This is a genomic window from Pseudomonas sp. QC2 (assembly GCF_002859085.1).
Taxonomy (GTDB): Bacteria; Pseudomonadota; Gammaproteobacteria; order Pseudomonadales; family Pseudomonadaceae; genus Aquipseudomonas; species Aquipseudomonas petroselini.
Map to the genome: position 1 here is coordinate 284,090 of NZ_PKKS01000018.1, position 56,544 is coordinate 340,633.

Annotated in this window: 54 protein-coding genes (2 of these 54 only partly in view); 21 read left to right on the forward strand and 33 right to left on the reverse strand. The window is 59.2% G+C overall.

The features are described 5' to 3' along the window. From glmU to mnmG, 14 genes are all read right to left on the reverse strand, one after another. Positions 1-310: the 5' end (the start) of a bifunctional UDP-N-acetylglucosamine diphosphorylase/glucosamine-1-phosphate N-acetyltransferase GlmU gene (gene glmU / locus QCBJ_RS17220; protein WP_015886643.1), read on the reverse strand. 1,058 nt of this gene lie to the left of the window's left edge; the window shows 310 of its 1,368 coding nt (coding positions 1-310); the start codon lies at positions 308-310; its stop codon lies beyond the left edge, outside the window. Between the two features lie 123 nt (positions 311-433). Next, positions 434-850, reverse strand: a complete 417-nt coding sequence (locus QCBJ_RS17225) for a F0F1 ATP synthase subunit epsilon (protein WP_015886644.1) — start codon at positions 848-850, stop codon at positions 434-436. A 44-nt stretch (positions 851-894) separates the two neighbouring features. Beyond that, entirely contained in the window at positions 895-2,271 is a 1,377-nt protein-coding gene (gene atpD / locus QCBJ_RS17230) for a F0F1 ATP synthase subunit beta (RefSeq protein WP_015886645.1), read from the reverse strand. 27 nt (positions 2,272-2,298) lie between these two features. Next, entirely contained in the window at positions 2,299-3,159 is an 861-nt protein-coding gene (atpG, locus tag QCBJ_RS17235) for a F0F1 ATP synthase subunit gamma (protein WP_003195829.1), read from the reverse strand. A 50-nt stretch (positions 3,160-3,209) separates the two neighbouring features. Next, the gene (atpA, locus tag QCBJ_RS17240; protein WP_003177064.1) at positions 3,210-4,754 is read right to left on the reverse strand and encodes a F0F1 ATP synthase subunit alpha; all 1,545 of its coding nucleotides are present in this window, start codon (positions 4,752-4,754) and stop codon (positions 3,210-3,212) included. Between the two features lie 21 nt (positions 4,755-4,775). Next, positions 4,776-5,312, reverse strand: coding sequence for a F0F1 ATP synthase subunit delta (locus QCBJ_RS17245; protein ID WP_015886646.1), 537 nt, complete (start codon positions 5,310-5,312; stop codon positions 4,776-4,778). 12 nt (positions 5,313-5,324) lie between these two features. After that, positions 5,325-5,795 (reverse strand): F0F1 ATP synthase subunit B, encoded by a 471-nt coding sequence (locus tag QCBJ_RS17250; RefSeq protein ID WP_015886647.1) that lies wholly within the window; start codon positions 5,793-5,795, stop codon positions 5,325-5,327. 57 nt (positions 5,796-5,852) lie between these two features. Further along, positions 5,853-6,110: a F0F1 ATP synthase subunit C gene (gene atpE / locus QCBJ_RS17255; protein WP_002555987.1), complete on the reverse strand. Its 258-nt coding sequence runs from the start codon at positions 6,108-6,110 to the stop codon at positions 5,853-5,855. Between the two features lie 133 nt (positions 6,111-6,243). Further along, the gene (gene atpB, locus QCBJ_RS17260) at positions 6,244-7,113 is read right to left on the reverse strand and encodes a F0F1 ATP synthase subunit A (protein WP_015886648.1); all 870 of its coding nucleotides are present in this window, start codon (positions 7,111-7,113) and stop codon (positions 6,244-6,246) included. A gap of 16 nt (positions 7,114-7,129) precedes the next feature. Further along, positions 7,130-7,537 (reverse strand): F0F1 ATP synthase subunit I, encoded by a 408-nt coding sequence (locus QCBJ_RS17265; protein ID WP_015886649.1) that lies wholly within the window; start codon positions 7,535-7,537, stop codon positions 7,130-7,132. A gap of 148 nt (positions 7,538-7,685) precedes the next feature. Continuing rightward, complete coding sequence (locus QCBJ_RS17270; RefSeq protein ID WP_102061239.1) at positions 7,686-8,558, reverse strand: ParB/RepB/Spo0J family partition protein; 873 nt, start codon at positions 8,556-8,558, stop codon at positions 7,686-7,688. A 9-nt stretch (positions 8,559-8,567) separates the two neighbouring features. Further along, positions 8,568-9,365 (reverse strand): ParA family protein, encoded by a 798-nt coding sequence (locus QCBJ_RS17275; protein ID WP_015886651.1) that lies wholly within the window; start codon positions 9,363-9,365, stop codon positions 8,568-8,570. 18 nt (positions 9,366-9,383) lie between these two features. Further along, positions 9,384-10,028, reverse strand: a complete 645-nt coding sequence (rsmG, locus tag QCBJ_RS17280) for a 16S rRNA (guanine(527)-N(7))-methyltransferase RsmG (protein WP_015886652.1) — start codon at positions 10,026-10,028, stop codon at positions 9,384-9,386. After that, entirely contained in the window at positions 10,025-11,917 is a 1,893-nt protein-coding gene (gene mnmG / locus QCBJ_RS17285; protein WP_043206345.1) for a tRNA uridine-5-carboxymethylaminomethyl(34) synthesis enzyme MnmG, read from the reverse strand. The genes rsmG and mnmG overlap by 4 nt, the downstream gene beginning before the upstream one ends. 565 nt (positions 11,918-12,482) lie before the next feature. Between mnmG and QCBJ_RS17290 the strand changes: the two genes are divergently transcribed. The 3 genes from QCBJ_RS17290 (at position 12,483) to QCBJ_RS17300 (ending at position 16,464) form a co-directional block, all read left to right on the forward strand. Further along, positions 12,483-12,989 carry a sigma-70 family RNA polymerase sigma factor gene (locus QCBJ_RS17290; protein WP_093544803.1) on the forward strand — a complete coding sequence of 169 codons (507 nt, stop codon included), beginning with the start codon at positions 12,483-12,485 and terminating at the stop codon, positions 12,987-12,989. Then, positions 12,989-13,933 carry a FecR domain-containing protein gene (locus tag QCBJ_RS17295; protein WP_102061240.1) on the forward strand — a complete coding sequence of 315 codons (945 nt, stop codon included), beginning with the start codon at positions 12,989-12,991 and terminating at the stop codon, positions 13,931-13,933. The genes QCBJ_RS17290 and QCBJ_RS17295 overlap by 1 nt, the downstream gene beginning before the upstream one ends. Before the next feature lie 92 nt (positions 13,934-14,025). Further along, positions 14,026-16,464, forward strand: coding sequence for a TonB-dependent siderophore receptor (locus QCBJ_RS17300; RefSeq protein WP_102061241.1), 2,439 nt, complete (start codon positions 14,026-14,028; stop codon positions 16,462-16,464). 83 nt (positions 16,465-16,547) lie between these two features. Here QCBJ_RS17300 and mnmE read toward each other — a convergent pair whose 3' ends face one another. The 5 genes from mnmE to rpmH form a co-directional block, all read right to left on the reverse strand. Then, a complete protein-coding gene (mnmE, locus tag QCBJ_RS17305) occupies positions 16,548-17,918 on the reverse strand; it encodes a tRNA uridine-5-carboxymethylaminomethyl(34) synthesis GTPase MnmE (RefSeq protein ID WP_046035856.1) in 1,371 nt (456 codons plus the stop codon). Between the two features lie 79 nt (positions 17,919-17,997). Next, positions 17,998-19,680 carry a membrane protein insertase YidC gene (yidC, locus tag QCBJ_RS17310; protein WP_015886658.1) on the reverse strand — a complete coding sequence of 561 codons (1,683 nt, stop codon included), beginning with the start codon at positions 19,678-19,680 and terminating at the stop codon, positions 17,998-18,000. A 2-nt stretch (positions 19,681-19,682) separates the two neighbouring features. Further along, positions 19,683-19,928 (reverse strand): membrane protein insertion efficiency factor YidD, encoded by a 246-nt coding sequence (gene yidD, locus QCBJ_RS17315; RefSeq protein ID WP_003213574.1) that lies wholly within the window; start codon positions 19,926-19,928, stop codon positions 19,683-19,685. Then, positions 19,921-20,325 carry a ribonuclease P protein component gene (gene rnpA / locus QCBJ_RS17320; RefSeq protein ID WP_010565857.1) on the reverse strand — a complete coding sequence of 135 codons (405 nt, stop codon included), beginning with the start codon at positions 20,323-20,325 and terminating at the stop codon, positions 19,921-19,923. Before rnpA ends, yidD begins: the two co-directional genes overlap by 8 nt. A 16-nt stretch (positions 20,326-20,341) precedes the next feature. Then, a complete protein-coding gene (gene rpmH / locus QCBJ_RS17325) occupies positions 20,342-20,476 on the reverse strand; it encodes a 50S ribosomal protein L34 (protein ID WP_003213577.1) in 135 nt (44 codons plus the stop codon). A gap of 585 nt (positions 20,477-21,061) precedes the next feature. Between rpmH and dnaA the strand changes: the two genes are divergently transcribed. The 4 genes from dnaA to gyrB are packed head-to-tail and all read left to right on the forward strand — an operon-like array spanning position 21,062 to position 27,255. Continuing rightward, positions 21,062-22,567 carry a chromosomal replication initiator protein DnaA gene (gene dnaA / locus QCBJ_RS17330; RefSeq protein ID WP_012721451.1) on the forward strand — a complete coding sequence of 502 codons (1,506 nt, stop codon included), beginning with the start codon at positions 21,062-21,064 and terminating at the stop codon, positions 22,565-22,567. A 38-nt stretch (positions 22,568-22,605) separates the two neighbouring features. Beyond that, on the forward strand, positions 22,606-23,709 hold the full coding sequence (gene dnaN, locus QCBJ_RS17335; protein ID WP_010207719.1) for a DNA polymerase III subunit beta: 1,104 nt from the start codon (positions 22,606-22,608) through the stop codon (positions 23,707-23,709). 20 nt (positions 23,710-23,729) lie between these two features. Further along, positions 23,730-24,833, forward strand: coding sequence for a DNA replication/repair protein RecF (gene recF, locus QCBJ_RS17340; protein ID WP_012721452.1), 1,104 nt, complete (start codon positions 23,730-23,732; stop codon positions 24,831-24,833). 4 nt (positions 24,834-24,837) lie between these two features. After that, complete coding sequence (gyrB, locus tag QCBJ_RS17345) at positions 24,838-27,255, forward strand: DNA topoisomerase (ATP-hydrolyzing) subunit B (protein ID WP_012721453.1); 2,418 nt, start codon at positions 24,838-24,840, stop codon at positions 27,253-27,255. A 104-nt stretch (positions 27,256-27,359) separates the two neighbouring features. Here gyrB and QCBJ_RS17350 read toward each other — a convergent pair whose 3' ends face one another. Then, positions 27,360-28,082, reverse strand: coding sequence for a response regulator transcription factor (locus tag QCBJ_RS17350; protein ID WP_012721454.1), 723 nt, complete (start codon positions 28,080-28,082; stop codon positions 27,360-27,362). 295 nt (positions 28,083-28,377) lie between these two features. Between QCBJ_RS17350 and QCBJ_RS17355 the strand changes: the two genes are divergently transcribed. After that, positions 28,378-29,301 (forward strand): FecR domain-containing protein, encoded by a 924-nt coding sequence (locus QCBJ_RS17355; RefSeq protein ID WP_256581520.1) that lies wholly within the window; start codon positions 28,378-28,380, stop codon positions 29,299-29,301. Between the two features lie 3 nt (positions 29,302-29,304). Then, a complete protein-coding gene (locus QCBJ_RS17360) occupies positions 29,305-31,584 on the forward strand; it encodes a CHASE2 domain-containing protein (protein WP_102061242.1) in 2,280 nt (759 codons plus the stop codon). A gap of 181 nt (positions 31,585-31,765) precedes the next feature. On the opposite strand, the gene QCBJ_RS17365 is transcribed toward QCBJ_RS17360, so the two are convergent. The 4 genes from QCBJ_RS17365 to glyQ all read right to left on the reverse strand — a co-directional run bounded on the left by QCBJ_RS17365 (position 31,766) and on the right by glyQ (position 36,162). Further along, on the reverse strand, positions 31,766-32,536 hold the full coding sequence (locus QCBJ_RS17365; protein ID WP_093544813.1) for a 1-acyl-sn-glycerol-3-phosphate acyltransferase: 771 nt from the start codon (positions 32,534-32,536) through the stop codon (positions 31,766-31,768). An 82-nt stretch (positions 32,537-32,618) separates the two neighbouring features. Beyond that, positions 32,619-33,155, reverse strand: a complete 537-nt coding sequence (gene gmhB, locus QCBJ_RS17370) for a D-glycero-beta-D-manno-heptose 1,7-bisphosphate 7-phosphatase (RefSeq protein ID WP_012721458.1) — start codon at positions 33,153-33,155, stop codon at positions 32,619-32,621. 2 nt (positions 33,156-33,157) lie between these two features. After that, positions 33,158-35,212, reverse strand: coding sequence for a glycine--tRNA ligase subunit beta (gene glyS / locus QCBJ_RS17375; protein WP_046035860.1), 2,055 nt, complete (start codon positions 35,210-35,212; stop codon positions 33,158-33,160). Continuing rightward, positions 35,209-36,162, reverse strand: a complete 954-nt coding sequence (glyQ, locus tag QCBJ_RS17380; RefSeq protein WP_003187265.1) for a glycine--tRNA ligase subunit alpha — start codon at positions 36,160-36,162, stop codon at positions 35,209-35,211. Before glyQ ends, glyS begins: the two co-directional genes overlap by 4 nt. 81 nt (positions 36,163-36,243) lie before the next feature. Between glyQ and QCBJ_RS17385 the strand changes: the two genes are divergently transcribed. Next, complete coding sequence (locus tag QCBJ_RS17385; protein WP_012721460.1) at positions 36,244-36,801, forward strand: DNA-3-methyladenine glycosylase I; 558 nt, start codon at positions 36,244-36,246, stop codon at positions 36,799-36,801. A gap of 42 nt (positions 36,802-36,843) precedes the next feature. Further along, on the forward strand, positions 36,844-37,731 hold the full coding sequence (locus QCBJ_RS17390) for a lysophospholipid acyltransferase (RefSeq protein WP_012721461.1): 888 nt from the start codon (positions 36,844-36,846) through the stop codon (positions 37,729-37,731). A 123-nt stretch (positions 37,732-37,854) separates the two neighbouring features. Here QCBJ_RS17390 and QCBJ_RS17395 read toward each other — a convergent pair whose 3' ends face one another. The 5 genes from QCBJ_RS17395 to def all read right to left on the reverse strand — a co-directional run bounded on the left by QCBJ_RS17395 (position 37,855) and on the right by def (position 42,539). Further along, positions 37,855-38,166 (reverse strand): tetratricopeptide repeat protein, encoded by a 312-nt coding sequence (locus QCBJ_RS17395; RefSeq protein ID WP_102061243.1) that lies wholly within the window; start codon positions 38,164-38,166, stop codon positions 37,855-37,857. Between the two features lie 140 nt (positions 38,167-38,306). Next, positions 38,307-39,680, reverse strand: a complete 1,374-nt coding sequence (gene trkA, locus QCBJ_RS17400; RefSeq protein WP_012721463.1) for a Trk system potassium transporter TrkA — start codon at positions 39,678-39,680, stop codon at positions 38,307-38,309. 22 nt (positions 39,681-39,702) lie between these two features. Then, positions 39,703-41,013 (reverse strand): 16S rRNA (cytosine(967)-C(5))-methyltransferase RsmB, encoded by a 1,311-nt coding sequence (gene rsmB / locus QCBJ_RS17405; protein ID WP_102061244.1) that lies wholly within the window; start codon positions 41,011-41,013, stop codon positions 39,703-39,705. After that, complete coding sequence (gene fmt / locus QCBJ_RS17410; RefSeq protein WP_102061245.1) at positions 41,010-41,963, reverse strand: methionyl-tRNA formyltransferase; 954 nt, start codon at positions 41,961-41,963, stop codon at positions 41,010-41,012. The genes rsmB and fmt overlap by 4 nt, the downstream gene beginning before the upstream one ends. A 69-nt stretch (positions 41,964-42,032) precedes the next feature. Then, positions 42,033-42,539: a peptide deformylase gene (gene def / locus QCBJ_RS17415; protein ID WP_005783383.1), complete on the reverse strand. Its 507-nt coding sequence runs from the start codon at positions 42,537-42,539 to the stop codon at positions 42,033-42,035. 135 nt (positions 42,540-42,674) lie between these two features. Here def and QCBJ_RS17420 point away from each other — a divergent pair, with 135 nt between their 5' ends. From QCBJ_RS17420 to QCBJ_RS17430, 3 genes are all read left to right on the forward strand, one after another. Beyond that, positions 42,675-43,466, forward strand: a complete 792-nt coding sequence (locus QCBJ_RS17420; RefSeq protein ID WP_102061246.1) for a peptidoglycan-binding protein — start codon at positions 42,675-42,677, stop codon at positions 43,464-43,466. Positions 43,467-43,529: 63 nt separating this feature from the next. Next, a complete protein-coding gene (gene dprA / locus QCBJ_RS17425; protein WP_102061247.1) occupies positions 43,530-44,624 on the forward strand; it encodes a DNA-processing protein DprA in 1,095 nt (364 codons plus the stop codon). Between the two features lie 54 nt (positions 44,625-44,678). Beyond that, complete coding sequence (locus tag QCBJ_RS17430) at positions 44,679-45,236, forward strand: L-threonylcarbamoyladenylate synthase (RefSeq protein ID WP_012721468.1); 558 nt, start codon at positions 44,679-44,681, stop codon at positions 45,234-45,236. Between the two features lie 147 nt (positions 45,237-45,383). Here the strand turns inward: QCBJ_RS17430 and QCBJ_RS17435 are convergent, their stop codons facing one another. Continuing rightward, a complete protein-coding gene (locus QCBJ_RS17435) occupies positions 45,384-46,361 on the reverse strand; it encodes an NADPH:quinone reductase (RefSeq protein ID WP_046035865.1) in 978 nt (325 codons plus the stop codon). Between the two features lie 159 nt (positions 46,362-46,520). On the opposite strand from QCBJ_RS17435, the gene hemF reads away from it, so the two are divergent. Both hemF and aroE read left to right on the forward strand, forming a co-directional pair. Continuing rightward, on the forward strand, positions 46,521-47,453 hold the full coding sequence (hemF, locus tag QCBJ_RS17440; RefSeq protein WP_012721470.1) for an oxygen-dependent coproporphyrinogen oxidase: 933 nt from the start codon (positions 46,521-46,523) through the stop codon (positions 47,451-47,453). After that, on the forward strand, positions 47,453-48,271 hold the full coding sequence (aroE, locus tag QCBJ_RS17445; protein ID WP_102061248.1) for a shikimate dehydrogenase: 819 nt from the start codon (positions 47,453-47,455) through the stop codon (positions 48,269-48,271). The genes hemF and aroE overlap by 1 nt, the downstream gene beginning before the upstream one ends. Positions 48,272-48,322: 51 nt before the next feature. On the opposite strand, the gene QCBJ_RS17450 is transcribed toward aroE, so the two are convergent. From QCBJ_RS17450 to betC, 3 genes are all read right to left on the reverse strand, one after another. Then, on the reverse strand, positions 48,323-49,891 hold the full coding sequence (locus tag QCBJ_RS17450; RefSeq protein ID WP_046035866.1) for a SulP family inorganic anion transporter: 1,569 nt from the start codon (positions 49,889-49,891) through the stop codon (positions 48,323-48,325). A 97-nt stretch (positions 49,892-49,988) separates the two neighbouring features. Continuing rightward, complete coding sequence (gene choX / locus QCBJ_RS17455) at positions 49,989-50,903, reverse strand: choline ABC transporter substrate-binding protein (protein WP_102061249.1); 915 nt, start codon at positions 50,901-50,903, stop codon at positions 49,989-49,991. Positions 50,904-50,921: 18 nt separating this feature from the next. Further along, the gene (gene betC, locus QCBJ_RS17460; protein ID WP_046035867.1) at positions 50,922-52,436 is read right to left on the reverse strand and encodes a choline-sulfatase; all 1,515 of its coding nucleotides are present in this window, start codon (positions 52,434-52,436) and stop codon (positions 50,922-50,924) included. Between the two features lie 103 nt (positions 52,437-52,539). Between betC and QCBJ_RS17465 the strand changes: the two genes are divergently transcribed. From QCBJ_RS17465 to dgoD, 5 genes are all read left to right on the forward strand, one after another. Beyond that, positions 52,540-53,490: a LysR family transcriptional regulator gene (locus QCBJ_RS17465; RefSeq protein ID WP_064053161.1), complete on the forward strand. Its 951-nt coding sequence runs from the start codon at positions 52,540-52,542 to the stop codon at positions 53,488-53,490. Between the two features lie 31 nt (positions 53,491-53,521). After that, a complete protein-coding gene (locus QCBJ_RS17470) occupies positions 53,522-53,851 on the forward strand; it encodes a DOPA 4,5-dioxygenase family protein (RefSeq protein ID WP_043204594.1) in 330 nt (109 codons plus the stop codon). Between the two features lie 110 nt (positions 53,852-53,961). Further along, positions 53,962-54,921: a 2-dehydro-3-deoxygalactonokinase gene (locus QCBJ_RS17475; RefSeq protein ID WP_012721477.1), complete on the forward strand. Its 960-nt coding sequence runs from the start codon at positions 53,962-53,964 to the stop codon at positions 54,919-54,921. 1 nt (position 54,922) lies between these two features. Beyond that, positions 54,923-55,543, forward strand: a complete 621-nt coding sequence (locus QCBJ_RS17480; protein ID WP_102061250.1) for a 2-dehydro-3-deoxy-6-phosphogalactonate aldolase — start codon at positions 54,923-54,925, stop codon at positions 55,541-55,543. 48 nt (positions 55,544-55,591) lie between these two features. Then, a protein-coding gene (gene dgoD / locus QCBJ_RS17485) for a galactonate dehydratase (RefSeq protein ID WP_012721479.1) crosses the window boundary here: on the forward strand, positions 55,592-56,544 show its 5' portion. The gene runs 196 nt beyond the window's last position; the window shows 953 of its 1,149 coding nt (coding positions 1-953); it begins with the start codon at positions 55,592-55,594; its stop codon lies off the right edge, out of view.

Genomic DNA, 56,544 nt, shown 5'->3' on the forward strand with positions numbered 1-56,544 from the left:
ACGGTACGTCGCCGTAGAGGATCAACACCGTATCGGCGGTGATGAACGGCACCGCCTGCGCAGTGGCGTGGCCGGTACCCAATTGCTTATCTTGGAGAACGAAATTCAAGTCGTCTGCGGCGAGGCGTTCACGCACCACGTCCGCACCGTGACCGATCACCACGTGAATGCGCTGTGGGTCGAGTTGTCGAGCGCTGTGGATAACATGGCCAAGCATGGAGTTGCCGGCAACCGGGTGCAGCACCTTGGGCAGGGCCGAACGCATACGGGTGCCCTGGCCTGCGGCGAGAATGACGATTTCAAGAGACATGAATGGCTACCAATCCTGGGCGGTCCGGCGTCAGACCAACGAAGTGTTTTGCTGAAAAAGAAAAAGGGTAGCCGAGGCTACCCTTTTTAATCAATCGCGCATGAAGCATGACGGCGTGGCCGCTTACTTCTTACGGATCTGCTGGAGCGTGCGCAGCTGAGCTGCAGCCTCAGCCAGACGTACAGCAGCAGCGCTGTAGTCGAAGTCCGCACCCTTTTCGTTCAGGGCTTTCTCGGCAGCCTTGACGGCTTCCTGAGCGGAGGCTTCATCCAGGTCGCCAGCACGTTGCACAGTGTCGGCAAGTACCTTGACCATGTTCGGCTGAACCTCGAGGAAACCACCAGAGATGTAAAACACCTCTTTTTCCCCGCCTTGCTTGGTCAGCGTGATCGGACCTGGCTTCAAGCTGGTGATCAACGGCGCGTGGCCCATGGCAATACCCAGGTCACCCAGGTCGCCGTGTGCAATCACCATTTCTACCAGACCGGAGAAGATTTCCCCTTCCGCGCTGACGATATCGCAATGGACTGTCATAGCCATCTGATTGCCTCAACCTGATGAGCGCCCGTTGCCGGGCGCTTGGATTACAGTTTCTTGGCTTTCTCGATCGCTTCTTCGATGCCGCCGACCATGTAGAACGCTTGTTCTGGCAGGTGGTCGTAGTCACCGTTGAGGATGCCTTTGAAGCCAGCAATGGTGTCTTTCAGGGAAACGTATTTACCCGAGGCACCGGTGAAGACTTCAGCCACGAAGAACGGCTGCGACAAGAAGCGCTGGATCTTACGAGCGCGGGATACCAACTGCTTGTCGGTTTCCGACAGCTCGTCCATACCCAGGATCGCAATGATGTCCTTCAGTTCTTTGTAACGCTGCAGCACGTACTGAACGCCGCGAGCGGTGTCGTAGTGCTCCTGGCCGATCACGTTCGGGTCCAGCTGGCGCGAAGTCGAGTCGAGTGGATCGACCGCTGGGTAGATACCCAGGGAAGCGATGTCACGGGACAGTACGACGGTGGCGTCCAAGTGGGCGAAGGTGGTCGCAGGCGACGGGTCGGTCAAGTCATCCGCAGGTACGTATACCGCTTGGATCGAAGTGATCGAACCTTCCTTGGTCGAAGTGATACGTTCTTGCAGAACGCCCATCTCTTCAGCCAGGGTCGGCTGGTAACCTACTGCCGAAGGCATACGGCCCAGCAGTGCGGATACTTCAGTACCGGCCAGGGTGTAACGGTAGATGTTGTCGACGAACAGCAGAACGTCGTTACCTTCGTCACGGAACTTCTCGGCCATGGTCAGGCCAGTCAGTGCTACGCGCAGACGGTTTCCCGGCGGCTCGTTCATCTGACCGTAAACCAGTGCCACTTTGTCCAGAACGTTGGAGTCCTTCATCTCGTGGTAGAAGTCGTTACCCTCACGAGTACGCTCACCCACACCAGCGAACACGGAATAACCGCTGTGCTCGATGGCGATGTTACGGATCAGTTCCATCATGTTTACGGTCTTGCCTACACCGGCACCACCGAACAGACCGACTTTACCGCCCTTGGCGAACGGGCAAACCAGGTCGATAACCTTGATGCCGGTTTCCAGCAGGTCGTTGCCGCCAGCTTGTTCGGCGAACGAAGGTGCTGGACGGTGAATGCCCCAGCGCTCTTCGGTGTCGATCGGGCCAGCTTCGTCAATCGGGTTGCCCAGTACGTCCATGATCCGGCCCAGGGTCGCTTTACCGACTGGTACGGAGATGGCAGCGCCAGTGTCGACAACGTCCAGACCGCGCTTCAAGCCTTCGGTGGAACCCATCGCAATGGTACGAACTACGCCGTCGCCCAGCTGCTGCTGAACTTCCAGAGTAGTTTCCGCGCCTTGTACTTTCAGCGCGTTGTAGATGCTCGGTACGCTGTCGCGTGGAAATTCCACGTCGATAACGGCGCCGATGATTTGAACGATACGTCCGCTACTCATAGCTGGATCCTCTGAATATTTGAACCGTTAAACCGCGGCAGCGCCGCCGACGATTTCCGAGATCTCTTGGGTGATCGCAGCCTGACGCGCCTTGTTGTAGATCAACTGCAAATCGCTGATCAGATCACCGGCGTTATCGGTAGCGTTTTTCATCGCGATCATCCGCGCCGCTTGTTCAGCTGCGTTGTTCTCGACCACCGCCTGGTACACCTGCGACTCCACGTAGCGCACCATCAAGCCGTCAAGCAGCTCTTTGGCGTCTGGTTCGTAGAGGTAGTCCCAGTGGTGCTTGAGTTCCTGATCCGGAGTCGCCACCAGTGGAATCAATTGCTCCACGGTTGGCTGCTGGGTCATGGTGTTGATGAACTTGTTGGATACCACGGACAGGCGGTCAATCCGGCCTTCCAGGTACGCATCCAGCATCACCTTCACACTGCCGATCAAATCATTGATCGACGGCTCTTCACCCAGGTGGCTGATAGCTGCAACGACGTTACCGCCGAAGTTACGGAAAAAGGCCGCACCCTTGCTACCAACAACACACAGATCGATCTCGACGCCGTTTTCGCGGTTTACCGCCATGTCCTTGACCAGGGCCTTGAACAGGTTGGTATTCAAACCACCGCACAAACCACGGTCACTGCTCACTACCACATAACCCACACGCTTGACGGCGCGTTCGATCATGAACGGGTGGCGGTATTCCGGGTTGGCGTTGGCCAGATGCCCAATTACCTGGCGGATACGTTCCGCATAAGGACGGCTAGCAGCCATGCGCATTTGTGCCTTGCGCATTTTGCTGACCGCCACTTTTTCCATGGCGCTGGTAATTTTTTGCGTGCTTTTGATGCTCGCAATCTTACTGCGAATCTCTTTTGCGCCTGCCATGTAACACCTATCAGGTTAGCAAGCGGGAGCCTTGCGGCTCCCGCTGCGGCTTACCAGGTTTGGGTGGCCTTGAACTTCTCGATACCGGCTTTCATGCCAGCGTCGATATCGTCATTGAAGTCACCCTTCACGTTGATCTTCGCCATCAATTCGGCGTGATCGCGGTTGAAGTAAGCAATCAGCGCTTGTTCAAAGCTGCCGACCTTGGCGATTTCAACGTCGGTCAGGAACCCACGCTCAGCGGCATACAGCGACAACGCCATGTCAGCGATCGACATTGGGGCGTATTGCTTCTGCTTCATCAGCTCGGTAACGCGCTGACCATGCTCAAGTTGCTTACGGGTCGCTTCGTCCAGGTCAGAAGCGAACTGGGCGAATGCCGCCAGTTCACGGTACTGAGCCAGAGCGGTACGGATACCACCGGAGAGCTTCTTGATGATCTTGGTCTGAGCGGCACCACCCACACGGGATACCGAAACACCGGCGTTCACTGCAGGGCGGATGCCCGAGTTGAACATGGCCGATTCCAGGAAGATCTGACCGTCGGTGATGGAAATCACGTTGGTCGGAACGAACGCGGAAACGTCGCCAGCCTGGGTTTCGATGATCGGCAGTGCGGTCAGGGAACCGGTTTTGCCGGTCACTGCGCCGTTGGTGAACTTCTCTACGTATTCTTCCGAAACGCGGGATGCGCGCTCCAGCAGACGGGAGTGGAGATAGAACACGTCGCCTGGGTAGGCTTCACGGCCTGGTGGACGGCGCAGCAGCAGGGAAATCTGGCGGTAAGCCACTGCTTGCTTGGACAGATCGTCATAAACGATCAGCGCGTCTTCACCGCGGTCGCGGAAGAATTCACCCATGGTGCAACCGGAGTACGGTGCCAGGAATTGCAGCGCAGGAGATTCCGAAGCACTGGCAGCCACGATGATCGTGTTGGCCAGGGCGCCGTTTTCTTCCAGCTTGCGAACCACGTTGGCGATGGTCGATTGCTTCTGACCGATGGCTACGTAGACGCAGAAAATGCCGCTGTTCTTCTGGTTGATGATCGCGTCGATCGCCAGAGCGGTTTTACCGATCTGACGGTCACCGATGATCAGCTCACGCTGGCCACGGCCGACAGGGATCATGGCATCGACAGCCTTGTAGCCAGTCTGTACAGGCTGGTCTACCGACTTACGCCAGATCACGCCTGGAGCAACTTTCTCGACCGCGTCGGTCTCGGTGTTGCCCAGTGGACCTTTACCGTCAACAGGGTTACCCAGTGCGTCGACTACGCGACCCAGCAGTTCCTTACCAACCGGAACCTCCAGGATGCGGCCGGTGCACTTGGCGCTCATGCCTTCAGCCAGACTGGTGTACGCGCCCAATACAACGGCACCTACGGAGTCTTGCTCCAGGTTGAGGGCCATACCGTAGACGCCGCCCGGAAACTCGATCATCTCGCCGTACATAACGTCGGCCAGACCGTGAATCCGCACGATGCCGTCAGATACGCTGACGACAGTGCCTTCGTTACGGGCTTGGGAGGTCACATCGAGCTTGTCGATGCGGCCCTTGATAATTTCACTTATTTCGGAAGGATTGAGTTGCTGCATTGCTCTGCTGCCCCTTCAAACTCAAGATTTCAATGCTTCGGCAAGTTTCGCGATTTTGCCGCGAATCGAGCCATCGATAACCAGGTCGCCGGCACGGATAACAACACCACCAATCAGGGATGCGTCCTCCGAAGCTTGCAGGCGCACTTCCCGATTGAGTCGTGCACTGAGAACCTTGGCGAGTTTGTCTTGCTGTTCTTGGTTCAATGCAAAAGCACTGGTCACTTCAACGTCTACCGATTTCTCTGCTTCGGCCTTGTACAGGTCGAACAGAGCGGCAATCTCCGGCAAAAGCGGGAGACGGTCGTTTTCGGCAACGACGTGGATGAAGTTCTGCACTTTCACATCAAACTTGTCGCCGCACACTTCAATAAAAGTGGCGGCCTTGTCTGCGCTCGTCAGGCGCGGGGCCTTGAGCACGCGCTGCATGGTGTCGTCTTGCGACACTGCTGCAGCCAGGCCGAGCATGGCTGACCAAGAGGCCAGCTGCTGGTGGGCCTGGGCGTGCTCGAAGGCTGCCTTAGCGTAAGGTCGGGCCAACGTGGTCAGTTCTGCCATGATCGCCCTCGCTTAAATTTCAGCAGCCAGTTTGTTAACCAGCTCCGCGTGCGCGTTTTGATCGATTGTGGCACCGAGGATCTTCTCAGCACCGCCGACCGCCAGAGCACCCAGTTGGGCACGCAGCGCGTCTTTGACGCCGTTCAGTTCCTGTTCGATCTCGGCATGAGCCGAAGCCTTCACACGGTCAGCTTCGACGCGGGCTTTTTCAACAGCCTCTTCGACGATCTGGTTACCGCGCTTCTTGGCTTGCTCAATGATTTCAGCTGCCTGTGCTTTAGCATCGCGCAGTTGATGACCCACTTTCTCTTGGGCCAACTCCAGGTCGCGAGCTGCACGGCTGGCAGCGTCCAAGCCATCAGCGATCTTCTTCTGACGTTCGTGCAAAGCCGCGATGACCGGAGGCCACACGAACTTCATGCAAAACACTACAAAAATGAAGAACGCAACGGATTGGCCAATCAGGGTTGCATTAATGTTCACGCCAACACCTCGCTCATTCGTTGTCCATCACTCCAATCAACTCGAAAATTCGAGTGATTAGCCAGCGAGTTGACCAACGAAGGGGTTCGCGAAGGTGAAGAACAGAGCGATACCAACGCCGATCATGGTCACGGCGTCGAGCAGGCCGGCGACGATGAACATTTTAACTTGCAGCATTGGAACCATTTCTGGTTGACGCGCTGCGCCTTCCAGGAATTTGCCGCCCAGCAGGCCGAAACCAATGGCAGTACCCAGGGCGCCCAGGCCGATCAACAGTGCAACAGCGATAGCGGTTAGACCAACTACAGTTTCCATCTTTCCTCCCGACTTTTACGTCGTATGGTTTAGGTTTTTTAGATTTTAAAGCGGTAAAACAAATCGTTTCATAGCCCTGGTGGGCCACCTTCCCGTTTCACCGGGAAGGACATCAGACTAGTCGAGACTGGTCTTAATGGTTCTCTTCGTGTGCCATCGACAGGTAGACGATGGTCAGCATCATGAAGATGAAGGCCTGCAGGGTAATGATCAGGATGTGGAACACAGCCCACGCCCACTGCAGAACCACGCCCAGGCCGCTAAGCCAGAGCAGACCACTGCCGAACATCACAGCGATCAGAATGAACACCAGCTCGCCGGCATACATGTTGCCGAACAGTCGCAGCGCCAGGGAAATCGGCTTGGCGATCAGGGTCACGAATTCCAGCAGGAAGTTCACCGGAATCAGCAGGGCTTGAACGAAGATGTTCTTGCTGCCGAACGGGTGCAGAGTCAGTTCGCCGATAAAGCCGCCGATGCCTTTGACCTTGATGCTGTAGAAAATGATCAACGCAAACACCGACAGGGCCATGCCCAGGGTGGCGTTAGGGTCAGTCGTCGATACGGCACGGAATGGAATGTGCGCATCGCCCGTAATCAGGATGGCCAACTGAGGAATCCAGTCGACCGGGATCAGGTCGACGGCGTTCATCAGGAACACCCAGACGAAGATGGTCAGTGCCAACGGTGCAATCACCGGGCTACGGCCATGGAAGCTGTCTTTCACGCTGCCATCGACGAATTCGACCAGTACTTCAACGAAGTTCTGCAAAGCACCTGGCTGACCGGACGTTGCCTTCTTTGCCGCCATGCGGAAAATCAGGACGAAGATCAGACCCAATGCGACCGACCAGCCCAGAGTGTCCAGGTGGAAAGCCCAGAAGCCCATTTCTTTGGCCTCTGCTGCGGAGTGGGCAAAGCCCCAGCCGCCATTAGGAAGCTGACCGAAGGTCAGGTTCTGCAAGTGGTGCTGGATATAGCCCGAAGCGGTTGTTTCTGCCATGGTTGCCTCAAACGCCCTAAGGTTTCGAAAGTCTTGTTTTCATTAGCAGGGGAGCGAACCAGCTGACCAGTTGGGTCAACACGAAGACGCCGAATACAGCCAGCGGCGCCAATGGCTTCACACCTGCAAAGGTCAGTGCAAACAGCACTGCCGTCAAAATCAGTTTCCCCGCCTCGCCGGCATAAAAAGACCGGACGATAGCCTGGGCTGCTCGGGCGCCGGAAAACCGAAAGGCCCTGTGAGCAAAATACATATTGGGCAGCAAGGCTATCAGGCCTCCGCAGAGTCCTGAATATCCGGCTACGACTCCATGCCAATACCAAAGCGCCAATGCGGCGATCAGCAAAACGACAAATTGAGCCAATAAAACCGGAAAAACGGCCAAGCGATGGAACGGCAACGTGTTTGGCGTGCGGGTTTCCATCACTCTTGCTCCTCAATGGTCGGCTGCCGGAAATCAATAACTTGGCATAATTTGTGCCGACAAAATGCGCGCAGAGTATAGGGGCGGTTCTGCCCCTATTCAACTGCCGGGTAGTGATTTCCGATCACGCGCTACATAAGCAAATGTTTCAGCGGATGTGAGCAAGGACGCCCTGAAGCTCATCAAGGGAGTTATATCCGATGACCAATTGTCCTTTGCCTTTCTTACCGTGGCGAATTTGCACCGCAGAGCCTAGGCGCTCGGCCAGGCGCTGCTCGAGACGTGCGATATCCGGATCAGGTTTGGCCGTTTCGACCGGTGTAGGTTTGCCGCTGAGCCATTGGCGAACCAGGGCCTCGGTCTGACGAACGGTGAGACCTCGTGCGACAACGTGTCGCGCCCCTTCAACCTGTTGATTTTCCGGCAAACCGAGCAAAGCACGGGCGTGACCCATCTCCAGATCGCCGTGGGAAAGCATGGTCTTGATGACTTCCGGCAGTGCGATCAGGCGCAGCAAGTTCGAAACGGTAACGCGGGATTTCCCCACCGCCTCGGCCACTTGTTGTTGGGTCAGCTGGAATTCCTGCTGCAAACGTTGCAGCGCGATGGCTTCTTCAATCGGGTTGAGGTCTTCGCGCTGGATGTTCTCGATCAACGCCATGGCGATGGCGGTTTCATCCGGCACATCGCGCACCATCGCCGGGATGGTGTCCTTGCCGGCCTGCTGGCTCGCGCGCCAGCGGCGTTCACCGGCGATGATTTCAAAGCGGCCACCCCCAATCGGACGCACCACGATCGGCTGCATCACGCCCTGAGCCTTGATCGAATTGGCCAGCTCTTCCAGCGCCTGCGGGTCCATGTCCCGGCGAGGCTGGTATTTGCCGCGCTGGATAAGGTCCAGGGGCAGGTGTTGCAGCTCGCGTTCGTCGGCCTGCACCGCCTGTTCTTCAAGCGATGTGACGGTCGGACCACTCAACAGTGCATCCAGTCCACGTCCGAGACCTCGTTTCTTGACGGCCATGGGGATTCCTTAAGTTGGCTGGGCTGCAGCGGTGCGTGAGTTGCGGCGTTGGCGACGAACCATCTCGCCGGCCAGCGCCAAGTAGGCAATGGCACCACGCGAAGTCTTGTCATATGCCAGCGCAGGCATGCCATAGCTGGGTGCTTCGGCCAGGCGGATGTTGCGCGGAATCACGGTGTCGTACAACTGCTCGCCGAAGTGTTCCTTGAGCTGGGCCGACACATCATTCATCAGGCTCAGGCGCGGATCGAACATGGTACGCAGCAAGCCTTCGATCTGCAGGTTCGGGTTGAGCAGCTCGGCAATACGCTTGATGTTATCCACAAGGTCACTCAAGCCTTCCAGTGCGTAGTACTCGCACTGCATGGGGATAATCACGCCGTCGGCGGCCACCAGCGCGTTCAATGTCAGCATCGACAATGACGGTGGGCAGTCGATCAAAATGTAGTCGTAGTTCTCGCGGATCGGCGCCAATGCGCTGCGCAGACGGCTTTCTTTCATCTGCATTTCCAGCAGCACAACTTCCGCCGCGGTCAAATCGCGGTTGGCCGGCAGCAGTTGGTAACCGCCGTGTTCGGAGTAGTGCATGGCTTGGGCCAGGTCGCACTCACCAATCAGCAGGTCGTAGACCGAGTTTTCCAGGCCGTGTTTATCCACACCGCTACCCATGGTGGCGTTGCCCTGTGGATCGAGATCGATCAGCAGCACCCGACGCTTGGTGGCGACCAGGGATGCTGCGAGGTTGATGCAGGTGGTGGTTTTGCCCACGCCACCTTTCTGGTTCGCTATCGCGAATACCTTAGCCATTCTTGCTTGTGTTCCCAATCATGCCGTGCGGCGCAGTATCAGCAGATGGCGTTGGCCTTGGCAACCGGGTACGGCCAAGGCGTGTTCGCTATCGAGGTGGAAGTCTGCCGGCAATGCTAACAGCTCGTCGCTTGGATGAACGCCCTTCATTGCCAGCCAACGGGTGTCACGATCGCCCAGATGGCGGGTCCAGTTGCTGAAGTTCTCCATGCTGCTGAATGCCCGGGAAACGATTCCGTTGAAAGGCTGTTCAGGCGTGAAGCCTTCGACCCGGCTGTGGATAACTTGCAGGTTATCCAGTTTGAGTTCGAGTTTGACCTGGGTCAGGAAGCGGGTTTTCTTGCCATTGCTATCAAGGCAGGTCACTTGCGACTCGGGAAACAGGATCGCCAGCGGGATGCCGGGCATGCCGCCGCCACTGCCCACGTCGAGCCAACGACCGTTTTCGATAAACGGCATCACGCTCAAGCTGTCGAGCAGATGGCGGGAGACCATTTCGTCGGGATCACGCACTGCGGTCAGGTTGTAAGCCTTGTTCCATTTGATCAACAGGGCCAGGTAGCCCAACAGCAATTCATGCTGGGCCGGGGTCAGGTCGACGCCCAACTGGCGCGCACCTGTGGATAACTCTTCGGCGTGTTGCGAGGTGACCAACGAACTCAAGCGCTTTGCTCCAACTGACGGCCCGCGCCGCGTTTTTTCAAATGGATCATCAACAGCGAAATCGCTGCCGGGGTGACGCCGGGGATACGTGAAGCCTGGCCCAAAGTCTGCGGCCGAGTTATCCCCAGCTTGCTTTGGATTTCTTTCGACAGCCCGGAAATTCCGGTGTAGTCGATATCCGTAGGCAGCTTGGTGTCTTCACTGGCGCGCAGGCGAGCGATCTCATCCTGCTGGCGGTCAATGTAACCGGCGTATTTGGTCTTGATTTCGACCTGCTCGGCAACCTGTGGATCCTCTGCGCCCTGGCCAGTCACTTCGACCAGACCGGCGTAGTCGATTTCCGGACGCGACAGCAGGTTCAGCAAGTTGTACTCGTGGGTCAGCGGCGTGCCGAATTTTTCCGCAATCGCGTCGCCTTGTTCAGTGCCCGGGCGAACCCAGGTGCTTTTCAGGCGCTGCTCTTCGAGCGTGATGCTTTCGCGTTTTTTGCAGAAGGCTTCCCAGCGTGCGTCATCAACCAGGCCCAGCTCGCGACCTTTTTCGGTCAGGCGCAGGTCGGCGTTGTCTTCCCGCAGGATCAGGCGATATTCCGCCCGGGAAGTGAACATCCGGTACGGTTCCTGGGTACCCAGGGTAATCAGGTCGTCCACCAACACGCCGATGTACGCTTCATCGCGACGCGGGCACCAGCTGTCTTTGCCTTGAGCACGCAGTGCAGCATTGGTCCCGGCCAGCAAACCCTGGGCGCCGGCTTCTTCGTAACCGGTGGTGCCGTTGATTTGCCCAGCGAAGAACAGACCGCCGATCACTTTGGTTTCCAGGCTGTACTTCAGGTCACGCGGGTCGAAGTAGTCGTACTCGATGGCGTAGCCCGGACGCACGATGTGTGCGTTTTCCATACCGCGAATCGATTGCACGATCTGGATTTGCACGTCGAACGGCAGGGAAGTGGAAATCCCGTTCGGGTACAGCTCGTGGGTGGTCAAGCCTTCGGGTTCGATGAAGACCTGGTGGCTTTCCTTGTCGGCAAAGCGATGGATCTTGTCTTCGATCGACGGGCAATAACGCGGGCCAATGCCTTCGATCACCCCGGAATACATCGGCGAACGGTCGAGGTTCGCGGCGATGATCTCGTGGGTACGTGCATTGGTATGGGTAATCCAGCAGCTGACCTGTTTGGGGTGCTGCTCTTTGGAACCCATGAACGACATGACTGGGATCGGCGTATCGCCTGCTTGTTCGGTCATCACCGAGAAGTCCACAGAACGCCCGTCAATACGCGGCGGGGTCCCGGTTTTCAAGCGACCGACGCGCAGCGGCAGTTCACGCAGGCGTTTTGCCAGGGCAATCGATGGCGGATCGCCGGCGCGGCCACCGGAGTAATTCTGCATACCGATGTGGATAAGTCCGCCGAGGAATGTGCCGGTGGTCAACACCACGGATTCTGCCAGGAAGCGCAGGCCCATTTGCGTGACAACACCGCGTACCTGGTCCTGCTCGACGATCAGGTCATCCGCTGCTTGTTGAAATATCCACAGGTTCGGCTGGTTTTCCAGGGTTTCGCGAACGGCAGCCTTGTACAGGATGCGGTCAGCCTGTGCCCGAGTGGCACGTACGGCCGGACCTTTGCGGCTGTTGAGCACGCGAAATTGGATGCCACCTTTGTCGGTCGCCATGGCCATCACACCGCCAAGGGCGTCGATTTCCTTGACCAGGTGGCTTTTGCCGATCCCACCGATGGCGGGGTTGCAACTCATGGCACCGAGAGTTTCCACGTTATGCGTCAACAACAGGGTTTTTACGCCCATGCGTGCTGACGCCAGTGCTGCCTCGGTACCGGCATGACCGCCGCCGATGACGATCACTTCAAAACGGGAAGGGAAATCCACCACGCACCTCGTGCCTGCTTATGTAGGTAATTAGGAATTGATTGGTTGAGCTGGTTTTAGAGCTTTGGCGGCAAGTATAGGGACTTAGCCCTTCCTAAAGAACCCTTTGCACAAAATTTAACCAGCTGTGGATGAATCACAGACAATAGAAATTAAAAGAGAGAAATATATTAAAGCTTTGTTTTTATGTTTATTTCTACTGAACAACATTTCTGTGGATAGATCTCTACAGGCCTTAATTTACGTTGTGTACAGCGATTCAAAAGTCTGTGGTCATGTGCCAATGAGGCCGTTGGATAAGTGCGTTAAGCCTGTGGATTAAACAGGTGGTTATCCACAGAGGGGTTTTTGCTCAGGTTTCAGGCCCTGTTATCAACTGGGCACAGGAGCGGTTATTCACAGGGCTTAATCCACAGAAATCAGTGAATCTGGCTGTATTCTGTCCACGACGACGCCAGCGGAAACCTTCCACTCGGTGGTGAGCACGGCAAAAAGAGATCTATTGTGAGAAAACCGCAGGACAGTTAATAATAGCGATTATCATTAACCTGCCTTGTCATGCCCTATGTCCCCTTCCTCACACACGGCTGCGGTCCAGAACATCTATGAGCAGCACCATTCCTGGCTGCATGGGTGGCTCAAAGGTAAGTTGCATAACGCCTGCGATGCGGCCGATGTGGCGCACGATACGTTCGTGCGCATCCTGGGCGGGCGGCATGCGGCGCAGATTGTTGAACCGCGTGACTATTTGGCGACCATCGCCAGAGGCCTGGTGATTGATCGTTACCGTCGGCACGCCATCGAACAGGCCTACAAGCAGACCTTGGCCGAACGGCCTGAAGCGAATGCCATCAGCGAAGAAGATAAAGCCATCATCCTCGAGACGTTAGTGGCTGTGGATAAAGCCTTGTCTGCACTCGGTGAGCGGGCCCGGAGGATTTTCGTGCTGTCGCAGATCGAGGGGCTGACTTATCAACAGATTGCCGATCAGCTCCAGGTGTCACTGACCACGGTGAAAAAGCACATGATCCGTGCATTGACTGAATGCTCGCTGATCATGGCCAGCTTGTAATGGCGGCGCCTGATCGCAAGACCTTCGAGGCCGCTGCCAGTTGGTATGTGCAGTTTCAATCCCAGACACCGACCGCCGCCGAGCGCCATGCCTGGCAACAATGGCTCAACGGCGATCCGTCCCATCAGGCCGCGTGGAACCAGATGGAGCAGTTGCAGCGCAGTCTCGGCGCCCTGCCCCAGGATTTCACCCGCCGCGCATTGTCGACCAGCCAGCAACGTCGCCAGGTGTTGAAGTGGATGCTGGTGTTGGGCGGTACCGGGTACCTCGGCTGGAATGTTCAGCAACACACGCCCCTGGGCAACGTATGGGCCGACTACCGGACCTCCGTGGGTGAGCGCCGACGTGTCGAGCTGGCTGACGGCACGCGAATTGATCTGAACACCCGTACGGCAATTGACGTGGTATTCGATGGGCGTCAGCGTTTGATCCGCCTGCGTGAAGGTGAAGTACTTATCCACACAGGCAAGCGGGGTGGCCAAACGCCCTTTTATGTCGAGACGCGCCAAGGCCGAATCCAGGCCTTGGGCACCATATTCAACGTGCGCCAGTTGCCAGATTCCACACGTGTCGGCGTCCTGGAGGATCGGGTGAGCGTAGCGCCTGGTGACCAACCCAACCATGCGCGGCTACTCAGTGCCGGTGAAAGCGCTGACTTTGATCGCCAACACGTGGGGGTTAACCACGCGTACCGCAGCTCACAGGCGGCCTGGGTCGATGGTCAGTTGATCGTATTGAATGCTCGCCTCGGAGAGGTGATCGAAGACCTCGCCCGCTACCGCCCTGGCGTTCTGCAATGCGACTTGGCGTCGGCACGCCTGCGTGTCTCCGGGACCTTCCGCCTGGATTCCACCGATGCGGTACTGGCCAATCTGCAGGCAACACTGCCGATCCAGGTGAAGTACTTCACCCGCTATTGGGTTTCGGTCAAGCGAATCGGTTGATCGCAAAAAATATCCGCACCAGGGGTTATCTTTTTTTTACCTGACACGGCCCTACAGGTAATCACGACGTCACCTTCAGGGCTTACCCACCTATGCGCCTCCCTTCCAAGCTCCGCCAACGACTTTCCTACCACGGTATGACGTGCAGCCTGCTGCTCGCCACGGCAGCCACCGCCAGTGTTTTGTTATCCACTGATGCCCTGGCCGCCAGCGCGGTGCAGCACTACGTCATTGCAGCCGGTCCCCTGGACAATGCCTTGAGCCAATTTGCGGCCAAAGCGAACGTGATTCTGTCTTTCTCACCCCAGCAAACCGCGCGTTTGAGCACGACCGGGCTTGAGGGCGAGTATTCAGTGGAGCAAGGCTTTGCGCTGTTGCTGCAGAACTCGGGGTTACAAGCGGTATCCCAGGCGCCCGGCAGCTATGTCCTGCAAGTCATTCCCGCAGGGCAACTCACGCTTGCGCCCACCACGGTCAGCACTTATCAACAAAGCGGTTTCAACCAGGAGATCGCCGGGGATGTGGGCTACAAGGCACAAAACAGCCGCATCGGTACCAAGACCAGCACGCCCCTGTCAGAAACACCGCGTTCGGTATCGGTCGTCACCAGCCAGCGTATCAAGGACCAAAAGTCGCAAACCCTGACGGAAGTGTTGGGCTACGTGCCGGGTATCTTCGCGCCACCCTTTGCTGCCGGCGACGGTCTGGCCGGTGACCTGTTCTTCATTCGTGGTTTCAATGCCACGGATTACGGCTACGGTTTGCTGCGAGATGGCCTACGCGTACAAGGCAATCGGTATGACACCACCAGTGAGCCGTATGGCCTGGAGCGCGTCGAAATCTTCCGTGGCCCCTCTTCCCTGCTCTACGGCGAAAACGCACCTGGCGGCTTGGTGAACTTGGTGAGCAAACACCCGACTGCCACGCCGCAAGGTGAAGTCCAGCTGGGGTACGGCTCGAATAATCGGCGTCAGTTGGGTGTGGATATCTCGGGGCCGCTCAATGACAGCGGCAATATCCTTGGGCGGGTTGTGATGCTTGGTCGAAAATCCGACACGCAGACTGACCATGTGCCAGATGATCGCCTGTACATAGCCCCCTCACTGACCCTGAATTTCGACGACTACAACACCCTCACCCTGTTAGCCAATTACCAAAAGGACCACACCAATCTCGAACTTGGCCTACCAGCCGCGGGCACCTTGCTGAAAAATCCCAATGGCAAGCTGTCCAAGCACACCCTGCTCGGCGACCCGGACTGGAACACATTTGAACGTGAAGCCTGGAGCACCGGTTACGAATTCAGCCACAGCTTCAACGATGATTGGCAGTTCCGTCAGAACTCGCGGTATATGCAGTCCCGCATCAACCGTCATGAAACCTGGCCCAGCGCGCTGAATAACCGCGGATTCGGTACGCAACTGAACATGACTGCCTACGACCGCTACAACAAGTCGATGGTGTATTCCCTGGATAACCAGTTGGAAGGCAAATTCCAGGTGGGTGGCCTGGAAAACACCGTGCTGTTGGGTGCTAGCTATGACCGCACCTCTTTCAATCAGGATTGGGATGCCGGTTTCGCCGGCACCATCAATGTATATAACCCCGTGTATCTGCGTGATCCACTTACGCCCGTGGCGGTGCAAAACACCTTGCTCGAGCAGCAGATGAAAGGCGTTTATGCACAGATCCAGAGCAAGTATGACCACTGGCTGTTCCTGCTGGGTGGTCGTCAGGACTGGGTCGACAGCGATTTCCGCGACAAGGTCAACAAGGCCAGCAACACCGGCTCGGAAGACCGCAAGTTCACCTACCAGGGCGGGGTGATGTACCAGTTCGACAACGGCCTGACGCCGTACGTCAGCTACTCCACCGCATTTGTGCCGGTGCAGCAGATCTCCAATGCCGGTTCGCCGCTGAAGCCGATTACCAGCAGCCAGTACGAAGTGGGTGTGAAGTACGAGCCGATCGGCTGGGATACGGCGATGACCCTGTCGGTGTATGACCTGCGCAAGGAAGACGACACCTACCTCGACGCCACCACCAACAGCTATCGCCAGGTGGGCGAAAGCCGGGCTAAAGGTGCGGAAGTCGAGGTGAACAGCAACATCACGCCCAACCTGAATGTGACGGCCGCCTACACCTACACTGACGCTCGGATTACCAAGGATTCGGCTACATCGCTGGTCGAAGGGCACCAGATGACGGGAGTTCCACGCAACCAGGCTTCGGTGTGGGGCAAGTACCGATTCCTTGATGGCCAACTCAAAGGCTTGTCCCTGGGCGGCGGTGTGCGTTATTTCGACAGCACCTTTTCCTACACCGCGCCAACGCTGTACGGGAAGTTGGATGCAGGAAGCGTCACCTTGGTGGACGCAGCCGTTGGCTATCAGATCGACAAACATTGGTCTGTGGACGTGAACGCCAAGAACCTGTTCGACAAGGAATATGTATCTGGTTGCAACGACGCGGGCCGCTGCTATTGGGGTGAAAGCCGTACGCTGCTTGGGACGGTTTCGTATAACTGGTGATGGATGAGGGCCTGAAGAATTCTGCTGTTCTTCAGGCCGCTATCGCTGGCAAGCCAGCGCCTACAGGGGTGTGGATAACTTGGTTATTTGCCGATGCAGAAGCTGGAAAATATCCGCCCCAACAAATCATCGGAGCTGAATGCGCCGGTGATTTCTCCCAGCAGTTGCTGCGCCTGGCGTAAATCCTCAGCCAGCAGCTCCCCTGCCCCCGCCAAGGTCAATTGCGCCCGACCATGCTCCAACGCTGCGCTCGCATGACGCAACGCCTCCAGGTGCCTGCGGCGCGCACTGAAGCTGCTTTCCGACGTCTGCTCGTAACCCATGCAGGCCTTGAGGTGCTCGCGCAGCAATTCCAGACCTTCACCTGCCGATTTCGCGCTCAAGCTTAGAGTGACATGGCCATCCGCGCTGGTTTCCATGGCAATGGCTTCACCCGTCAAGTCGGCTTTGTTGCGAATCAAGGTGACTTTGGCCGGGTCCGGCCGTTGCTCGAGGAATTCCGGCCACAATGCAAAAGGATCCACAGCCTCGGGCGCCGTGGCATCCACCACCAGCAACACCCGATCCGCTTCGCCGATGGCTTTGAGTGCGCGTTCCACGCCGATCTTTTCCACCTGATCGTCGGTATCACGCAAACCTGCGGTATCGACTACATGCAGTGGCATGCCGTCGATGTGGATATGTTCGCGCAGGATATCCCGGGTGGTACCGGCAATCTCGGTGACGATGGCGGCTTCACGCCCCGCCAGCGCATTGAGCAGGCTGGATTTACCCGCATTCGGCCGCCCAGCGATCACCACCGTCATGCCGTCACGCAGCAGCGCGCCTTGCCCCGCTTCGCGCAGGACTGTGGATAACTCATCACGAACTTTATCCAGCATCGCCAATACGTGGCCATCGGCGAGAAAGTCGATTTCTTCCTCGGGAAAATCAATCGCGGCCTCGACGTAAATACGCAGGCTGATCAGTTGCTCGGTCAAGTTATGCACACGCAGGGAGAACGCGCCCTGCAGCGAGCGCAGTGCATTACGTGCAGCCTGTGCAGAACTGGCTTCGATCAAATCAGCAATGGCTTCAGCCTGGGCCAGGTCGAGCTTGTCATTGAGAAAGGCCCGTTCGCTGAATTCACCTGGCCTGGCCAAGCGACATCCCAGTTGCAGGCAACGTTGCAGCAACATATCCAGGACAACCGGGCCACCGTGACCCTGCAATTCCAGGACATCTTCCCCGGTAAACGAATTCGGGCCTGGAAAATAGAGGGCCAACCCCTCGTCCAGCACGCTTTGGTCAGCGTCCAGGAACGGTCCGTAATGGGCATAACGTGGCTTCAATTCACGGCCGCTGATAGCGTTGGCTGCAACGCTTGCGAGCGGCCCGGAAATTCTAACGATGCCGACACCGCCGCGACCTTGAGCGGTAGCGACGGCAGCGATGGTTTCACGAGGTGCGCTCATCAGCAGATTCCAAAACAAAAGTGACGGAAAGCAAAACGCCCCACTAGGGGGCGTCTTGAGTGGTTATCCACAGAGTAAATTACGCCGCGGCTTTTGCAGTAGCCGCTTCGATTTTACGTGTGATGTACCACTGTTGAGAGATAGACAACACGTTGTTGACCACCCAGTACAGCACCAGACCGGCTGGGAACCACAGGAAGAAGAAGGTGAAGATGATTGGCATCATTTTCATTACCTTGGCCTGCATCGGATCCGGCGGAGTCGGGTTCAAGCGCTGCTGGATGAACATGGTTGCGCCCATGATGATCGGCAGGATAAAGAACGGGTCTTTGATCGACAGGTCAGTTATCCACAGCATGAACGGCGCCTGGCGCATTTCCACGCTTTCCAGGAGTACCCAGTACAGCGACAGGAACACCGGCATCTGCACCAGAATCGGCAAGCATCCACCCAGCGGGTTGATCTTCTCTTTTTTGTACAGCTCCATCATGGCCTGCGACATCTTCTGCCGGTCATCGCCATGTTGTTCTTTCAGTGCCGCCAGTTTCGGGGCCACGGCACGCATACGCGCCATCGACTTGTAGCTGGCTGCCGACAGAGGGAAGAAGATCCCCTTGATCAGCATGGTCAGGAAGATGATCGACCAGCCCCAGTTACCGACGATGCTGTGGATATGTTGCAGCAGCCAGAAAATAGGCTGGGCAATGAACCACAGGAAGCCGTAATCCACAGTCAGTTCCAGACCTGGGGACAACTCTTTGAGCACGGCCTGGCTTTTCGGACCGGCGTACAGGGTAGCGCTGGTTTCAGCCTTGGCACCGGGTGCGACGGTCAACGCCGGGCCAGTAAAGCCGATGATGTAGTTACCCTGGCTGTCCTTGCGGGTTTGAACCAGGTTCGCATCACCTTTGTTCGGGATCCAGGCGGTCACGAAGTAGTGTTGCAGCCAAGCAACCCAGCCACCTTGAACGGTTTCTTTCAGCGAGCCCTTGTCGATATCTTTCATCGACACTTTTTTGTACGGCTCGTTACTTGTCCACAGGGCAGCGCCCAGGTAAGTCGCGGTGCCGGTGGCGGTGCTGGAAGAAGGATCGGAGCTCGCGTCACGCTTGAGCTGGGCAAACAGGTTGCCGCTCCACGGTTTGCCGCTTTCGTTGTCGATCAGGTAAGTGACCTTCAAGTCGTACAAACCACGGGTGAAGCTGAAGCGCTTGATGTAGTTGACGCCGTCGAGGCTGAATTTCAGGTCGACGTTCAACTGGTTCTGGCCATCGGCCAGTTGATAAGTCTTCTGCTCGGTCGAATAAACCGGACGACCGGTAGCACGTGCATCCGGACCATTGGTGCCGGTCAGGCCGCTTTGCGCCAGATAAGTACGCTCACCACCGTTATCGAACAGTTGGAACGGAACATCCGGATGGTCTTGGCGACGTGGATACAGCGGCAGTTTCAACTGCGCAATATCACCACCTTGTGGGTCGATAGCCAGGTCGAGCACATCCGTTTTGACGTGGATGAGGTCTTTATTGGTGACCACTGGCGTTTCTAAAGGGGCGCTTGTCTCGCCATTCGCGCTGGGAACATCGGCACTCGCGGACGCATTGTTACCCAGCGGGGTGTCCGGAATAGCCGGCGCAGCCTGGTTGGTAGCAACATTCTGAGTCGGCAGGGCAGCCTGTCCATAGTCCTGGTTCCACTTAAGAACCATGACGTAGGACACGATTGCCAGGGCGACGATCAGGATCGTGCGTTTAATATCCATGATTACTCGGCCATCGAAGAAGAACGGGAGGTAGGGATAGGTGGAACCGGGTCATAACCACCGGGATTCCACGGATGACAGCGACCTAAACGACGAAAGGTCAGCCAGCCACCGCGCAGAAGACCATGGTTTTCTATGGCCTCTAACGCGTAGCAGGAACAACTGGGGTAGAAACGACAGTGGTTGGCCATCAGAGGACTAATGGCATAGCGATAAAACTGGATCGGAACGAGGGCCAGTTTACGCATCAAGGCTGTCTACCCCTACAGTTTCGGTGCTGACTGCTGGTGCTGGCTTGTTGGTACGCGCCAAACGTTTCCAGAGCTTGCCGAAATGCTGAATCAATTCGGGGTTTTCTACGTCCCCCAAGCCTTTGCGCGCGACGATAACAATATCCCAACCAACCAGAGTGTCCTGGTGGAGGCGAAACGATTCGCGCATCAGACGCTTGAGGCGATTGCGCTCAACGGAGAGCTTTACGCTCTTCTTGCCGATCACCAACCCGAGACGGGGGTGATCCAGATCGTTGTTACGCGCAAGGAGCAGGAGATTTTTCCCCGGAACCTTGCCGGTGGGGGAGTCAAAGACTGCCTTGAAATGCCGGGGGGTTAGCAGACGCTTTTCCCGACTGAAGTCCTGACTCACCACCAGTACCGGATTATCAAACTGCCAGACGCGCACGACCTTTGGCGCGACGACGCGACAGGACAGCACGGCCGTTCTTGGTAGCCATGCGAGCACGGAAACCGTGGGTGCGGGCGCGTTTGATGGTGCTTGGTTGGAAAGTACGTTTCATGGCGTTGTTACCTGGTTCGTCCACAACGGGCCGGAATGGCCCCCGTTTTAAGAGACCGGCGATTCTAGTGAAAGCAAGCCTCTAGGTCAATTTCCAACCAGCTTTTCCTTTAATTAGATCTCTGCAGCCGATTTGCCCTTTTGCGTCCGCGCCGCTTCCACGGGCAATGCCATAGATATAAAAATAAAGAAGGAAGTTATTTAAAGCTTTTCTGTAAAGCTTATAAAAGCTAGGCAGGCGATCATCTGTGGATAACTGCCTTGAGGCCATGTTCTACGTGATGTACAGAGAATGACAACACGGGGGAGAAACGGTGCTCTGCCTGTGCTGCGCTGTCGGATAAGCTGTGTGTGGAATGGCTTGTTATCCACAGGCCAGTTACCCACAGACTTTCTCCCCCACTTGTGCAACGACCTTAGGTGGGCTTATCCACAGAGCTTATGCACAGACCATTGGTCGCCTTTATTACCCTTAAGACGTTGATTTTGGCCGGTCCGTGATCAACCTACATGTGGATAAGTGGGCGGCTCGCCGCTACAATGGCGGCTGTTTTTGCCTCACCGGCTTTCAACTTAGGGGATATCCGTGTCAGTGGAACTTTGGCAGCAGTGCGTGGAGCTTTTGCGCGATGAGCTGCCTGCCCAGCAATTCAACACCTGGATCCGTCCACTACAGGTCGAAGCCGAAGGCGACGAGTTGCGTGTTTACGCGCCTAATCGTTTTGTTCTCGACTGGGTCAACGAGAAGTACCTGAGCCGCGTGCTCGAATTGCTCGATGAACATGGCAACGGCCTCGCACCCGTGCTCTCCTTATTAATAGGCAGCAAACGTAGCTCCGCACCTCGTGCTGCGCCGAACGCGCCATTGGCCGCTGCTGCGTCGCAAGCCCAGGCGGCACCGGTTGCCAGTACACCTGCACCGGCTCCTTCCAAATCGTCTGCGAAGAAAAATGCAGCCGAGAATGAAGAACCGTCGCGCGATAGCTTCGACCCGATGGCCGGTGCCAGCTCCCAGCAAGCCCCGATCCGTGCCGAACAGCGCACCGTTCAGGTTGAAGGCGCGCTCAAGCACACCAGCTACCTGAACCGCACGTTCACGTTCGAGAATTTTGTCGAAGGTAAGTCCAACCAGCTGGCTCGTGCAGCCGCCTGGCAGGTCGCCGACAACCCCAAGCACGGTTACAACCCTCTCTTCCTTTATGGTGGCGTCGGCTTGGGTAAGACTCACCTGATGCACGCTGTGGGTAACCACCTATTAAAGAAGAACCCGAATGCCAAGGTCGTGTACCTGCACTCGGAGCGCTTCGTGGCTGACATGGTCAAGGCCCTGCAGCTCAATGCCATCAATGAATTCAAGCGTTTCTACCGCTCGGTTGATGCGTTGCTGATCGATGACATTCAATTCTTTGCCCGTAAAGAGCGTTCCCAGGAAGAGTTTTTCCATACCTTCAACGCCCTGCTCGAAGGTGGCCAGCAGGTCATCTTGACCAGTGACCGTTATCCGAAAGAGATCGAAGGTCTGGAAGAACGCCTGAAATCGCGTTTCGGCTGGGGCCTGACTGTTGCAGTAGAGCCGCCGGAGCTCGAAACCCGCGTCGCGATCCTGATGAAAAAGGCCGACCAGGCGAAAGTCGACCTGCCTCACGATGCTGCGTTTTTCATCGCTCAACGCATCCGCTCCAACGTGCGTGAGCTGGAAGGCGCACTCAAGCGGGTCATCGCGCACTCGCACTTCATGGGCCGCGACATCACCATTGAGCTGATCCGCGAGTCCCTGAAGGACTTGTTGGCACTTCAAGACAAGCTGGTGAGTGTGGATAACATCCAGCGCACCGTGGCCGAGTATTACAAAATCAAGATTTCCGACCTGCTGTCCAAGCGCCGTTCGCGCTCGGTAGCACGTCCCCGTCAGGTGGCCATGGCACTCTCCAAGGAGTTGACCAACCACAGCCTGCCGGAAATCGGCGACGTGTTTGGCGGGCGTGACCACACCACGGTCTTGCACGCGTGCCGCAAGATCAATGAACTTAAGGAATCCGACGCGGATATTCGCGAGGACTACAAGAACCTGCTGCGTACACTGACAACGTGATGACACCAGCGCAGCTTATTAAGGCAAGGGACTAGACCATGCATTTCACCATTCAACGCGAAGCCCTGTTGAAACCCCTGCAACTGGTCGCAGGCGTCGTCGAGCGCCGACAGACCTTGCCGGTGCTCTCCAACGTATTGCTGGTGGTCGAAGGCCAGCAATTGTCCCTGACCGGTACCGACCTGGAAGTCGAGCTGGTTGGTCGTGTGCAGCTGGAAGAGCCCGCCGAACCTGGCGAGATCACCGTGCCGGCGCGCAAGCTGATGGACATCTGCAAAAGTCTGCCGAACGACGCGCTGATCGACATCAAGGTTGATGAAGCGAAGTTGGTCGTCAAAGCCGGTCGCAGCCGCTTCACCCTGTCCACCTTGCCGGCCAATGATTTCCCGACGGTGGAAGAAGGTCCTGGTTCGCTGACCTGCAGCCTGGAACAAAGCAAACTGCGTCGTTTGATTGAGCGCACCAGTTTCGCCATGGCCCAGCAGGACGTGCGTTACTACCTCAACGGCATGCTCTTGGAAGTGTCGGAAGGCATTATCCGGGCCGTGGCTACCGACGGTCACCGTCTGGCGATGTGCTCGATGCGTGCTGATATCGGCCAGCCAGACCGTCACCAGGTGATCGTGCCACGCAAGGGTATCCTTGAGCTGGCGCGTCTGCTCACTGAGCCGGAAGGCAATGTCAGCATCGTGTTGGGCCAGCACCACATTCGCGCTACCACTGGCGAGTTCACCTTCACTTCCAAACTGGTCGACGGCAAGTTCCCGGATTACGAGCGCGTGCTGCCTAAAGGCGGTGACAAGCTGGTACTCGGTGATCGCCAGGCCTTGCGCGAGGCGTTCAGCCGTACCGCGATTCTGTCCAACGAAAAATACCGTGGTATCCGTCTGCAACTGGCCAACGGTCAGTTGAAGATTCAGGCGAACAACCCGGAGCAGGAAGAAGCGGAAGAAGAAGTGGGCGTCGACTACAACGGCGGTTCGCTCGAGATTGGCTTCAACGTGAGCTACCTGCTGGACGTACTGGGTGTGATGACCACCGAACAGGTTCGCCTGATTCTGTCGGACTCCAACAGCAGCGCCTTGGTACAGGAATCCGACAACGACGACTCGGCTTACGTTGTCATGCCGATGCGCCTGTAACTATGCTCAGCAGAAGCTAGATGTCCCTCAGTCGCGTCTCGGTCACCGCGGTGCGCAATCTGCACCCGGTGACCTTCTCCCCCTCCCCCCGCATCAATATCCTCCACGGCGCCAACGGCAGTGGCAAAACCAGCGTGCTGGAAGCCATTCATCTGTTGGGACTTGCCCGTTCCTTTCGCAGCGCTCGCCTGTTGCCGGTCATCCAGTACGAGCAATTGGCGTGCACGGTTTTTGGCCAAGTTGAGCTGGCTGAGGGTGGGCACAGTAGCCTGGGGATATCCCGTGATCGCGGCGGAGAGTTTCAAATTCGCATTGATGGGCAAAATGCTCGCAGTGCTGCACAGCTGGCGGAAATCCTGCCGCTGCAATTGATCAACCCTGACAGTTTCCGTCTGTTGGAAGGTGCGCCAAAAATCCGCAGGCAATTCCTCGATTGGGGAGTGTTCCACGTGGAACCACGCTTTATGGCCACCTGGCAGCGCTTGCAGAAGGCCCTGCGGCAGCGGAACTCATGGCTGCGGCATGGTACACTTGACGCCGCTTCGCAAGCGGCCTGGGACCGGGAACTGTGCCTGGCCAGCGACGAAATAGATGAATACCGCCGTGCCTATATCAAAGCCTTGAAACCAGTCTTTGAGCAGACCTTGAGTGAGTTGCTGGATCTCGAGGGGCTGACACTGAGTTACTACCGTGGTTGGGACAAAGAGCGCGAGCTGAGTGCAGTGCTCGCCACGTCCTTGCAGCGGGATCAGCAAATTGGCCATACCCAGGCCGGACCCCAGCGGGCTGATTTGCGTCTTAGATTGGGCGCACACAATGCTGCGGACATCTTGTCCCGTGGCCAGCAGAAGTTGGTGGTGTGTGCACTGCGTATCGCACAGGGTCATCTGGTTAGCCAGGCCCGACGCGGACAATGTATTTATCTGGTGGATGACTTGCCGTCTGAACTGGACGAGCAGCACCGCCGCGCGTTATGCCGCTTGTTGGAAGAATTACGCTGCCAGGTGTTTATCACCTGTGTAGACCACGAATTATTGAGGGAAGGCTGGCAGACGGAAACGCCAGTCGCTTTGTTCCACGTGGAACAAGGCCGTATCACCCAGACCCACGACCATCGGGAGTGAAGGCATGAGCGAAGAAAACACGTACGACTCGACCAGCATTAAAGTGCTGAAAGGTTTGGATGCCGTACGCAAACGTCCCGGTATGTACATTGGCGACACTGATGACGGTAGCGGTCTGCACCACATGGTGTTCGAGGTGGTCGACAACTCCATCGACGAAGCTCTGGCCGGTCACTGCGACGACATCAGCATTATCATCCACCCGGATGAGTCGATTACTGTGCGCGACAACGGTCGCGGCATTCCGGTAGACGTGCACAAAGAAGAAGGCGTTTCGGCGGCAGAGGTCATCATGACCGTGCTTCACGCCGGCGGTAAGTTCGACGACAACTCCTATAAAGTCTCCGGTGGTTTGCACGGCGTCGGCGTGTCGGTTGTGAACGCGCTGTCCGAAGAACTGATTCTGACGGTTCGCCGTAGCGGCAAGATCTGGGAACAGACTTACGTCCACGGCGTTCCACAAGAACCGATGAAAATCGTCGGCGACAGCGAGTCGACCGGTACGCAGATCCACTTCAAGCCATCGGCTGAAACCTTCAAAAATATCCACTTCAGCTGGGACATCCTGGCCAAGCGTATTCGTGAATTGTCCTTCCTCAACTCCGGTGTAGGTATCGTCCTCAAGGACGAGCGAAGCGGCAAGGAAGAGCTGTTCAAGTACGAAGGCGGTCTGCGTGCATTCGTTGAATACCTGAACACCAACAAGACTGCGGTCAACCAGGTGTTCCACTTCAACATCCAGCGTGAAGACGGCATCGGCGTGGAAATCGCCCTGCAGTGGAACGACAGTTTCAACGAGAACCTGTTGTGCTTCACCAACAACATTCCTCAGCGCGATGGCGGTACTCACTTGGTGGGTTTCCGTTCCGCACTGACGCGTAACCTGAACACCTACATCGAAGCCGAAGGCTTGGCCAAGAAGCACAAAGTCGCCACCACCGGTGACGATGCCCGCGAAGGCCTGACCGCGATTATCTCGGTGAAAGTGCCGGACCCTAAGTTCAGCTCCCAGACCAAAGACAAGCTGGTGTCTTCCGAGGTGAAAACCGCGGTGGAACAGGAGATGGGCAAGTACTTCTCCGACTTCCTGCTGGAGAACCCGAACGAAGCCAAGCTGGTCGTCGGCAAGATGATCGACGCTGCACGTGCCCGTGAAGCTGCGCGTAAAGCCCGTGAGATGACCCGCCGTAAAGGCGCGCTGGATATCGCTGGCCTGCCAGGCAAACTGGCTGACTGCCAGGAGAAGGACCCTGCCCTCTCCGAACTGTACCTGGTGGAAGGTGACTCTGCTGGCGGTTCCGCCAAGCAGGGTCGTAACCGTCGCACCCAAGCCATCCTGCCGTTGAAGGGTAAGATCCTCAACGTCGAGAAGGCCCGCTTCGACAAGATGATTTCTTCCCAGGAAGTTGGCACCTTGATCACGGCGTTGGGCTGCGGTATTGGCCGCGACGAGTACAACATCGACAAGCTGCGCTACCACAACATCATCATCATGACCGATGCTGACGTCGATGGTTCTCACATCCGTACCCTGTTGCTGACCTTCTTCTTCCGTCAGTTGCCGGAATTGATCGAGCGCGGCTACATCTATATCGCCCAGCCGCCGTTGTACAAAGTGAAAAAGGGCAAGCAAGAGCAATACATCAAAGACGACGACGCCATGGAAGAGTACATGACGCAGTCGGCCCTGGAAGATGCCAGCCTGCACTTGAACGACGAAGCCCCAGGCATTTCCGGCGAGGCCTTGGAGCGCTTGGTTAACGACTTCCGTATGGTCATGAAAACGCTGAAGCGCTTGTCACGCCTGTACCCTCAGGAGCTGACCGAGCACTTCATCTACCTGCCGTCCGTGAGCCTCGAGCAATTGGGTGACCACGCACACATGCAGGAATGGCTGGCCCAATACGAAGTGCGCCTGCGCACCTCGGAGAAGTCCGGCCTGGTGTACAAAGCCAGTCTGCGTGAAGACCGTGAACGTAACGTGTGGCTGCCAGAGGTCGAACTGATCTCGCACGGCCTGTCGAACTACGTCACCTTCAACCGCGACTTCTTCGGCAGCAATGACTACAAGACCGTAGTAACCCTGGGCGCGCAACTCAGCACGCTGCTGGACGACGGCGCTTATATTCAGCGTGGCGAACGCAAGAAGCAGGTCAAGGAATTCAAAGAAGCCCTCGACTGGCTGATGGCCGAAAGCACCAAGCGTCACACCATCCAGCGATACAAAGGTCTGGGCGAAATGAACCCGGATCAGCTGTGGGAAACCACCATGGACCCGGCTCAGCGTCGCATGCTGCGCGTGACCATCGAAGACGCCATTGGCGCGGACCAGATCTTCAACACCCTGATGGGTGATGCGGTCGAGCCTCGTCGTGACTTCATCGAGAGCAATGCTTTGGCGGTGTCTAACCTGGACTTCTGATTCAGGTAACAGCTGAACCCAAAAGGCCAACGCTTAGCGTTGGCCTTTTTTATTGGGTAGTTTTCGGTGATCTACAAAATGCTCCACGTGGAACATCAGCATTTTCAGCCTTCAGAAGCGGCTGCCACGCTCTCTAATCGGTACCCATACCCGTAGATCGTCAACAGCTGCCAGCCCCGGTCTGCGGTCAACCCCAGCTTATTGCGCAACCGATAGATATGCGTATCGAGCGGCCGCGACGACACCATTTCTTCATGGGTCCAAAACCGCTCGTAGAGGTACTCGCGAGACAATGGCCGCGCCAGGTTGGCAAACAGGCAGCTCGCCAGCCGGTATTCACGTTCGGTAAGGTTGATAGGTTTACCCGCCCGCGTTACGGTCAATTCAGCATCATCAAACGTCAGGTCATTGAAGCTTTGTACTTCATGGGTCGCTGACTTCTGCAGTCCATGTCGACGCAGAACAGCCGTCACTCGCGCTTTCAGTTCATTGGGGCGAAAGGGTTTGCTGACGTAGTCGTCCGCACCGCTGTTCAGCGCAGTTACGATATCGCTCTCGGCGTCACGGCTGGTGAGCATGATGACGGCGGGTGGCGACTCCATGTGTTCACGGGTCCAGCGCAGCAGTGCGATACCGGTAATATCCGGCAGTTGCCAGTCGAGGATCAGCAGGTCAAACGTCTCCCGACGTAGCTGGCGCAGCAGGTCTTCCCCACGTTCGAAGCAATGCAAAGTCCAGGGCTGTTCGGCGGTGCTGGGGATTTGTCGCAGTGTCTGTTCCACCCGGCGCAGTTCCGCGGGTTCGTCATCCAATATTGCGACACGCATGGGTGGGTCCTTTCGTCTTGAAGTACGGCAGCCGTCGGCCGGTTTCGTTTATGGGCACGGACTGCTCAGATGCCGGCCATGGAATCTGAAGAATTGTGCTCAGATTCGTTTGCCCTTGGATCTCTCGATACGCTGAGACCAATGAGGGTTTAATCCATTGAACGTCCTCGCCACCGATGTAGGAAAGATACCGGCTCCCGACCATAAGGAAAAGGATCAGCCGACGCATGCGCTGCCGTAAACTCTTGCGTGCTGATGTCAGTTGCCCTCTGGAACCCCAACCTTGATGAGCGCCATGATCCTTTCTCCGAACCGCTTGCGCCGCGCCCTCCCCCCGTTATTGATCATGGTGGTCAGCTCTGTGGGGGCGGCAGCCAAGGTTCGTTCGCCTTATATCGATGACAACGTTCTGTGCCGAGCCCAGCCTTTACCGGCGATTGTCCAGCATCTCACGGGTGAGGCGTGGAAACTCGATGCCAGGGGCACGGCGAGCCCCTTGCTGGAAGGTATGAGCATCGATGAGCAGGAAGGTGTGAAGACATCGGCTTCGGCGTTTGTCAGCCTGTTGCTCGGTGACGGATCCAGAGTGGTATTGCCCTCCAGTTCGCAAGTGCGATTGCGTCTGGAAAAGAAGCAGTCCATTCCCCAGGTGGTGCTTGAGCAAGGCCAGGCCGAGGCGTATGTGATCAAGCGCATCAGCGACCATGATCGTTTCCAGATCGTGACGCCAGTGGGTGTGCTGGGTGTGCGTGGCACGCACTTCCGGGTGCGCAATGACGCGGAGCAATCGGTACTGGAAGTGTTGGACGGACAGGTCGCCGTCAACCGCGAGGTTAAGACCAAGTCAGTGGAGCGAGAGGTAAAAGTAGGCGCCCGGCAAGGTCTGCTCTTCAAGAAACAGGGCGATTTGAAACCCGTTGAATTACTCGCCGCACCCACGCTTGTGGGACAGGATGGCCAGAAAGGTGATGCACCGGTCTGGAGTCTGTACCTTCGGCCCTTGCCCGGCGCACAGAGGTACCGGGCCCAGGTCGCCACCGACAAGGCCTTTATGAATATCAAGCAGGAAAACTTTTCCGCTGCGCCGAAAATGAGCTTCACTGGGCTCAAAGCCTCGTTCTATCACGTGCGCTTGTCGGCGTATGACGAAAACGGCCTGGAGGGAGAAACCGGGGTCTATGACATCTTCTACTACCCACCTACCGCTCAGGCACGTTGACCTATGATGCTTTGGGGCAAGGCCGAGAAACGTCAACCCACCCATGCCCAGCGCTTGTTCCACGGCTTGGTGCGTGAGTGGCTGTGGATCGGTTTGCTACTGCTGCCCGTTACCGCCTACCTGTCGGTGAGCCCAGGCCTGGCCTTGAATAATCCGTTGTACGACAGCCTGCGCCGCCTCACGCCTCTGCCTGTAGACCCGCGCATCCTGCTGGTGACCATCGACGATTCCAGCCTGAAAAAACTCGGCCAATGGCCCTGGCCGCGCAGCCTGCACGCTGACCTGATCGACCGTCTGAGTGCGGCGCAACCGGCGGGTATCCTGTTCGATGTGATCTTCAGTGAGCCCGGCGATCCGGCTAATGACAAACGCCTGGCCGAGGCGGTCTGCAATGCCGGCAATGTCTTGCTGCCGTTGGTGCGTGAAGGCACGGCGAGCTACAGCCAACCCAGTGCACAGATGCTGCCACTGCTTAAATGTGCCAAGGGCGTAGGTCATATCAATGTCGAGGCAGACAGCGACGGCGTTGTCCGTAGTTTGTTTATGCGTGAAGGTCCACCCGATGCCACCGCGCCGCAGCTCACCTGGCTGGCCTACGAGATGAGTGGCGAGTTATCAGAGATGCCGGGTGAGCCTCAGCCGTTGGTAGCCCAACCCTGGCATCGTGAACATTCAATCCGCATCCCCTTTATCGCGCCGCATAGTCATTTTCCCAGCGTGTCCTACGTCAGCGTATTGCGTGGAGAAGTACCTCCAGAGCAACTGCGCAACCGGCTGATCCTGGTGGGGTCGACGGCATCCGGGATGGGTGATCGATTTGTCACGCCCCTCTCTTCCACGGTGGGCACAACGGCCGGTGTGGAGATCCAGGCCAATGTGCTCAATGGCTTGCTGCAAGGTCGCATTATCGTGGATCTTCCGGGCTGGCTGGCGGCATTGATGGCCACCTCCCTCGTGGCGTTGCTGCTGGGCCTGCTGCTCTACCGTCCACGCTACGCGCTGTGGATGACCCTCGGCTGCATGGCCGGCGCGTTGCTCGGTTCCTGGGCCCTGTTGCGTCTTGGCCACTGGTGGTCGCCTGCGGCCTGCCTGATTGGGTTGTTGCTCAGCTACCTGATCTGGAACTGGCGTCGCCTCAGTGTGATCATCGCTTACTTCGGCTGGGAACTGACACGCCTGGATAACGAACCCAAAGTCCTGCCTGAACGCCGCCGAGCACCCGCCAGCAAAGGCGATGTATTGCAGGCGCGTATCTTCGCCCTGGAGCAGGCCGTAAGCCGCACACGCGACACCCGGCGCTTCATGGCTGACGGCCTGGAGTGCCTGCCGGTGGCGACACTGATCACCGACCCCAAAGGCAATATCCTGCTGGCCAACCGTATTGCCCGCGAGGTGTTCGGCAATGACCTTGTCACCGAAAACTTGCTGGAGCAGTTGGCGGACCTGGGCTACCCGCCGCTGCACAACGGTGTGCGCCCTGCTCTCTCAGCGATGGAGCTGGTGGAGTTCCGCGATATCCACCAACGCAGCCTGCGCATGGAATTGGCGCCCATGCTCCCCGCCGAAGGTGATGTCGCACTTGGCTGGCTGCTGAGCCTCACCGATTTGAGCAAGGAGCGCGAAGCCCAGCAACACCGCGAGACGATGTTGCGGTTCCTCTCCCACGACCTGCGTGCGCCGCACTCGGCGATCCTCGCGCTGTTGGATGTGCATGACGGTGAGTCGCCGGTGTTCGCCAAGATCGAACAACAAGTTCGTCGCGCCTTGAGCCTCACGGAATCCTTCGTCCAGTTGGCCAAGGCTGAGGCTGACGGTTACCAGTTCCAGCCAACATTGTTCGCCATGTTGGTGATGGACGCCTTTGATCAAGTCGCGTTGATTGCCCAGCTCAAGGGTATTCATTTGGTTCACGACTTGGATGAAGCCGACGAGGGCATGGTGTCTGCGGACCAGTCATTGCTCACTCGTGCGTTGTTCAACGTGCTGGAGAACGCGGTCAAATACTCGTCCTCCGGTACCACCGTGAGGTTGCGACACAGCAGTGCGCAAGGCTGGTTGGAATGCCGTATCAGTGACCAGGGACCGGGGATTGCCGCGCAGGACTTGCCTGAGCTATTCAGCCAATACCGTCGTTTTGATTCCGCCCAGGGCAGTGAGGGCTTGGGGTTGGGGCTGACCATGGTCAAGGCGGTGGTTGAGCGCCACGGTGGGCGCATCAGCTGTGAAAGCGTGGTTGGCAAAGGCACCACGTTCAGCCTGCAATTACCCCTGTTGGACGACTGAAAAAACGTACTTTCCTGCTGTGCATAAAAAACCGGTCACAAGGACCGGTTTTTTATGCGGAAAAAACTTATGCACCTTTTCCGTGATTTTATGAGCTTAGGAAATATGTAAGTAAATCAGCTTCTTAAGAGTCAAAAAGCACAATTCGCCAACAAACCGTGCACAGGTTATCCACAGATGGTCAGATCACCGGGGTGTCGACTACAACCGGCTCTGGCGGCAGTGAGCCCATGGCCCGTTGCTGCGCTTCATTCCATGCGGCAGCACGGTCATTCAGTGCGGCAATGGCGCGTGGTCCTTCGCCTTCGGCGTACATAGGTTCACCGATCACCACCGTGATAGTGCCTGGGCGTTTGGCCCAGCCAGTCTTTGGCCAAAACTTGCCGGCGTTATGAGCAATCGGCAACACGGGCAGGTTAGCGTTGACCGCCAACGCGGTACCGCCGCGTGAGAACTTGCCTACGGTGCCGTAGGGCACTCGAGTACCTTCGGGGAAGATCAGCACCCATACGCCATCCTTGAGCAGCTCGTCGCCCTTCTTGGCCACGTGTTTCAGGGCCGCCTTGGGGTTGTCACGGTCGATGGCGATCGGACGCAGCATGGCCATGGCCCAGCCGAAGAACGGCACGTACAGCAATTCACGCTTGAGCACCTGGCTCAGCGGAGAAAAGTACGCCGAGAGAAAGAACGTCTCCCAGGTGCTCTGGTGGTTCGACAGAATCACGCAGGGTTGGTCCGGGACGTTTTCCGCGCCTTTGATCTCGAAGCGAATATTCAGGAACACCTTGGTCAGCCACAACGCACAGCGGCACCAATAGACGTTGATAAAACGATAGCGCGCCTTGAACGGCAGGAACGGCGCGATAAAAAAGCTCAGGGTGCACCAGAGAAACGAACTGGTGCCCAACAGCAGGTAAAAGAAAAAGGTTCTGATGGCCTGCAAAATCGACATGGCGGCATTTACCGTTGCGGGACGCGGCCCGCCTGTTAAAAGCGCACTCCCGAACAGTCCTTGGTCAGGAAGTCGAGGGCGGCTAGTTGTTGATAAGTTCTGCGGCAACGGCCGCCAGATCGTCAAAAATCAAGGTGCCTACCGGCAGGTTTTTCGCCTGGGTCTTTTCGCCTTTCCCGGTCTTAACCAAAACTGGCTGAGAGTCGACGGCTTTGGCCGCCTCCAGGTCACCGAGGCTATCCCCGACGAACCATATCCCAGCCAAAGGCACCTTGTAATGTTCTGCAATGGTTTTCAACATGCCAGGCTTGGGTTTGCGGCAATCGCAGCCCTCATCCGGTCCGTGGGGGCAGTACACCACCAGCCCCACCTCACCGCCCTGCTCGGCCACCAACGTGCGCAAGCGCGCGTGCATGGCGTCCAGGGTGGCGATGTCGTAATAACCGCGGGCGATACCGGACTGGTTGGTGGCAATGGCCACCGTCCAGCCGGCTTTGCTCAACTGCGCGATGGCCTCGATCGAACCGGGCAGTGGAATCCACTCCGCCACCGACTTGATGTAAGCGTCGGAGTCGTAGTTGATCACCCCGTCCCGATCGAGAATCAGCAGTTTCAGCATGGTCAGCTCAGCGTCGAAATGTCAGCGATATTGACGAACAAGCCACGCAGGCGCGCCAGCATCGCGTAACGGTTTTTTCGCACGCCCGCATCTTCGGCATTGATCATTACCGCTTCAAAGAACGCATCCACCGGCTCACGCAAGGTCGCCAGGCGCGCCAACGCTTCGGCATAGTTGCGTTCGGCGATCAGCGGCTTCACAGCGTTTTCAGCCTTGGCGATGGCCGAGTTGAGCGAGAACTCCTTGGCATCGGCGAACAGGCCAGGGTCGACGTCGGCGTTGCCCAGGCCTTCGGCCTTGCTCAGCAGGTTCGACACACGCTTGTTCACGGCGGCCAGGGCATCGGCTTCCGGCAGTTTGCGGAAGGCCTGCACGGCTTGTACGCGTTGGTCGAAGTCCAACGCCGAACCCGGCTGCAGGGCACGTACCGACAGGTACACCGACACATCCACGCCTTCGTCTTCGTAACGCGCACGCAGGCGGTCGAACACGAACTCCAGCACTTGCTCGGCCAGGCCGGCCTGCTTGACCTTGGCACCGAACTGGCCGACGGCGAACACCACGGCCTGGGTCAGGTCGAGGTCGAGCTTCTTGTCGATCAGGATGCGCAGTACACCCAGCGCCGCACGGCGTAAGGCATACGGGTCTTTGCTGCCGGTTGGCAGCATGCCGATACCGAAGATACCCACGAGGGTGTCCAGCTTATCGGCGATTGCCACGGCTGCACCGGTCAGGGTGGTCGGCAGTTCAGCACCGGCACCGCGCGGCATGTACTGCTCGTTCAACGCCAGGGCGACATCGTCCGGCTCGCCGTCGTTGAGGGCGTAGTAGTAGCCGGCAACGCCTTGCATTTCCGGGAACTCGCCGACCATCTCGGTGGCCAGGTCGCACTTGGACAGCAGGCCTGCACGCGCAGCCCAGGCCGCGTCGCCACCAATACGTTGTGCAATATAGGCGGCCAGCTTGGAAACCCGCACAGCCTTGTCGTAGACGCTGCCCAGTTTTTCCTGGAACACCACGTTCTGCAGGCGCAGGTTGAAGTCTTCCAGCTTCTGCTTCTTGTCTTGCTTGAAGAAGAACTCGGCGTCGGTCAGGCGCGGGCGAACGACTTTCTCGTTACCGGCGATGATCTGCTGCGGGTCCTTGCTCTCGATGTTGGCCACGGTGATAAAGCGCGGCAGCAATTTGCCGTCCACGTCCAGCAGGCAGAAGTACTTCTGGTTGTCCTGCATGGTGGTGATCAGGGCTTCCTGCGGCACGTCGAGGAAACGTTCCTCGAACGAGCACACCAGCGGCACCGGCCATTCAACCAGCGCGGTCACTTCGTCGAGCAGGCTTGGCGGCACGATGGCGGTGCCTTCCTGCAGGCGGGCCAGCTCTTCGGTGCGCTTGCTGATCAGCTCGCGACGCTCGTTGGCATCGGCCAGCACGTAAGCGGCGCGCAGGTCGGCGGCGTAGTTGGCTGGCGAGGTGATGCGCACGGCTTGCGGGTGATGGAAGCGGTGACCACGGGAGTCACGGCCGGCCTTCTGGGCAAGGAGGGTGCAGTCGATGACTTGGTCACCGAGCAGCATCACCAGCCATTGGGTTGGACGCACGAACTCTTCCTTGCGTGCACCCCAGCGCATGCGCTTGGGGATCGGCAGGTCGTTCAGGGAGTCTTCAACGATGGTCGGCAGCAGGCTGGCGGTCGGCTTGCCGGTGATGACCTGGCTGAAACGCAGTTTCGGGCCGCTCTGGTCGATCTCGCTCAGCTCCACGCCACACTTCTTGGCAAAACCAAGGGCGGCCTGGGTCGGGTTGCCTTCGGCGTCGAACGCCGCCTGGCGCGGCGGGCCGTCGAGGTTGATGCTGCGGTCCGGTTGCTGGGTTTCCAGTGCGGTCAGCAACACGGCCAGGCGACGTGGCGCGGCGTAGACTTTCTTCGCTTCGAACTTCAGGCCAGCGCTGTGCAGGCCTTTTTCGATACCGGCCAGGAACGCGTCGGCCAGGGTATTGAGTGCCTTGGGTGGCAGCTCTTCGGTGCCCAGTTCAACCAGGAAATCTTGAGCACTCATTGTGCAGCCTCCAGCTTAGCCAACACTTCATCACGCAGGTCCGGGGTTGCCATCGGGAAGCCCAGCTTGGCGCGAGCCAGCAGGTAGGCTTGGGCGACGGAACGCGCCAGGGTGCGTACACGCAGGATGTATTGCTGGCGTGCGGTTACCGAAATGGCACGGCGCGCGTCCAGCAGGTTGAAGGTATGCGATGCCTTCAATACCATTTCGTAGCTCGGCAACGGCAGCGGCTGGTCGAGTTCGATCAGGCGCTTGGCTTCGCTTTCATAGAAGTCGAACAGTTCGAACAGCTTGTCGACGTTGGCGTGTTCGAAGTTGTAGGTGGACTGCTCCACTTCGTTCTGGTGGAACACGTCGCCGTAGGTGACTTTGCCGAACGGGCCGTCAGCCCACACCAGGTCGTAGACCGAATCCACGCCTTGCAGGTACATGGCCAGGCGCTCGAGACCGTAGGTGATCTCGCCGGTCACCGGGTAGCACTCGATGCCGCCCGCTTGCTGGAAGTAAGTGAACTGCGTCACTTCCATGCCATTGAGCCAGACTTCCCAGCCCAGGCCCCAGGCGCCCAGGGTCGGCGATTCCCAGTTGTCTTCGACAAAACGGATGTCGTGGACCAGTGGGTCCAGGCCCACATGCTTGAGCGAGCCCAGGTACAGTTCCTGGAAGTTGTCCGGGTTCGGCTTCAGTACCACCTGGAACTGGTAGTAATGCTGCAGACGGTTCGGGTTTTCGCCGTAGCGGCCGTCAGTCGGGCGACGACTGGGCTGCACATAAGCGGCGTTCCAGGTTTCCGGGCCGATGGCCCGCAGGAATGTAGCGGTGTGGAAAGTGCCGGCGCCTACTTCCATATCGTAGGGCTGAAGTACCACACAACCTTGCTCGGCCCAGTATTGCTGGAGGGCGAGGATCAAGTCTTGGAAGGTACGCACGGCTGGCGTAGGCTGGCTCACGAAATTCACCTGTTACTTGGGCTGCGATTTAAAGAGCGGGAGTATACCCGATTCGGCCGCGCCACCATCCCCTGGAGCCTTATGCCACGCTGCTTTTGGTGTTCTGAAGATCCGCTGTACATGGCTTATCACGATCAGGAGTGGGGAACGCCGCTGCGCGATGCGCAGGGTCTGTTCGAGTTGCTTTTACTCGAAGGGTTCCAGGCGGGCCTGTCCTGGATCACCGTTTTACGCAAACGCGAGCATTATCGAAAGGTCTTGTTCGGTTTTGATGCGCAGCGGTTGGCAAAGCTGACCGATGCCGAAATTGAAGCGTTGATGCTGGATCCGGGCATCGTACGCAATCGCCTCAAGCTGAACGCCACTCGCCGCAACGCCGCCGCCTGGCTGGCGCTGGAGGACCCGGTCGGGTTGCTCTGGTCCTTCGTCGGCGGCGTGCCCAAGGTCAATCATTTCAAGGACCGCAGCGAGGTCCCGGCGATCACGCCGGAGGCTGAAGCCATGAGCAAAGCCTTGAAAAAAGCCGGCTTTACCTTTGTCGGCCCAACCATCTGTTACGCGTTCATGCAGGCCTCGGGCATGGTCATGGACCACACCCAGGACTGCGACCGTTACGCGGACCTGGCCAACGCCGGTTAGAATGCCGGCTTTGCGCACCACACACACGATCAGGAGTGACCTGTGGAAAAGTTTAAAGGCGCCTTGCTGGTAGGCGCTCTTCGATTGTTTGCCTTGCTGCCCTGGCGCGCTGTCCAAGCGGTCGGTACGGCGATTGGCTGGATCATGTGGAAAACCCCCAACCGCTCCCGCGACACGGTGCGGATCAACCTGTCCAAATGCTTCCCCGATATGGACCCGGCTGCACGCGAGCGCCTGGTTGGCCAGAGCCTGAAGGACATCGGCAAGTCCCTCACCGAAAGCGCCTGCGCCTGGATCTGGCCGGCCCAGCGCTCCATCGACCTGGTGCGCGAAGTCGAAGGCCTGGAAGTGCTGCACGAAGCCCTCGCCTCGGGCAAAGGCGTGGTCGGCATCACCAGCCACTTGGGCAATTGGGAAGTGCTGAACCACTTCTATTGCAGCCAGTGCAAACCGATCATTTTCTACCGGCCGCCGAAGCTCAAGGCAGTGGATGAGTTACTGCGCAAGCAGCGCGTGCAGTTGGGCAACCGCGTAGCGGCGTCGACCAAGGAAGGCATCCTCAGTGTGATCAAGGAAGTGCGCAAGGGCGGCCAGGTGGGAATCCCGGCCGATCCTGAGCCTGCGGAATCCGCCGGGATCTTCGTGCCGTTCTTCGCCACCCAGGCACTCACCAGCAAGTTTGTGCCGAACATGCTCGCCGGCCACAAGGCGGTGGGCGTGTTCCTGCATGCACTGCGGCTGCCGGATGGCTCGGGCTACAAAGTGATCCTGGAAGCGGCGCCGGAAGACATGTACAGCACCGACACCGCCACGTCCTGCGCAGCGATGAGCAAGGTGGTGGAGCGATATGTCGGCGCTTATCCGAGCCAGTACATGTGGAGCATGAAGCGCTTCAAGAAACGCCCACCGGGTGAAGAGCGGTGGTACTGACTCACCGGCAGTACAACACCCATGTGGGAGGGGGCTTGCTCCCGATGGCGGTGGTTCAGTCATATAGGCATCGACTGACACCGCGCTATCGGGAGCAAGCCCCCTCCCACATTTGAATCCCACTCAGGCTTGGCGGTCGAGTTTTCTCAGGAACACCGTCATCTCTTTCTCGGCCTGTTTGTCGCCATGGGCCTGGGCCGCTTCGATACCCTTCTCCCACGCCTGTCGCGCGGCGTCACCGTCACTCTGCGCTTGGTGAGCCTTGCCCAACAACTTCCACGCCGCCGAATACTTCGGATCGAACTCGACGCACTTCTGCAAATGCTCCGCCGCCTTGGCGTTGTCCTTCAGGTCTAGATAACCCTTGCCCAAACCAAACCGCAGCAGCGCGTTATCCACACCCTTGGCGAGCATTTTTTCCAGGGAATCGAGCATTTATTGTCACCTTGAGCGAAAGAAGGCTGTTGTGGCGAGGGAGCTTGCTCCCGCTCGAGTGCGAAGCGCTCGCAAAATCTATGGGACTGCTACGCAGTCCAACGGGAGCAAGCTCCCTCGCCACAGTGGAATGCTCCGATTTAGAAGAAGCTCAATCCCACGTGGAACAGTTTCTCCACATCGCGGATATGTTTTTTATCCACCAGGAACAAGATCACATGGTCACCGGTGGCGATCACCGTGTCGTCGTGGGCAATGATCACTTCTTCATCACGAATGATCGCGCCAATGGTGGTGCCCGGTGGTAGGCCGATATCGCGGATTGCCTTGCCGATCACCTTGCTCGATTTCGAGTCACCGTGGGCAATCGCCTCGATGGCTTCCGCCGCGCCCCGACGCAGGGAGTGCACGCTGACGATATCGCCACGGCGTACGTGGGCCAGCAGGGTGCCGATGGTGGCCAACTGCGGGCTGATGGCGATGTCGATATCACCGCCCTGGATCAAGTCCACATAGGCCGGGTTGTTGATGATGGTCATCACCTTCTTCGCCCCCAACCGCTTGGCCAGCAGCGACGACATGATGTTGGCTTCGTCATCGTTGGTCAGGGCCAGGAAGATATCGGCGTCGGCGATGTTTTCTTCCATCAGCAGGTCGCGGTCCGAGGCGCTGCCTTGCAGTACGACGCTGCTGTCCAGGGTGTCGGATAAATGCCGGCAGCGTGCCGGGCTCATCTCGATGATCTTCACCTGGTAGCGGCTTTCGATGGCTTCGGCCAAGCGCTCGCCGATCTGCCCGCCACCCGCGATGACGATGCGTTTGTAGGTCTCGTCGAGGCGGCGCATTTCGCTCATGACGGCGCGAATATTCGCCTTGGCGGCGATGAAAAACACCTCGTCGTCAGCCTCGATCACCGTATCGCCCTGGGGCAGGATCGGGCGGTCACGGCGGAAAATCGCCGCGACGCGGGTTTCCACATTCGGCATGTGTTCACGCAGCTGCCGTAGTTGCTGGCCCACCAGCGGGCCGCCGTAATAGGCCTTCACCGCGACCAGTTGCGCCTTGCCACCGGCAAAGTCGATCACCTGCAGGGCGCCGGGGATTTCGATCAGGCGCTTGATGTAGTGGGTGACCACTTGCTCCGGGCTGATCAACACGTCCACCGGAATCGCATCGTTGTCGAACAGGCCGGCGCGGGTCAGGTAGGCCGCTTCGCGCACACGGGCGATCTTGGTCGGCGTGTGGAACAGCGTGTGGGCAACCTGGCAGGCTACCATGTTGGTTTCATCGCTGTTGGTCACGGCGACAAGCATGTCGGCATCATCCGCACCCGCTTGGCGCAGCACCGTCGGGAAAGACGCGCGGCCCTGCACCGTACGGATGTCCAGGCGGTCGCCGAGGTTGCGCAGGCGCTCGGCATCGGTGTCGACCACGGTGATGTCGTTCGCTTCGCTGGCCAAATGTTCAGCCAGCGTACCGCCGACCTGCCCTGCCCCAAGGATGATGATTTTCATCCGGTCACTCCCTTAAAACCATTCAGCCGCGCGCGGCGGCGATCTTGATCAGTTTGGCGTAGTAGAAGCCATCGTGTCCGCCTTCTTGCGCGAGCAATTGGCGGCCGTGGGGCTGCTTGATGCCGGCTGTGGTGGCAAGGTCCAGTTCCCGTGCGCCGCTGGTACGGGCGAGAAAGGCTTCGATCACCTCGGTGTTTTCGGTCGGCAAGGTGGAGCAGGTGGCGTAAAGCAGGATGCCGCCGACGTCCAGAGTCGGCCACAGTGCGTCGAGCAACTCGCCTTGCAGTGCGGCCAGGGCGGCGATGTCGTCGGGTTGGCGGGTGAGCTTGATGTCCGGGTGGCGACGGATCACACCGGTGGCTGAGCACGGCGCATCAAGCAGGATGCGCTGGAACGGTTTGCCGTCCCACCAGGTGGCAGTGTCGCGGCCGTCGGCAGCGATCAGCTCGGCGCTGAGGCCCAGACGGGCGAGGTTTTCCCGCACGCGTACCAGGCGCTTGGCTTCCAGGTCGACAGCGACCACCCCGGCCAGGTTTTTTTCGACTTCCAGGATGTGGCAGGTCTTGCCGCCCGGTGCGCAGCAGGCGTCGAGCACGCGTTGGCCGGGCGCCAGGTCGAGCAGGTCGGCGGCCAGTTGCGCCGCTTCGTCCTGCACGCTGATCCAGCCTTCGGCAAAGCCCGGCAGGCTGCGGACGTCGGCGGCGGCTTCTAATACGATGCCGTCGACGCTGTACACGCACGGCGTGGCGTTGATACCGGCAGTGGTGAGCAGTTGCAGGTAGGCGTCACGGCTGTGGTGACGACGGTTGACCCGCAAAATCATCGGCGGGTGCGCATTGTTCGCCGCGCAGATGGCTTCCCATTGCTCAGGCCAGAACGCCTTCAGGGACTTTTGCAGCCAGCGCGGGTGGGCGGTGCGCACCACGGGGTCATGTTCCAGCTCGGCCAGCAGCGCTTCGCTTTCGCGCTGGGCGCGGCGCAGTACGGCGTTGAGCAAGGCTTTGGCCCAAGGCTTTTTCAGCTTGTCGGCGCAACCGACCGTCTCGCCGATCGCGGCGTGAGCGGGTACGCGGGTGTAGAGCAATTGGTAGAGGCCGACCAGCAGCAGCGCTTCGACATCCGCATCGGCCGCCTTGAAGGGTTTCTGCAACAACTTGGCCGACAGCGCCGACAAGCGTGGCTGCCAGCGCGCCGTGCCAAAGGCCAGGTCCTGGGTGAAGCCGCGATCGCGGTCTTCGACCTTGTCCAACTGCGTGGGCAACGAACTGTTCAGCGACGCCTTGCCGTTGAGGACGGCGGCGAGAGCCTTGGCGGCGGCCAGACGTGGGTTCATTGGGCGACCACTCCAAGGACGGTGCCCAGGGCGAATTTCTCACGACGGCTGTTGAACAAATCGCTGAAATTAAGCGCCTTGCCGCCAGGCAATTGCAGACGGGTCAGGCACAGCGCTTGTTCACCGCAAGCGACCAACAGGCCGTCCTTGCTGGCGCCGATGATTTCACCGGGAGCGCCTGCGCCCTGGGCGAGGGTCGCGGCCAGCACTTTCAAGGCTTCGCCGTTGAGCGTGCTGTGGCAGATCGGCCACGGGTTGAAGGCGCGTACCAGGCGCTCCAGTTCCACGGCCGGGCGGCTCCAGTCGATGCGTGCTTCGTCTTTGTTCAGCTTGTGGGCGTAGGTGGCCAGGCTATCGTCCTGGACCTCGCCTTCCAAGGTGCCGGCAGCCAGGCCGGCGATGGCCTGGATCACGGCAGGCGGGCCCAGCTCGGCGAGGCGGTCGTGCAGGCTGCCACCGGTGTCTGCGGCGGTGATCGGGGTGGTGACTTTCAGCAGCATCGGGCCGGTGTCCAGGCCCGCCTCCATGCGCATTACGGTCACGCCGCTCTCGCTGTCACCGGCCTCGACGGCACGTTGGATCGGCGCCGCACCGCGCCAACGTGGCAGCAATGACGCATGGCTGTTGATGCAACCCAGGCGCGGGATATCCAGTACCGCTTGCGGCAGGATCAAACCGTACGCCACGACCACCAGCAAGTCCGGGTTCAGCGCTGCCAGCTCGGCCTGGGCCTCGGCGTTGCGCAAGGTCGGTGGCTGCAGCACGGGAATGTTGTGCTCCAGCGCCAACTGCTTCACCGGGCTCGGCATCAGTTTTTGCCCGCGCCCGGCCGGGCGATCCGGCTGGGTGTACACCGCGACAACGTCATGAGGGCTGGTGAGCAGCGCCTTGAGGTGTTCGGCGGCAAATTCGGGGGTACCGGCAAAAACAATGCGCAGTGGCTCGGTCATGGGAGGTCTCGGTTAAAAGCAGTCACAAAAGAAAAAGGCTTGCCGCAGCAAGCCTTTGGAAGGGGAGCATCAAGCTTGCTGGCGATGCTTTTTTTCCAGCTTCTTCTTGATCCGGTCGCGCTTGAGCGTGGACAGGTAGTCGACAAACAGCTTGCCATTGAGGTGGTCGCATTCGTGCTGGATGCACACTGCCAGCAGGCCTTCGGCGATCAGTTCGAACGGCTTGCCGTCGCGGTCCAGGGCCTTGATTTTCACGCGCAGCGGGCGTTCGACGTTCTCGTAGAACTCCGGCACCGACAGGCAGCCTTCCTGGTATTCGCCCATCTCGTCGGTCAGCGGTTCGAACTCTGGGTTGATGTACACCCTTGGTTCGCTGCGATCTTCCGACAGGTCCATGACCACGACGCGAAGATGCACGTTGACCTGGGTCGCGGCGAGGCCGATGCCCGGCGCTTCATACATTGTTTCAAACATGTCATCGACCAACTGACGAACCTTGTCGTCCACTACGGCCACCGGTTTGGCGATCGTGCGCAGGCGCGAGTCGGGGAATTCGAGGATGTTCAAAATAGCCATAAGCGTAATTGCTGCACATGTGAGGTAGAGGCAAATCGGCGTTGGGATGGACCCAAACAGCCGGTGTGAAACGTCCCGAAGCCGCGAAGGCTCTGGCATTTCACGCGAACGCACATAATAAAGGAGATTCACCCCATGAGGAAATCGCTACTCGTCTTGCTGCTGTGGGCCCCGCTTGCTATGGCCCCGCTTGCCATGGCCTTGGTGCCGCAGCCCGCCCAGCGCCTGGATCAACCGACGCAACAGGCCATCCAGCGCTTTTTACTGCATAACCGCATTCTTGATTCGCCCCACGACCTGGACAGCGCACCCTACATCGTCGCCGCGGATGCTGGCCGAGTGCTGGGCGCGAATGGCGAGCAGGTGTATGCCCGGGGCGTTCTGGACGCTTCCCAGCCAAGTTATGGAATATTCCGGCGAGGCAAGACCTACACCGACCCGCAAACCCGAGAGCTGTTGGGCATCAATGCCGACGACATCGGCACTGCCCGCTTCGTAACGGCGGGCGACCTCACCACCCTGGCCGTGCAGCGGGTCACCCAGGAAGTGCGCCCCGGTGATCGCCTGCTACGCGCGCAATCTTTCGTCGACCCGGCAACCCTTGCGGTCACGCCTACAGCGCCGTTCATCGAAGGGCAAATCATCGATATCCCCAAGGGTGTCACCCAGATCGGCGTACTCGACGCGATAACCCTGAATAAAGGCCGCCGCGACGGCTTGGTTGAGGGCCAACTGCTCAACGTGATCAAGACCGGCGCCAGCGTACGCGACAGCCTGACGGGCGCGCCAACCCAACTTCCTGATGAACGCGCCGGCACCCTGCTGGTGTTTCGCACCTACGAAAAGCTCAGCTACGCCCTGGTGCTCAGTGCCTCACGGCCGCTGGCCGTGACGGACCGTTTCGAGACTGCCCATCAAACACAATAAATAGCCTGCTAAATAAGTTACCAACAGAGTTATCCACAGCTTGTTCCGGTCAAGGATGATCAAATGAATCCGATAAACTGTCATGAAATATCCCCGTCAGAACTGGAAGCCCGACTACGCTTGCACAGGCTGCCTGAGCTGGGTCCGAAGCGTTTTCGCTTACTGATCGAAGCCTTCGGGTCTGCGTCAAAGGCCATCAGCGCGCCTGCCAGTGCCTGGCGTTCGTTGGGGGTACCAGCCATCAGTGCCGATGCCCGGCGCAGCCATGAAGTCCGCGACGGTGCCAGTGCGGCATTAGCCTGGCTGGCGTGTCAGGGCCAGCATTTGCTGATGTGGGACCAGCCGGACTACCCCGCGCTGCTCGCCCAGATTGATGACGCGCCACCGCTGTTATTTGTCGCTGGCGACCCTCTGATCCTGGAAAAACCGCAACTGGCGATGGTCGGCAGTCGCCGTGCTTCTCGCCCCGGCATGGACACGGCGGCTGCGTTTTCCCGCAGTTTGGCGAGCGCCGGTTTTGTCATCACCAGCGGTCTTGCATTAGGCATCGACGGCGCAGCCCATCAAGCGGCATTGGATGTGGGCGGCCAGACAATCGGCGTGCTCGGCACCGGGCTCGAAAATTTTTATCCACAGCGCCACAAACGGCTGGCGGCGGCGATGATTGATCAGGGCAGCGCCGTGGTTTCCGAGTTTCCCTTGGACGCCCCGCCCCAGGCCGGCAACTTTCCCAGGCGGAATCGGATCATCAGTGGCCTGTCCCTGGGCGTGCTGGTGGTGGAAGCCAGCATGGCCAGTGGTTCGCTGATCACTGCGAAACTGGCGGCCGAACAGGGGCGCGAGGTGTATGCGATCCCCGGCTCCATTCATCATCCCGGCGCCAAGGGCTGTCACCAGTTGATCCGCGATGGCGCCGTGTTGGTGGAAACCATCGAGCACATCCTGGAGGGCTTGCGCGGTTGGCAGGCGCTGTCGCGCCCTACGCCGATGCCGGTTGTGCATCCTCTGGTGGCGCTGCTGCACGCGGCGCCCCATACCAGTGAAGGCCTGGCGATTGCCAGCGGTAGGTCGTTGTCCCACGTGTTGGCGACCCTTACCGAGCTGGAGCTGGAAGGCCAAGTCATCTGCGAAAGCGGGCGCTGGCTTGCGCGCTGCTAGGTTTTGTAACGAAGATCGGTAAACTGCGCAGAGCTTTAGTCTGGAGAGTCAACAATGGTCAACCGGTGGCGTGTGCTGGAAACCGCACGAGAAATTCGCGCAGGCGCGGTGATTGCCTATCCAACCGAAGCGGTTTGGGGCCTGGGCTGCGATCCGTGGAACGAAGAAGCAGTGGACCGTTTGCTCGCCATCAAGAACCGTTCGGTGGACAAGGGCCTGATCCTGGTGGCGGACAACATCCGTCAGTTCGACTTCCTGTTCGAAGACTTCCCGCAGGATTGGATCGACCGCATGGCCAGCACTTGGCCTGGGCCGAACACCTGGCTGGTGCCTCATCAGGGCCTGCTGCCGGAATGGGTGACAGGTGTGCACGACACCGTGGCGGTGCGGGTCACTGACCATCCGCTGGTGCGGGATCTGTGCTCGCTGGTGGGGCCGTTGATTTCAACCTCGGCCAACCCTCAAGGCCGCCCGGCTGCCCGCACGCGGATTCGCGTGGAGCAGTATTTCCGTGGGCAGGTGGATCTGGTGTTGGGTGGCGCCCTGGGTGGGCGCAAGAACCCGAGCTTGATTCGCGATCTGGTGACGGGTGAGGTGGTGCGGCCTTCGTAGCGCTTTTGTGGCGAGGGCGCTTGCTCCCATTGGCCTGCGAAGCAGGCCCAAAGCCAGCGAATGCGGTTTACCTGAAGAAACATCATCGCCTGTTTTGGGGCCGCTTCGCGGCCCAACGGGAGCAAGCTCCCTCGCCACAAGGGGCCGTCAAGGCAGCAAAATTGTTGAGCCTGTGGTCCGGCGCCCCGACAACTCCGTCTGCGCCTTCGCCGCATCCGCCAGCGCATACCGCTGGTTGATATCAATGCGCACCTTGCCGCTCTTGATCATCGAGAACAGGTCATCCGCCATCGCTTGCAGGTTCTGCGGGTTGTTGGCATAGGTCGCCAGGGTCGGTCGGGTGACGTACAGCGAGCCTTTGGCCGACAGAATCCCCAAGTTCACCCCATCCACTGCGCCTGACGCATTACCGAAGCTCACCACGAGCCCACGTGGCGCCACGCAGTCCAGCGATGTCAGCCAGGTGTCCTTGCCGACGCCGTCGTACACCACCGGCACCTTTTTGCCGTCAGTCAACTCCAGCACGCGCTGTGCGACATCTTCCTTGCTGTAGTTGATCGTTTCCCAGGCACCGAGGGCTTTGGCCACTGCGGCTTTTTCCGGCGAACTCACGGTACCGATCAACTTCACGCCCAGGGCCTTGGCCCATTGGCAGGCCAGCGATCCCACGCCACCGGCAGCGGCGTGGAACAGGATGGTTTCACCGGCCTTCACTTCGTAGGTCTGGCGCAGCAGATACTGCACGGTCAGGCCCTTGAGCATGGCGCCGGCGGCTTGTTCGAAGCTGATGTCGTCCGGCAGGTGCACCAGATTGGCGGCGGGCAACACATGCAGTTGGCTGTAGGCACCCAGCGGGCCGCTGCCATAGGCCACGCGGTCGCCGACCTTGAATTGGGTGACTTCGCTGCCAACCGCGTCGACCACACCGGCGCCCTCTGCGCCCAACCCCGATGGCAATGCGGGCGGGGCGTACAGACCGCTGCGGAAATAGGTGTCGATGAAGTTCAGGCCGATCGCCTCATTCCGCACGCGCACCTGCTGCGGGCCCGGCTCCGCCGGGGTGTAGTCCACATACTCAAGCACTTCGGGGCCGCCATGGGCGCTGAACTGGATACGTTTTGCCATCTGCCTTCTCCTTGGGTCGAATTCGCGTAGCCCACTATCCCACTCCTAAGCTTGATCTTCGTCAACTGCGGCGCAATGGGGTGCAGTGGTATCCTGTGCGCCCATTTGCCGCCGATGCCCAATGGCCTCGCGTAGCTTTGCCCGATTCAAGGTGATGCCATGACTACCCGCACCGAGGCTGTAAAGGCCTACCTGCTTGACCTGCAAGACCGCATTTGCAGCGCCCTGGAAACCTTCGAGACGGACACTCGCTTTATCGAAGACGCCTGGACCCGGCCAGCTGGCGGCGGTGGTCGCACCCGTGTGATCGAAAACGGTTCGGTGATCGAAAAAGGCGGCGTTAACTTTTCCCACGTGTTTGGCAGCGGTCTCCCACCCTCGGCCAGCGCGCATCGGCCTGAGCTGGCCGGCCGTGGCTTTGAGGCCCTGGGTGTGTCGCTGGTGATCCACCCACACAACCCTCACGTCCCCACGTCCCACGCCAACGTACGGTTCTTCATCGCCGAAAAAGAAGGCGAAGAGCCGGTGTGGTGGTTTGGGGGCGGCTTCGACCTCACGCCTTACTACGGCAACGAAGAAGACTGCATCCACTGGCACCGCGTGGCCGAGCAGGCCTGTGCGCCGTTCGGTCCGGACGTGTACTCACGCTACAAGGCATGGTGCGACACCTACTTCCATATCAAGCACCGCAACGAACCGCGCGGCATCGGCGGCCTGTTCTTCGATGACTTGAACGAGTGGGACTTCGACACCTGCTTCGCCTTCATCCGCGCCATCGGCGACGCGTACATCGATGCTTACCTGCCGATCGTGCAACGCCGTAAGGCTATGGCCTATACCGAGCAACAGCGTCAGTTCCAAGAGTTTCGCCGCGGCCGCTACGTTGAATTCAACCTGGTCTACGACCGTGGCACCCTGTTCGGCCTGCAGTCGGGCGGGCGCACCGAGTCGATCCTGATGTCGCTGCCGCCGCAAGTGCGCTGGAGCTACGACTGGAAGGCCGAGGTCGGCAGCGAAGAAGCGCGCCTTACCGACTACTTCCTGCAAGACCGCGACTGGCTGGGCCTTACTGCGCCTAAGGCGGCGGTCTGATGGACCGTTATGTGGTGTTCGGCAACCCCATCGGCCACAGCAAGTCGCCGCTGATCCACCGTATGTTCGCCGAGCAGACCGGCGAGCAACTGGACTACAGCACCTTGCTGGCGCCTTTGGAGGATTTCACCGGTTGTGCCCGTAAGTTTTTTCGACAGGGTCGTGGCGCCAACGTCACCGTGCCGTTCAAGGAAGACGCCTACCGCCTGGCCGACATCCTCACCGAACGTGCTCAACGCGCTGGCGCGGTGAATACCCTGAGCAAGCGGCCCGACGGTAGCCTGCTGGGCGACAACACCGACGGCGCCGGCCTGGTGCGCGACCTCAAGGTCAACGCCGGGCTGAGCCTGCGAGGCAAGCGCATCCTGCTGCTGGGCGCCGGTGGCGCGGTACGTGGCGCGCTGGAGCCGTTACTGGCCGAGCAGCCTGCCTCGCTGATCATCGCCAACCGCACCGTGGAAAAAGCCGAGTTGCTCGCCGAGTTGTTCGACGATCTGGGCCCGGTGTCTGCCAGCGGTTTCGATTGGCTGCGTGAGCCGGTGGACGTGATCATCAACGCCACGTCCGCCAGCCTGTCAGGCGATGTACCGCCGATTGCCGGCAGCTTGATCGAACCGAGTAAGACGTTTTGCTACGACATGATGTATGCCAAGGAACCGACAGCGTTCTGCCGCTGGGCGACTGAACAAGGCGCGACGGTGGCGATGGATGGTTTAGGGATGTTGGTGGAACAGGCAGCGGAAGCGTTCTTCCTGTGGCGCGGTGTGCGTCCGAAGTCGGCGCCGGTGTTGGCCGAACTGCGCCGCCAATTGGCCTAACCTCAATTCAATGTGGGAGGGAGCAAGCCCCCTCCCACAGTTGAACTGCATTCAGTCTTGAAAGTGAATGGGGCATTGGTCGGCCCCTTCCAGTTTCCTCAACTCTTCCACCACTTGCGGCCTGGCCCGGCGCAACGTCAGGCTACGCCCCAAGCCCTTCAAGCGCCGCGCCTCCTGGTGCAGCATCTCCACCCCGGAATAGTCGATAAAGTTGATCTGCTGCGCCTCGATCACCACCCGCTCGCCTTGTAAACGTTGGAGGCGCACTTGCAGGTAGTGGCTGGCGCCGAAAAAGATCGAGCCGCCCACCCGCAACACATCCTCATCGCCATCGCGCCATTGCTGAACCCGTGGTTGCGAGGTGCGCTTGAGGTAGAAGAACAGCGACGCCAGCACCCCGGCATAAATCGCGGTTTGCAGCTCCAAGAGCAAGGTGGCGACGCACGTCAGGCCCATCACCACAAACTCGGCGCGACTGACGCGGAACAACGCACGAATGCCGCGATGGTCCACCAACCCCCAGCAAATCAGCAGGATGCTCGCGGCCATGCTCGGGATCGGAATGTGTGCGATCAGCGCCGCACCAAACAATGCGAACAACGCCACCCACAGTGCGGAAAACACCCCGGCCAACGGCGAGCACGCGCCCGCCTCATAACTGAGGCCCGAGCGCGTAAACGAACCGGCTGACAAGTAGCCGGAGAAAAAGCCGCCAACGATATTGGATAAACCCTGCGCGCGAACCTCTTGGTTGGCATCGAGCAATTGTTGCGAACGCGCCGACAGCGAGCGGGCAATCGACAGGCTGGTCACCAGCCCGAGCATGCCCACCGCCACGGCGCTGGGCAGCAGGCGCAGGATCATGTCCAGGTCCATCGGCAACGGGCTGAACGGCGGCAGCTTGCCAATAAACGAACTGACCAGCGCCACATGCCCGAACATCGCCGGCCACAACCACGCCACCAGGCTGCCCAACGCCAGCGCGATCAACAGCGTCGGCCAGCGGGGCACCAGGTACTTGAGCAGTGCGCCCACCAGTAGAGTCCCCAGCCCGAGGGCAAGGGATGCATGGTCCCATTCGCCGCTGTGGTGGATCAGCGCCAGCAGGCTATTGATCGCCGTGGCCTGGCTCGGCAGATCCAGCCCCAACAGGTTGGGCAACTGCCCCAGGGCAATCACCACGGCGGCGCCCAGGGTGAAACCGAGCACCACCGAATGGGAGACGAAATTCACCAGCGCGCCGAAGCGCAGCATGCCCAGCAGCCACTGGAAAACCCCGGCGAGGAAGGTGAGCAGCAAAATCAGGGTGATGTAGTCCTGGGAGCCCGGCACGGCCAAGGGACTGACGCTGGCATACAGCACAATGGAAATCGCCGCCGTAGGCCCGCAGATCAGGTGCCAGGATGAACCCCAGAGGCACGCGATCAGCACCGGGATGATCGCAGCGTACAGGCCGTATTCGGGGGGCAGGCCGGCGATCAGGGCGTAGGCAATCGACTGTGGCAACGCGAGAACCGCGCCACTGAGGCCGACGATTGCATCCCGGCCGACGCTGGCGCGGGTTTGGCGCGGGAGCCAGCTGAGGAAGGGGAACAGTGTGTGGCGGTTGGGCCGGGGCATCGCAGACTCGGTTTAAAGGTTTGGCGCAGAATATCAGTCCAGATCAGTTCCCGTGGGAGGGGGCTTGCCCCCTCCCACATCTGGATTGCATCACGCCTTAGAGTTTGGCTTTAACTGCAGAAAGTGCGTCTTTGCCGTCCAGTGTTTTTACACCCTCCAGCCACTTGTCCAATACCGCCGGGTTGGCTTTGATCCACGCCTTCGCCGCCTCGGCGTTGCTGACCTTGTTATTGGCCACCTGCGCCATGATTGCGTTCTCCATCTCCTGGGTAAAGCTCAGGTTGGTCAGCAATTTCCCTACATTCGGGCAGGCCTGTGCATAGCCCTTGCGGGTCAAGGTATACACACTGCCGGTGTCACCAAAATATTTCTCGCCACCCTTGAGGTAGTGCATTTTCAATTGCACGTTCATCGGGTGCGGAGTCCAGCCGAGGAAGGTCACGAATTTCTGCTTCTTAACAGCCCGTGATACTTCGGCGAGCATCGCCTGTTCGCTGGATTCCACCAGCTTCCACTGGCCGAGATCAAAGTCGTTTTTCTTAATGATTTCCTGCAACGAGATATTTGCAGGTGCACCGGAGCCGATGCCGTAGATCTTCTTGTCGAATTTGTCGGCAAATTTGTTTAAGTCGGCGAAGTCATGCACCCCGGCGTCCCACACATAGTCCGGCACGGCGAGGGTGAACTCGGTGCCGTCGAGGTTTTTCGCCAGTTGCACCACATCGCCATTAGCCACGAACTTGTCGTAGAAGCCTTGCTGCGCCGGCATCCAGTTACCCAGGAACACATCCACCTGGCCGTCCTTGAGCCCCCCGAAGGTGATCGGGACCGCGAGGGTGTCGACCTTGGCCTTGTAGCCCATGCCGGTCAGCAAAAAACCGGTGATGGCATTGGTGGCCGCGATATCGCTCCAGCCTGGATCGGCCATCTTTACCGTTTCGCAGCTGGCGTCCGCGTACACGTTGGCGCTACTCAGTACCAACATACCCAACACCACAGTTAACTTTTGCATGGCCTTCCCTCTGACTATTTATTGGTTTTGGCAGGGTTGTGGATAACGTGCCTTGCGCTCCAGGTCGTCGAGGTCGATGTGGTTGCGCATGTATTGCTGACTGGCGTCCACCAGTGGCTGGTGATCCCAGCTCTTCAGCTTGCCTTGGGTCAGTGCTTCAAACACCAGACGGCGGCGGCGTTGGCTGGCGAGCACCTGTTGGTGGATCGCCGGGATGTCCCATTTGGCCCGCGCCTCGTCCAGGAAGGCTGCAAACAGCGCCTGATGCGGCGGCGACTGGCTGAGTTCTTCCTGTTCCCGAGGGTCGTTGTGTACATCGAACAGTAGACAAGGGTCGTCTTCGCTGTAGATGAATTTGTACGCGCCACGGCGAATCATCATCAGCGGGCTGATGGTGCCTTCGGCCATGTATTCGCCGAACACCTCGTCGTGCCCGCCCTGCCCTTGCAGGTGCGGGACCAGCGAACGGCCGTCCAGCGGCAGGCGCGGGTCCAGCTCGCCGCCGGCCAGTTCCACCAGGGTCGGCAACAAGTCGGCGGTGGACACGGCTTTGGACACGCGGCCTGCCGCGAATTGCCCCGGCGCACTCACCAGCAGCGGCACGCGGGCGGCCATTTCAAACCAGTGCATTTTGTACCAGAGGCCGCGCTCGCCGAGCATGTCGCCGTGGTCGCCGGAGAAGATGATGATCGTGTCGTCTGCCAAGCCGGTGTCTTCCAGGGTTTGCAGGAGCTTGCCGACATTGCTGTCGATGTAGCTGCACGCGCCGAAGTAGGCACGGCGGGCATCACGGATCTTATCCACAGGCAGCGGCTTGTCCCACAGGTCGTAGACCTTGAGCAGGCGCTGGGAGTGTGGATCGAGGTCGCCCTGCGCAGGCGTTGTAGGCAAAGGGATGTCAGCGTCGTCGTACAGGTCCCAGAACGGCTTGGGAATCGTGTAGGGGTCGTGGGGGTGGGTCATCGACACGGTGAGGCAGAACGGCTGGTCGCCGTCTTCGCGGATATGGTCGAACAGGTACTGCTGGGCCTTGAACACCACCTCCTCGTCGAAATCCAGCTGGTTGGTGCGCACGCACGGCCCGGCTTGCAGCACCGACGACATGTTGTGGTACCAGGTGGGGCGCACGTCCGGCTCGTCCCAGTTGACGGCCCAGCCATAGTCGGCGGGATAGATGTCGCTGGTCAGGCGCTCTTCATAACCATGCAGTTGGTCTGGCCCGCAGAAATGCATCTTGCCCGATAACGCCGTGCGGTAACCGAGGCGGCGCAGGTAGTGGGCGTAGGTCGGCACATCGGCGGGGAAATCGGCGGCGTTGTCGTAGGCGCCGATCTTGCTCGGCAATTGCCCGCTCACCAGCGTAAAGCGCGAGGGTGCGCACAACGGGCTGTTGCAGTAGGCAGCCTCGAACACCACGCCCTGGGCGGCGAGGCGGCTCAGGTTCGGCAACTGGATCGGGGAAGGTCCGTAGAACGGTAGCATCGGCGCGGCCATTTGATCGGCCATGATGAAAAGAATGTTCTTGCGCTTCATGATCTATCGGGATTCCATAGGCGGTGTTTATGCGAATGAGCATGCAGCCCATGGAAAATGGGGTAAAGCCCACCCAAAGCAATGTCTAGGATAAGCACAGCTTATGTATGAAGCCCTCGGTGACCTGTCCCTCGATTTGCTGCGCGCGTTCGAAGCGGCAGCGCGTCACCGCAGTTTCACCGCCGCCGCGATGGAGCTGGGCACCACCCAGCCCGCGATCAGCCAGCAGATCAAGCGCCTGGAAGAACAGCTGGCGATCCGCCTGTTTGATCGCATCTACCGGGGCATCGAGCTGACCGATGCCGGCGCCCTGTTGTTCGAGCATGTGCAGGGCGGTTTGCAGGCCATCAACGCGGGCCTCAGCGCGATCACCCAGCAGGATCAGCACGAAGTGCTGCAAGTGGCCACCGACTTCGCGTTCGCCGCCTATTGGCTGATGCCGCGTTTGCATCGCTTTCACGCGGCCAACCCTCAGGTGGATGTGAGCCTGGTGACCAGCGAACGCAACCACGCCACGTTGCGCAGCGACATTGACGTGGCAGTGCTGTTTGGCGACGGGCGTTTCAAGCAGGGCGACAGCCTGTGGTTGTTCAACGAGGAAGTGTTCCCGGTGTGCAGCCCGCAGTGGCTGAAGGATCAGGCCACACCGCTGACTGTACAAAATTTGCACGATTTCCCCTTGCTGCACCTGCGCCAGGAAAATAACAGCCAGTGGTTCGACTGGAGCGGCGTGTTTCGCGAACTGGGCATCGCCACGGCGCCCACGCCCGGCCAACTGCGCTTCGACAACTACACTCTGCTGATCCAGGCCGCGATTGCCGGCCAGGGTGTGGCCATCGGCTGGCGCCATCTGGTGGATAACCTGTTGGAGCAGAACTGGCTGTGCCGACCGCTCAGCGACACCGTCATCTCGCGTTTCGGCTATTACGTGGTGCAGCCCCAGCGCAAACGCCGAGGGCAGTTGGTGGAGCGCTTTGTCGACTGGCTGGTGGCCGAGCAGGCCAGCAGCGCGCAGTCGCTGACCGGGCTGGCCCTGCCGTCGATTGCGGTCTAGCATCTGGCGCCTATTGGATTCGGAGTCCGTCATGCAACGTATCAAGGGTTACCACGCCCACATCTACTTCGACGCGAACACTATCGAACAGGCGCGCACCTTGTGCGAAGACGCCGCCAAGCTTTTCCCGCTGCGCATGGGGCGCGTGCACCAACGGCCGGTAGGCCCGCACCCGGACTGGAGCTGCCAGTTGGCGTTCGATGCCGAATACATCGGCGTGGTGCTGCCGTGGCTGGTCATACATCGCAATGGGCTGGTGGTGTTCCTGCACCCGGATACCGGCGATGACCTGAAGGATCACACCGACTATGCCATCTGGATGGGCGCCATGCGGGAACTGAACTTGTCAGCCTTTTCCTGACTCTCATTTCCAAATCATAATCCCTAAATATGGGATTGATATTTATATATTGAGACTTCCTCGCGCGTAGGTTTATATTCGCTGCATCCGCTCAGAACTCAGGTGAAGCGATGCAGGCGCAATTGATCGCGCTCGATTGGGGGACCAGCTCCCTTCGTGCTTATAAACTCGGCCCCGCAGGCGTGGTGCTGGAACAGCGCTCGCTGGCGTGGGGCATCATGCATCTGCCCAGCGAGCCACGGGTTATCGCTGGCGTTCACTGCAGCGATGGCTTCGAGTTGGCGTTCGATGCAGCCTGCGGCGATTGGCTCGACGCCGCGCCCACCCTGCCGGTGATCGCCTGTGGCATGGTCGGCAGCGCCCAGGGCTGGAGCGAAGCGGCCTACCGCAACACCCCGGTCGACGTGGCGAGCCTGGGCCAGGCCCTGCACCGGGTACGCAGCTTGCGTGGGGTCGACGTGCATATCGTGCCGGGTGTGATCGAGCAGGTTGGCTTGCCCAACGTGATGCGCGGCGAAGAAACCCAGGTATTAGGCGTGCTGCAAGGGCTGGGCGTCGATGGGTTGATCGGCCTGCCCGGCAGCCATTCCAAATGGGTCGAAGTGGTCGAAGGCTGCATCACCCACTTCGACACCTTCATGACCGGCGAGCTGTTCGCGGTGCTGAGCAAGCACAGCATCCTCGGGCGCACCCAGCAACCTTGCGAGCATTTCCAGGCCGAAGCCTTTGACCGAGGCGTGCACGTGGCGCTGTCGACGGACGGCGAGCGCGGTGTGCTGTCGACCCTGTTCAGTGCACGCACCCTCGGGCTCACTGGCGCACTCGCCCCCGACCAGCAGCCCGACTACCTCTCCGGGCTGCTGATTGGCCATGAACTCGCCGGCTTGCCCGGCAGCGCAAAACACACGCCGATCGTCCTGGTCGGCGCCGCTCCTCTCTGCGCCCGTTATCAACGCGCCCTTGCCCTTTGCGGCTTTGCCCACGTCAGCCTGGCGCAGGAAGCCACCGAGCGTGGCCTGTGGCAACTGGCCGTGGCGGCCGGGCTCACTCAACCTGTATCGGAGGCCTGACATGCTCAAGCAAGCACTCGCGCAAAACGGTTTGATCGCCATCCTGCGCGGCATCCGCCCGGACGAAGCCGAGGCCGTTGGCCAGGTGCTGTACCAGGCCGGGTTTCGCGTGATCGAAGTTCCGCTGAATTCGCCTGACCCTTACACCAGCATCCGCACCCTGCGCGACAGCCTGCCCGCCGATTGCCTGATCGGTGCCGGTACGGTGTTGCTGCCTGAGCAGGTCGAGCAGGTGAAGGCGGCCGGTGGCCAGGTAATCGTAATGCCTCACAGCGATGCCAAGGTGTTGCGTGCCGCGAAAGCGGCGGGGCTGTTCCTGTCGCCGGGCGTGGCGACGCCGACCGAAGCCTTCGCCGCATTGGCCGAAGGCGCCGACGTATTGAAGCTGTTTCCGGCTGAGCAAATGGGCCTGGCGGTGATCAAGGCGTGGCTGGCGGTATTGCCGGCCGGCACCTTGCTGCTGCCGGTGGGTGGCATCACCCCGGACAACATGCAGGTGTTCATCGACGCCGGCGCCAAAGGTTTCGGGCTGGGTTCCGGGTTGTTCAAACCGGGTATGACAGTGGATCAGGTAGCGAGCCGCGCCCAGGCTTATGTCGCCGCCTGGAAAGCCCTGAGCTGACTTCAAGTTCCGCGCCCACAGGCGCCGCATCTATAAGAGAGATAACAGATGAAAATCACCAAACTGACGACCTTCATCGTCCCGCCGCGCTGGTGCTTCCTCAAGGTCGAGACCGACCAGGGCGTGACCGGCTGGGGTGAGCCCGTGGTCGAGGGCCGCGCCCACACCGTGGCAGCTGCCGTCGAAGAGCTGTCCGACTACCTGATCGGCAAAGACCCCCGCAATATCGAAGACATCTGGACCGTACTCTATCGTGGCGGCTTCTACCGGGGCGGTGCCGTGCACATGAGCGCCCTCGCCGGTATCGACCAGGCGCTGTGGGACATCAAGGGCAAGGCCCTCGGCGTTTCCGTCAGCGACCTGCTCGGTGGCCAGGTGCGCGACAAGATTCGCGTGTACTCGTGGATCGGCGGCGACCGCCCGGCCGACACCGCCCGCGCCGCCCAAGAGGCCGTGGCCCGTGGCTTCACGGCGGTAAAAATGAACGGCACCGAAGAACTGCAGTTCGTCGACAGCTTTGAAAAAGTCGACCTGGCCCTGGCCAACGTGGCCGCCGTGCGTGATGCCGTCGGCCCCAACGTCGGTATCGGCGTCGACTTCCATGGCCGGGTGCACAAACCCATGGCCAAGGTGCTGATGAAGGAGCTGGACCCGTACAAGCTGATGTTTATCGAAGAGCCGGTGCTCAGCGAAAACTACGAAGCGTTGAAAGAACTGGCACCGCTGACCAGCACGCCGATTGCCCTGGGCGAACGCCTGTTTTCGCGCTGGGACTTCAAGCGCGTGCTCAGTGAAGGTTACGTCGACATCATTCAGCCGGATGCGTCCCACGCCGGTGGCATCACCGAAACCCGCAAGATCGCCAACATGGCCGAAGCCTACGACGTGGCCCTGGCCCTCCACTGCCCGCTGGGCCCGATTGCCTTGGCAGCCTGCCTGCAACTGGACGCGGTCTGCTACAACGCGTTTATCCAGGAGCAAAGCCTGGGCATTCACTACAA

Bases quoted from the DNA above. Each gene is read 5' to 3' on its own strand.
- QCBJ_RS17225 (WP_015886644.1), bottom strand. From the start codon at position 850: ATGGCTATGACAGTCCATTGCGATATCGTCAGCGCGGAAGGGGAAATC.
- atpD (WP_015886645.1), bottom strand. From the start codon at position 2,271: ATGAGTAGCGGACGTATCGTTCAAATCATCGGCGCCGTTATCGACGTG.
- atpG (WP_003195829.1), bottom strand. From the start codon at position 3,159: ATGGCAGGCGCAAAAGAGATTCGCAGTAAGATTGCGAGCATCAAAAGC.
- atpA (WP_003177064.1), bottom strand. From the start codon at position 4,754: ATGCAGCAACTCAATCCTTCCGAAATAAGTGAAATTATCAAGGGCCGC.
- QCBJ_RS17245 (WP_015886646.1), bottom strand. From the start codon at position 5,312: ATGGCAGAACTGACCACGTTGGCCCGACCTTACGCTAAGGCAGCCTTC.
- atpE (WP_002555987.1), bottom strand. From the start codon at position 6,110: ATGGAAACTGTAGTTGGTCTAACCGCTATCGCTGTTGCACTGTTGATC.
- atpB (WP_015886648.1), bottom strand. From the start codon at position 7,113: ATGGCAGAAACAACCGCTTCGGGCTATATCCAGCACCACTTGCAGAAC.
- QCBJ_RS17265 (WP_015886649.1), bottom strand. From the start codon at position 7,537: ATGGAAACCCGCACGCCAAACACGTTGCCGTTCCATCGCTTGGCCGTT.
- QCBJ_RS17270 (WP_102061239.1), bottom strand. From the start codon at position 8,558: ATGGCCGTCAAGAAACGAGGTCTCGGACGTGGACTGGATGCACTGTTG.
- QCBJ_RS17275 (WP_015886651.1), bottom strand. From the start codon at position 9,365: ATGGCTAAGGTATTCGCGATAGCGAACCAGAAAGGTGGCGTGGGCAAA.
- QCBJ_RS17290 (WP_093544803.1), top strand. From the start codon at position 12,483: ATGTCCCCTTCCTCACACACGGCTGCGGTCCAGAACATCTATGAGCAG.
- QCBJ_RS17295 (WP_102061240.1), top strand. From the start codon at position 12,989: ATGGCGGCGCCTGATCGCAAGACCTTCGAGGCCGCTGCCAGTTGGTAT.
- QCBJ_RS17300 (WP_102061241.1), top strand. From the start codon at position 14,026: ATGCGCCTCCCTTCCAAGCTCCGCCAACGACTTTCCTACCACGGTATG.
- mnmE (WP_046035856.1), bottom strand. From the start codon at position 17,918: ATGAGCGCACCTCGTGAAACCATCGCTGCCGTCGCTACCGCTCAAGGT.
- yidC (WP_015886658.1), bottom strand. From the start codon at position 19,680: ATGGATATTAAACGCACGATCCTGATCGTCGCCCTGGCAATCGTGTCC.
- yidD (WP_003213574.1), bottom strand. From the start codon at position 19,928: ATGCGTAAACTGGCCCTCGTTCCGATCCAGTTTTATCGCTATGCCATT.
- rpmH (WP_003213577.1), bottom strand. From the start codon at position 20,476: ATGAAACGTACTTTCCAACCAAGCACCATCAAACGCGCCCGCACCCAC.
- dnaN (WP_010207719.1), top strand. From the start codon at position 22,606: ATGCATTTCACCATTCAACGCGAAGCCCTGTTGAAACCCCTGCAACTG.
- recF (WP_012721452.1), top strand. From the start codon at position 23,730: ATGTCCCTCAGTCGCGTCTCGGTCACCGCGGTGCGCAATCTGCACCCG.
- gyrB (WP_012721453.1), top strand. From the start codon at position 24,838: ATGAGCGAAGAAAACACGTACGACTCGACCAGCATTAAAGTGCTGAAA.
- QCBJ_RS17350 (WP_012721454.1), bottom strand. From the start codon at position 28,082: ATGCGTGTCGCAATATTGGATGACGAACCCGCGGAACTGCGCCGGGTG.
- QCBJ_RS17355 (WP_256581520.1), top strand. From the start codon at position 28,378: ATGATCCTTTCTCCGAACCGCTTGCGCCGCGCCCTCCCCCCGTTATTG.
- QCBJ_RS17360 (WP_102061242.1), top strand. From the start codon at position 29,305: ATGATGCTTTGGGGCAAGGCCGAGAAACGTCAACCCACCCATGCCCAG.
- QCBJ_RS17365 (WP_093544813.1), bottom strand. From the start codon at position 32,536: ATGTCGATTTTGCAGGCCATCAGAACCTTTTTCTTTTACCTGCTGTTG.
- gmhB (WP_012721458.1), bottom strand. From the start codon at position 33,155: ATGCTGAAACTGCTGATTCTCGATCGGGACGGGGTGATCAACTACGAC.
- glyS (WP_046035860.1), bottom strand. From the start codon at position 35,212: ATGAGTGCTCAAGATTTCCTGGTTGAACTGGGCACCGAAGAGCTGCCA.
- QCBJ_RS17385 (WP_012721460.1), top strand. From the start codon at position 36,244: ATGCCACGCTGCTTTTGGTGTTCTGAAGATCCGCTGTACATGGCTTAT.
- QCBJ_RS17395 (WP_102061243.1), bottom strand. From the start codon at position 38,166: ATGCTCGATTCCCTGGAAAAAATGCTCGCCAAGGGTGTGGATAACGCG.
- trkA (WP_012721463.1), bottom strand. From the start codon at position 39,680: ATGAAAATCATCATCCTTGGGGCAGGGCAGGTCGGCGGTACGCTGGCT.
- rsmB (WP_102061244.1), bottom strand. From the start codon at position 41,013: ATGAACCCACGTCTGGCCGCCGCCAAGGCTCTCGCCGCCGTCCTCAAC.
- fmt (WP_102061245.1), bottom strand. From the start codon at position 41,963: ATGACCGAGCCACTGCGCATTGTTTTTGCCGGTACCCCCGAATTTGCC.
- def (WP_005783383.1), bottom strand. From the start codon at position 42,539: ATGGCTATTTTGAACATCCTCGAATTCCCCGACTCGCGCCTGCGCACG.
- QCBJ_RS17420 (WP_102061246.1), top strand. From the start codon at position 42,675: ATGAGGAAATCGCTACTCGTCTTGCTGCTGTGGGCCCCGCTTGCTATG.
- dprA (WP_102061247.1), top strand. From the start codon at position 43,530: ATGAATCCGATAAACTGTCATGAAATATCCCCGTCAGAACTGGAAGCC.
- QCBJ_RS17430 (WP_012721468.1), top strand. From the start codon at position 44,679: ATGGTCAACCGGTGGCGTGTGCTGGAAACCGCACGAGAAATTCGCGCA.
- QCBJ_RS17435 (WP_046035865.1), bottom strand. From the start codon at position 46,361: ATGGCAAAACGTATCCAGTTCAGCGCCCATGGCGGCCCCGAAGTGCTT.
- hemF (WP_012721470.1), top strand. From the start codon at position 46,521: ATGACTACCCGCACCGAGGCTGTAAAGGCCTACCTGCTTGACCTGCAA.
- aroE (WP_102061248.1), top strand. From the start codon at position 47,453: ATGGACCGTTATGTGGTGTTCGGCAACCCCATCGGCCACAGCAAGTCG.
- QCBJ_RS17450 (WP_046035866.1), bottom strand. From the start codon at position 49,891: ATGCCCCGGCCCAACCGCCACACACTGTTCCCCTTCCTCAGCTGGCTC.
- choX (WP_102061249.1), bottom strand. From the start codon at position 50,903: ATGCAAAAGTTAACTGTGGTGTTGGGTATGTTGGTACTGAGTAGCGCC.
- betC (WP_046035867.1), bottom strand. From the start codon at position 52,436: ATGAAGCGCAAGAACATTCTTTTCATCATGGCCGATCAAATGGCCGCG.
- QCBJ_RS17465 (WP_064053161.1), top strand. From the start codon at position 52,540: ATGTATGAAGCCCTCGGTGACCTGTCCCTCGATTTGCTGCGCGCGTTC.
- QCBJ_RS17470 (WP_043204594.1), top strand. From the start codon at position 53,522: ATGCAACGTATCAAGGGTTACCACGCCCACATCTACTTCGACGCGAAC.
- QCBJ_RS17475 (WP_012721477.1), top strand. From the start codon at position 53,962: ATGCAGGCGCAATTGATCGCGCTCGATTGGGGGACCAGCTCCCTTCGT.
- QCBJ_RS17480 (WP_102061250.1), top strand. From the start codon at position 54,923: ATGCTCAAGCAAGCACTCGCGCAAAACGGTTTGATCGCCATCCTGCGC.